The sequence below is a fragment of the Kitasatospora sp. NPDC059827 genome, assembly GCF_042731675.1.
Lineage (GTDB): Bacteria > Actinomycetota > Actinomycetes > Streptomycetales > Streptomycetaceae > Kitasatospora.
Map to the genome: position 1 here is coordinate 112,689 of NZ_JBHWIV010000013.1, position 47,709 is coordinate 160,397.

The 47,709-nt window shown below is 73.5% G+C and carries 49 protein-coding genes, 1 pseudogene and 1 riboswitch; of the genes and pseudogenes, 25 read left to right on the forward strand and 25 right to left on the reverse strand.

Going from position 1 to position 47,709, the window contains the following annotated elements; translation table 11 throughout:
• Positions 1-135 precede the first annotated feature (135 nt).
• Positions 136-546: a winged helix-turn-helix transcriptional regulator gene (locus tag ACFV8H_RS11410; RefSeq protein ID WP_380398597.1), complete on the reverse strand. Its 411-nt coding sequence runs from the start codon at positions 544-546 to the stop codon at positions 136-138.
• A gap of 100 nt (positions 547-646) precedes the next feature.
• On the opposite strand from ACFV8H_RS11410, the gene ACFV8H_RS11415 reads away from it, so the two are divergent.
• A complete protein-coding gene (locus ACFV8H_RS11415; protein ID WP_380398599.1) occupies positions 647-1,504 on the forward strand; it encodes an alpha/beta fold hydrolase in 858 nt (285 codons plus the stop codon).
• A 475-nt stretch (positions 1,505-1,979) separates the two neighbouring features.
• Positions 1,980-2,534 carry a hypothetical protein gene (locus ACFV8H_RS11420; protein ID WP_380398601.1) on the forward strand — a complete coding sequence of 185 codons (555 nt, stop codon included), beginning with the start codon at positions 1,980-1,982 and terminating at the stop codon, positions 2,532-2,534.
• 45 nt (positions 2,535-2,579) lie between these two features.
• On the opposite strand, the gene ACFV8H_RS11425 is transcribed toward ACFV8H_RS11420, so the two are convergent.
• On the reverse strand, positions 2,580-2,921 hold the full coding sequence (locus ACFV8H_RS11425) for a hypothetical protein (protein WP_380398603.1): 342 nt from the start codon (positions 2,919-2,921) through the stop codon (positions 2,580-2,582).
• A gap of 88 nt (positions 2,922-3,009) precedes the next feature.
• Complete coding sequence (locus ACFV8H_RS11430; protein ID WP_380398605.1) at positions 3,010-4,200, reverse strand: Ig-like domain repeat protein; 1,191 nt, start codon at positions 4,198-4,200, stop codon at positions 3,010-3,012.
• Between the two features lie 321 nt (positions 4,201-4,521).
• Between ACFV8H_RS11430 and ACFV8H_RS11435 the strand changes: the two genes are divergently transcribed.
• Both ACFV8H_RS11435 and ACFV8H_RS11440 read left to right on the forward strand, forming a co-directional pair.
• Complete coding sequence (locus ACFV8H_RS11435; protein ID WP_380398607.1) at positions 4,522-4,881, forward strand: hypothetical protein; 360 nt, start codon at positions 4,522-4,524, stop codon at positions 4,879-4,881.
• Between the two features lie 89 nt (positions 4,882-4,970).
• Positions 4,971-5,540 (forward strand): DUF4240 domain-containing protein, encoded by a 570-nt coding sequence (locus ACFV8H_RS11440; protein WP_380398679.1) that lies wholly within the window; start codon positions 4,971-4,973, stop codon positions 5,538-5,540.
• Between the two features lie 196 nt (positions 5,541-5,736).
• Here ACFV8H_RS11440 and ACFV8H_RS11445 read toward each other — a convergent pair whose 3' ends face one another.
• On the reverse strand, positions 5,737-6,708 hold the full coding sequence (locus tag ACFV8H_RS11445; protein ID WP_380398609.1) for a pirin family protein: 972 nt from the start codon (positions 6,706-6,708) through the stop codon (positions 5,737-5,739).
• A gap of 159 nt (positions 6,709-6,867) precedes the next feature.
• On the opposite strand from ACFV8H_RS11445, the gene ACFV8H_RS11450 reads away from it, so the two are divergent.
• The 3 genes from ACFV8H_RS11450 (at position 6,868) to ACFV8H_RS11460 (ending at position 9,704) form a co-directional block, all read left to right on the forward strand.
• Positions 6,868-7,347: a carboxymuconolactone decarboxylase family protein gene (locus tag ACFV8H_RS11450; protein ID WP_380398681.1), complete on the forward strand. Its 480-nt coding sequence runs from the start codon at positions 6,868-6,870 to the stop codon at positions 7,345-7,347.
• A 181-nt stretch (positions 7,348-7,528) separates the two neighbouring features.
• On the forward strand, positions 7,529-8,779 hold the full coding sequence (locus ACFV8H_RS11455; protein ID WP_380398611.1) for a serine hydrolase domain-containing protein: 1,251 nt from the start codon (positions 7,529-7,531) through the stop codon (positions 8,777-8,779).
• A 151-nt stretch (positions 8,780-8,930) separates the two neighbouring features.
• Positions 8,931-9,704, forward strand: coding sequence for a hypothetical protein (locus ACFV8H_RS11460; protein ID WP_380398613.1), 774 nt, complete (start codon positions 8,931-8,933; stop codon positions 9,702-9,704).
• Positions 9,705-10,611: 907 nt separating this feature from the next.
• Here the strand turns inward: ACFV8H_RS11460 and ACFV8H_RS11465 are convergent.
• The 3 genes from ACFV8H_RS11465 to ACFV8H_RS11475 all read right to left on the reverse strand — a co-directional run bounded on the left by ACFV8H_RS11465 (position 10,612) and on the right by ACFV8H_RS11475 (position 13,142).
• Positions 10,612-11,448 (reverse strand): hypothetical protein, encoded by an 837-nt coding sequence (locus ACFV8H_RS11465; protein ID WP_380398615.1) that lies wholly within the window; start codon positions 11,446-11,448, stop codon positions 10,612-10,614.
• 1 nt (position 11,449) lies between these two features.
• Positions 11,450-12,229, reverse strand: coding sequence for a hypothetical protein (locus ACFV8H_RS11470; RefSeq protein WP_380398617.1), 780 nt, complete (start codon positions 12,227-12,229; stop codon positions 11,450-11,452).
• 160 nt (positions 12,230-12,389) lie between these two features.
• A complete protein-coding gene (locus ACFV8H_RS11475; protein ID WP_380398619.1) occupies positions 12,390-13,142 on the reverse strand; it encodes an acetoacetate decarboxylase in 753 nt (250 codons plus the stop codon).
• 183 nt (positions 13,143-13,325) lie between these two features.
• Between ACFV8H_RS11475 and ACFV8H_RS11480 the strand changes: the two genes are divergently transcribed.
• From ACFV8H_RS11480 to ACFV8H_RS11500, 5 genes are all read left to right on the forward strand, one after another.
• The gene (locus tag ACFV8H_RS11480) at positions 13,326-14,219 is read left to right on the forward strand and encodes a 3-hydroxyacyl-CoA dehydrogenase family protein (RefSeq protein WP_380398620.1); all 894 of its coding nucleotides are present in this window, start codon (positions 13,326-13,328) and stop codon (positions 14,217-14,219) included.
• 101 nt (positions 14,220-14,320) lie between these two features.
• Entirely contained in the window at positions 14,321-14,968 is a 648-nt protein-coding gene (locus ACFV8H_RS11485) for a TetR/AcrR family transcriptional regulator (protein WP_380398622.1), read from the forward strand.
• A gap of 50 nt (positions 14,969-15,018) precedes the next feature.
• A complete protein-coding gene (locus tag ACFV8H_RS11490) occupies positions 15,019-15,753 on the forward strand; it encodes a leucine-rich repeat domain-containing protein (protein WP_380398682.1) in 735 nt (244 codons plus the stop codon).
• 200 nt (positions 15,754-15,953) lie between these two features.
• Entirely contained in the window at positions 15,954-17,234 is a 1,281-nt protein-coding gene (gene thrS / locus ACFV8H_RS11495) for a threonine--tRNA ligase (RefSeq protein ID WP_380398624.1), read from the forward strand.
• A gap of 128 nt (positions 17,235-17,362) precedes the next feature.
• Positions 17,363-17,929: a hypothetical protein gene (locus ACFV8H_RS11500; protein WP_380398626.1), complete on the forward strand. Its 567-nt coding sequence runs from the start codon at positions 17,363-17,365 to the stop codon at positions 17,927-17,929.
• A gap of 48 nt (positions 17,930-17,977) precedes the next feature.
• Here ACFV8H_RS11500 and ACFV8H_RS11505 read toward each other — a convergent pair whose 3' ends face one another.
• Positions 17,978-18,388 carry a VOC family protein gene (locus ACFV8H_RS11505; RefSeq protein ID WP_380398627.1) on the reverse strand — a complete coding sequence of 137 codons (411 nt, stop codon included), beginning with the start codon at positions 18,386-18,388 and terminating at the stop codon, positions 17,978-17,980.
• A 71-nt stretch (positions 18,389-18,459) separates the two neighbouring features.
• On the opposite strand from ACFV8H_RS11505, the gene ACFV8H_RS11510 reads away from it, so the two are divergent.
• Positions 18,460-18,939 (forward strand): MarR family winged helix-turn-helix transcriptional regulator, encoded by a 480-nt coding sequence (locus ACFV8H_RS11510; RefSeq protein WP_380398629.1) that lies wholly within the window; start codon positions 18,460-18,462, stop codon positions 18,937-18,939.
• Positions 18,940-19,051: 112 nt separating this feature from the next.
• On the opposite strand, the gene ACFV8H_RS11515 is transcribed toward ACFV8H_RS11510, so the two are convergent.
• A complete protein-coding gene (locus ACFV8H_RS11515) occupies positions 19,052-19,750 on the reverse strand; it encodes a C40 family peptidase (protein WP_380398631.1) in 699 nt (232 codons plus the stop codon).
• Positions 19,751-19,990: 240 nt separating this feature from the next.
• Here ACFV8H_RS11515 and ACFV8H_RS11520 point away from each other — a divergent pair, with 240 nt between their 5' ends.
• Positions 19,991-20,395 carry a RidA family protein gene (locus ACFV8H_RS11520; RefSeq protein WP_380398633.1) on the forward strand — a complete coding sequence of 135 codons (405 nt, stop codon included), beginning with the start codon at positions 19,991-19,993 and terminating at the stop codon, positions 20,393-20,395.
• 13 nt (positions 20,396-20,408) lie between these two features.
• Here the strand turns inward: ACFV8H_RS11520 and ACFV8H_RS11525 are convergent, their stop codons facing one another.
• Together ACFV8H_RS11525 and ACFV8H_RS11530 are read right to left on the reverse strand one after the other, a co-directional pair.
• Positions 20,409-20,903: an SRPBCC family protein gene (locus ACFV8H_RS11525; protein ID WP_380398635.1), complete on the reverse strand. Its 495-nt coding sequence runs from the start codon at positions 20,901-20,903 to the stop codon at positions 20,409-20,411.
• Positions 20,900-21,319, reverse strand: coding sequence for an ArsR/SmtB family transcription factor (locus ACFV8H_RS11530; RefSeq protein WP_380398637.1), 420 nt, complete (start codon positions 21,317-21,319; stop codon positions 20,900-20,902). Before ACFV8H_RS11530 ends, ACFV8H_RS11525 begins: the two co-directional genes overlap by 4 nt.
• A gap of 380 nt (positions 21,320-21,699) precedes the next feature.
• Here ACFV8H_RS11530 and ACFV8H_RS11535 point away from each other — a divergent pair, with 380 nt between their 5' ends.
• The 4 genes from ACFV8H_RS11535 to ACFV8H_RS11550 all read left to right on the forward strand — a co-directional run bounded on the left by ACFV8H_RS11535 (position 21,700) and on the right by ACFV8H_RS11550 (position 26,900).
• Entirely contained in the window at positions 21,700-22,416 is a 717-nt protein-coding gene (locus tag ACFV8H_RS11535; RefSeq protein WP_380398639.1) for a ScbR family autoregulator-binding transcription factor, read from the forward strand.
• 340 nt (positions 22,417-22,756) lie between these two features.
• On the forward strand, positions 22,757-23,569 hold the full coding sequence (locus ACFV8H_RS11540; RefSeq protein ID WP_380398684.1) for a BTAD domain-containing putative transcriptional regulator: 813 nt from the start codon (positions 22,757-22,759) through the stop codon (positions 23,567-23,569).
• Positions 23,570-23,713: 144 nt separating this feature from the next.
• The gene (gene ligA / locus ACFV8H_RS11545; RefSeq protein ID WP_380398641.1) at positions 23,714-25,789 is read left to right on the forward strand and encodes an NAD-dependent DNA ligase LigA; all 2,076 of its coding nucleotides are present in this window, start codon (positions 23,714-23,716) and stop codon (positions 25,787-25,789) included.
• 319 nt (positions 25,790-26,108) lie between these two features.
• Entirely contained in the window at positions 26,109-26,900 is a 792-nt protein-coding gene (locus tag ACFV8H_RS11550) for a putative protein N(5)-glutamine methyltransferase (protein ID WP_380398642.1), read from the forward strand.
• A gap of 156 nt (positions 26,901-27,056) precedes the next feature.
• Here ACFV8H_RS11550 and ACFV8H_RS11555 read toward each other — a convergent pair whose 3' ends face one another.
• Positions 27,057-27,494: a PPOX class F420-dependent oxidoreductase gene (locus ACFV8H_RS11555; protein WP_380398644.1), complete on the reverse strand. Its 438-nt coding sequence runs from the start codon at positions 27,492-27,494 to the stop codon at positions 27,057-27,059.
• Between the two features lie 199 nt (positions 27,495-27,693).
• Between ACFV8H_RS11555 and ACFV8H_RS11560 the strand changes: the two genes are divergently transcribed.
• Positions 27,694-28,140, forward strand: a complete 447-nt coding sequence (locus ACFV8H_RS11560; RefSeq protein WP_380398646.1) for a hypothetical protein — start codon at positions 27,694-27,696, stop codon at positions 28,138-28,140.
• A 97-nt stretch (positions 28,141-28,237) separates the two neighbouring features.
• On the opposite strand, the gene ACFV8H_RS11565 is transcribed toward ACFV8H_RS11560, so the two are convergent.
• Complete coding sequence (locus ACFV8H_RS11565) at positions 28,238-29,662, reverse strand: pyridoxal phosphate-dependent decarboxylase family protein (RefSeq protein WP_380398648.1); 1,425 nt, start codon at positions 29,660-29,662, stop codon at positions 28,238-28,240.
• A gap of 175 nt (positions 29,663-29,837) precedes the next feature.
• Complete coding sequence (locus ACFV8H_RS11570) at positions 29,838-31,337, reverse strand: MFS transporter (protein ID WP_380398686.1); 1,500 nt, start codon at positions 31,335-31,337, stop codon at positions 29,838-29,840.
• A gap of 191 nt (positions 31,338-31,528) precedes the next feature.
• Here ACFV8H_RS11570 and ACFV8H_RS11575 point away from each other — a divergent pair, with 191 nt between their 5' ends.
• Positions 31,529-31,984: a MarR family winged helix-turn-helix transcriptional regulator gene (locus ACFV8H_RS11575; RefSeq protein WP_380398650.1), complete on the forward strand. Its 456-nt coding sequence runs from the start codon at positions 31,529-31,531 to the stop codon at positions 31,982-31,984.
• 157 nt (positions 31,985-32,141) lie between these two features.
• Complete coding sequence (locus ACFV8H_RS11580) at positions 32,142-32,432, forward strand: hypothetical protein (RefSeq protein WP_380398652.1); 291 nt, start codon at positions 32,142-32,144, stop codon at positions 32,430-32,432.
• 99 nt (positions 32,433-32,531) lie between these two features.
• Here ACFV8H_RS11580 and ACFV8H_RS11585 read toward each other — a convergent pair whose 3' ends face one another.
• Positions 32,532-33,833 (reverse strand): MFS transporter, encoded by a 1,302-nt coding sequence (locus tag ACFV8H_RS11585; protein WP_380398654.1) that lies wholly within the window; start codon positions 33,831-33,833, stop codon positions 32,532-32,534.
• Between the two features lie 42 nt (positions 33,834-33,875).
• Positions 33,876-34,325: pseudogene (locus ACFV8H_RS11590) on the reverse strand (transcriptional regulator); the annotation flags it as partial.
• An 83-nt stretch (positions 34,326-34,408) separates the two neighbouring features.
• On the opposite strand from ACFV8H_RS11590, the gene ACFV8H_RS11595 reads away from it, so the two are divergent.
• Both ACFV8H_RS11595 and ACFV8H_RS11600 read left to right on the forward strand, forming a co-directional pair.
• The gene (locus ACFV8H_RS11595) at positions 34,409-35,146 is read left to right on the forward strand and encodes a VOC family protein (RefSeq protein WP_380398655.1); all 738 of its coding nucleotides are present in this window, start codon (positions 34,409-34,411) and stop codon (positions 35,144-35,146) included.
• Positions 35,147-35,330: 184 nt separating this feature from the next.
• Positions 35,331-35,600, forward strand: coding sequence for a hypothetical protein (locus ACFV8H_RS11600; RefSeq protein ID WP_360232567.1), 270 nt, complete (start codon positions 35,331-35,333; stop codon positions 35,598-35,600).
• Between the two features lie 87 nt (positions 35,601-35,687).
• Here ACFV8H_RS11600 and ACFV8H_RS11605 read toward each other — a convergent pair whose 3' ends face one another.
• The 7 genes from ACFV8H_RS11605 to ACFV8H_RS11635 all read right to left on the reverse strand — a co-directional run bounded on the left by ACFV8H_RS11605 (position 35,688) and on the right by ACFV8H_RS11635 (position 44,957).
• Positions 35,688-38,603 (reverse strand): poly(A) polymerase, encoded by a 2,916-nt coding sequence (locus ACFV8H_RS11605; protein WP_380398657.1) that lies wholly within the window; start codon positions 38,601-38,603, stop codon positions 35,688-35,690.
• Positions 38,603-40,414, reverse strand: coding sequence for an RNA ligase family protein (locus ACFV8H_RS11610; protein ID WP_380398659.1), 1,812 nt, complete (start codon positions 40,412-40,414; stop codon positions 38,603-38,605). The genes ACFV8H_RS11605 and ACFV8H_RS11610 overlap by 1 nt, the downstream gene beginning before the upstream one ends.
• A 174-nt stretch (positions 40,415-40,588) precedes the next feature.
• Entirely contained in the window at positions 40,589-42,013 is a 1,425-nt protein-coding gene (locus tag ACFV8H_RS11615; protein ID WP_380398661.1) for a M1 family metallopeptidase, read from the reverse strand.
• 205 nt (positions 42,014-42,218) lie between these two features.
• Positions 42,219-43,478: a hydroxymethylcytosylglucuronate/cytosylglucuronate synthase gene (locus tag ACFV8H_RS11620; RefSeq protein ID WP_380398663.1), complete on the reverse strand. Its 1,260-nt coding sequence runs from the start codon at positions 43,476-43,478 to the stop codon at positions 42,219-42,221.
• A gap of 240 nt (positions 43,479-43,718) precedes the next feature.
• Positions 43,719-44,123: an ArsR/SmtB family transcription factor gene (locus ACFV8H_RS11625; protein ID WP_380398665.1), complete on the reverse strand. Its 405-nt coding sequence runs from the start codon at positions 44,121-44,123 to the stop codon at positions 43,719-43,721.
• Positions 44,120-44,566, reverse strand: coding sequence for an SRPBCC domain-containing protein (locus ACFV8H_RS11630; protein ID WP_380398667.1), 447 nt, complete (start codon positions 44,564-44,566; stop codon positions 44,120-44,122). The genes ACFV8H_RS11625 and ACFV8H_RS11630 overlap by 4 nt, the downstream gene beginning before the upstream one ends.
• A gap of 133 nt (positions 44,567-44,699) precedes the next feature.
• Positions 44,700-44,957: a hypothetical protein gene (locus ACFV8H_RS11635; protein ID WP_380398668.1), complete on the reverse strand. Its 258-nt coding sequence runs from the start codon at positions 44,955-44,957 to the stop codon at positions 44,700-44,702.
• Between the two features lie 245 nt (positions 44,958-45,202).
• Between ACFV8H_RS11635 and ACFV8H_RS11640 the strand changes: the two genes are divergently transcribed.
• Positions 45,203-45,598, forward strand: a complete 396-nt coding sequence (locus tag ACFV8H_RS11640; protein ID WP_380398670.1) for a hypothetical protein — start codon at positions 45,203-45,205, stop codon at positions 45,596-45,598.
• A gap of 88 nt (positions 45,599-45,686) precedes the next feature.
• Here the strand turns inward: ACFV8H_RS11640 and ACFV8H_RS11645 are convergent, their stop codons facing one another.
• Entirely contained in the window at positions 45,687-46,142 is a 456-nt protein-coding gene (locus ACFV8H_RS11645; protein WP_380398672.1) for a MarR family winged helix-turn-helix transcriptional regulator, read from the reverse strand.
• 8 nt (positions 46,143-46,150) lie between these two features.
• Positions 46,151-46,444 carry a transporter suffix domain-containing protein gene (locus ACFV8H_RS11650; RefSeq protein ID WP_380398674.1) on the reverse strand — a complete coding sequence of 98 codons (294 nt, stop codon included), beginning with the start codon at positions 46,442-46,444 and terminating at the stop codon, positions 46,151-46,153.
• A 117-nt stretch (positions 46,445-46,561) separates the two neighbouring features.
• Positions 46,562-46,704: riboswitch (SAM riboswitch) on the forward strand.
• Between the two features lie 199 nt (positions 46,705-46,903).
• Here ACFV8H_RS11650 and ACFV8H_RS11655 point away from each other — a divergent pair.
• Positions 46,904-47,617 carry an IclR family transcriptional regulator gene (locus ACFV8H_RS11655; protein ID WP_380398676.1) on the forward strand — a complete coding sequence of 238 codons (714 nt, stop codon included), beginning with the start codon at positions 46,904-46,906 and terminating at the stop codon, positions 47,615-47,617.
• The last annotated feature ends 92 nt before the right edge of the window (positions 47,618-47,709 follow it).

The following is a 47,709-nucleotide window of genomic DNA, read 5'->3' on the forward strand; positions in this document are numbered from 1 at the left end:
ACGCGGTTTGCGGGTTGTTTGGTGGTTTGGTTTTTTTTTATATCACACACCCGTCGCCGGCCGGGGGGGGGGGGGGGGTGGGGGGGCCCCCCCCCCCCACACCCCCTCGTCGCGCTGTGTGGTCACGCCCGTCGACTATCCCTCGTCGACGTCCGGGTCGGCTGCTTCGTTGGCGCGGTCGATCTCGGCCATGTGCTCCTCCGCCCAGGTCCGCAGGCCCGCGAGCACGGCCTCCAGGGACAGCCCGAGTCCGGTGAGCCGGTAGAACACCCGCGGCGGCACGGTCGGTTCGACCCGACGCGACACCAGCCCGTCGCGGGTCAGGCTCCGCAGTGTCACGGACAGCATCTTCTGCGAGACGCCGGGCATCCGGCGTCTCAACTCCGCGAAGCGCACCTCGTCCGGTGCGGCGTCGGCGAGCGTCTTGATGGTCATGGACGTCCACTTCGTGCCGATGCGGTCCAGCAACTGCCGCGTCGGGCAGAGGGGATCGAACAGGTCGCCGCGTGCCCCGCGACCGGCGGCCCGGGCTCCTCGGGTGGTCACCCGTGGCTCACCACCTTCCCTGAAAGTGCCGTCTAGGAAGCGGTCCGACGGTTACCTATCGTTCCTTGGTAACCAATGGTAACCATCCTGAGGAGCCGTCATGCCCGTCCCCACCGCACACCGACTGCGCCGCATCGCGACGAACGGCGTCCACCTCAACGTCGCGATCGCCGGGGACGGGCCCGCGGTCCTCCTGCTGCACGGCTTCCCGCACACCTGGCGACTCTGGAGCGGCGTCATGGACCGACTCGCCGGCCGGTACCGGGTCATCGCCCCGGACCTGCGGGGCCTCGGCGCCAGCGAACGCGCCGTCGAGGGTTACGACGCCGGCACCCTGGCCGCCGACGCCGAGGGGCTGCTCGACGCACTCGGCGAGCCCTCGGCGGCGGTGGTCGCCATCGACGCGGGGACCGCCCCCGCCGTCCTGCTCGCGCTGCGCCGGCCCGACCTCGTCCGGCGCCTGGTCGCGATGGAGGCACTGCTCGGCCCCCTGCCCGGAGCCGAACACGTCGTCGCGGGCGGTGCCCCGTGGTGGTTCGGCTTCCACGCCGTCCCCGGCCTCGCCGAGACCGTCCTGGCCGGGAACGAGGCCCCGTACATCGACTGGTTCCTCGACGTGGGGACGCTCGGGCGAGGAGTGCCCGACGACATCCGTGCGTCGTTCGTCCGCGCGTACACCGGGAGCGAGGCCCTCCGCTGCGCGTTCTCCTACTACCGGGCCCTGCCCACCAGCGCGCAGCAGATCCGGGACGCCGTCGCGACGGCTCGGCTGACCATGCCCACCATGGCCGTCGGCTCGCACCCCGTCGGCACCGGGCTCGAACGCCAACTCGGCCCCATCGCCGACGACTTGGTCGGCCACCTGCTCCGGGACTGCGGCCACATCATCCCCCTCGACCGCCCCGACGACCTGTACGCGCTCCTCGACCCCTTCCTCTCCGCCGACCTGCCGAACTGACCGGAGCCGAGCCGGAGCGGGTCCGGAGCGGGGCCGGACCACGGTCGGCGGTTCGGGCGTCCGTCCCGCGCCGGTCATCCCGCCGCGCCCGTACGGTCCCCGGCTCAGCGCGAGCAGCACGAACAGCACGACCACCGGCGACCTGTCGGCAGAGTCGCCCGCTCACCGGCACTGACAGCCTCAGCCAGGTCCTCGCCCGGCGCATCGCCCGATGCCTCGCCACCGCAGCCCCGGCCACCACCGAGCAGCGAATGACCACGCCGAAACCGAGCCGCGGAGTGCCCTCGTACGGACCCTCAAGACCCGCGAGCGGATCGAGCGGCTCACCGAGCTGCCTGAGCAATCTCAATCCGGCGTGCGGCGGCTGATGCGCGCCTCCTTGAGCTGCGGATCGCACCGGTTGTCGCGAAGTCTTGACAGTGCGTGATGAGCTGAGAACTCTGGTGCTGTACTCCAGGGACGTGAGGGACACGGCATGCCATGGTTTGACGAGAGCGGACGCCATCAGGGTTTCCCGGCGGCGGTGTTGGCGGACGGCAGCGAGCCTGCGCCGTTGCCGGACGGGCGCACGACCTGGTGGCTCTACAACGGTGCGGACGGCCCGCGGGCCGTCGCGGTGCGGGGCGGTTGCGGCTGTGGTTGGCGGGGGGAGCGACTGCACCTGCTGGACTTCGGTGACGACGACGCGACCGAGGCTGTGGGTGAGGCCACCGGTCCGTTCGCGGACTGGGAATGGCACGTCGACCTGGCCGAGGGCGTGGTGCCGCGCGAGGTCGAGGAACTGGTCGCGGCGTTGGTGGACCAGATCTGCGACCTGGCGGAGAGCAGGCCGTACGCCGCCGCCCGTGCGGCCGCCCGGTTCGAGCGGGCCGCCGGTTCGACCGCCCTGCTGGCCGGCCGTAAGGCCCGTAGCAACCTGATGACCTGGGAGTACATCGGCCGCGCCTTCGGCTGCGGGCCGGCGGAGGCGCTGGAACGGTTCGGCGAGACCTTGGACGACGTCGACCGGGGTGATGAGGGCGAGCTCTGAGGTGCCAGTACCCATGGGCGGCGACTGTCGAATGCGCTGGGCCTGTCATGGGCTGTGCGTATACCAGCCCATACGCGTCGGCTCGGGGCGAAGCGTGATGCTGGTCGCGGCTTCTACCCGGATGGCGGGGTCGGCGAGCGCCTGGGCGAATGCCGTGGCTGTCGCATTGCCGTGAGCGGTGACTGTGGGGGTTCGGCGTTCCGAGCAGCGCACGCCTTCGGTGATCGTCTGGCCGGGGCGGCAGCCGACGAACTCCAGCAGCCAGCCAGCCAGCCATCCGGCGCTGGCGCGGAGTCGGCCGTCGCTGTCCCGGTGGACGGGGCAGCCGAGGCCGGACCAGTGCGTGGCCTGGGCGTCGGCGGAACTCAAGCCCGGCTCGGACGGCACCTGGGACTGTTCGGATCGTTGTCACCCGGGCGCGATACCGAGGTGCGTGGCCCCGCCCCACGGCGGGGCCGGCGCTTCTGCGGCGTTCTCAGGCCGTCACCGTCACCGTGGTGCTCTCGGGGCCGGCGCTGTTGCCCTGGTAGACGGTGTCGCCGCTGTAGACGGCGGTGATGGTGTGGGTGCCGGCGGTGTGGAAGGCGGTGACGGTCCCGGTCGCTGCGCAGTTGCCGAGGGAGAGGAACAGGCGTCCGGTGCCGAGGGTCGTGCCGGTGGTGGTGTCGGTGAACGTGACCGTGCCGGTCGGCCTGGTCGTGGCGCTCGTACTGGCCGGGCAGACGATGTCACTGAGCACGACCGGAGCGCCGACCCGGGTCCGGGAGGGCATCGCGGTCAGGGTCGTCTTCACGGGCTTGCCCGGGGTGGTGTAACTGATGGTGATGCCCGGGGCGGCGCTGGTGGCGGTGGGGCCGGTGCCGCCGACCGGGACGAGCGACGAGCCGCCCCCGCCGCCACCCCCGCCGCCGCTCGGACTGATGAAGGGGTTGATGTTGCCGCCGCCGCCTCCGCCGTAGTAGCCGCCCCCGCCGGCACCGCCGGTCAGGGAGGAGCCCGGGCCGCCTCCGGTGCCGCCGGTACCGAGGGCGCCGGACCCACCGCCGAAGAACCCGCCCCCGCCGGTGCCGCCGGCCCCGCCCTGGGTGGACGTCCCCGCCCCGCCGCCGTTTCCTCCGTTGCAGGTCGCGTTCGTGCCCGGCTGGCCGGCGTCTCCGCCTGCGCTTCCGGTGCACTGGCCGGCCCAGCCGGCTCCGCCGCCGCCCGCGGCCACGATGAGGCGGGAGTCGGTGGTGGTGAGGGGCGTGGTGCCGGGCTGGGTGCGGACGTCGGAGGCGCCGCCGCCGCCTCCGCCGAAGTGGGTGCTGCCACCGCCGTTGAACCCGCCGGTGCACTGCGCGCTACCGGCGCACTGGGCGCCGCCGGTGGCGGTGCCGCCGACTTCGACGTAGAGGGTCTGTCCCCCGGAGAGCCCGGTGAGGGTGCCGGACACCTGGGCGCCCCGGCCGCCGCCGACGCCGTTGTCCTCCACGCCGCCGGCCCCGCCGATCGCCGTGACGTCGACCTGCGTGACACCGCCGGGCACGGAGAACGTCTGCTCGGCGCCGGTGAAGGCGAACGTACAGGTGGTGGTGGGGCCGGACACCGTGCAGGTGCCCTGTGCGTGGGCGGGCGCGGGCAGCACCAGCGGGGCGACGGCCGCGGCACAGAACACGGCGGCCGCCATGGCCGCCACCCGGCTCCGACGCCCGGGCGAACCGGCATGGTGCCCGTGCGTTGAGCTCGGCCGGTCGGCGACCTCCGACAGTGGGAACATCACGATCAACTCCAGAAGACGGAAGAGGGTCTCTCGGCGAGGGATCGCCTTCCGTCACTGTCGATCACACGGGCGGGGGCGCGGTTGCCCACCGAGCTGACACACCGCCGGTTCACACCGGCGGCCCCTGGCCGGGCGTTCGGCAGCACCCGAGTCCAACGGGTCCGGGCGGAGGCGGAGGGCGCTGGCGACGGCGCTTCCTGGGCGGGGCCGGCCGCCGCACCCTCGGGGGTGAGCGAGAGCAGGCCGGGCGACCCGGACGTACTCCCGCCCGCCGACGCCGTTCTGTTCGCTCCCGGAAAGATGAACAGCATCAACAGCCTCGCGCTCGGCGTCACGACCTCCTGGGTCATCGGGTACGCGGCCGAGGCGATCGGAAAGGGAATCCCGCTGACGGTGATGCCGTGCACGAACACAGCGCTCACCGGGCACCCGCAGTTCCCCCGGAGCGTCGCTACGTTGCGTGGAGCCGGCGTGCGGGTGCTGCTCGGTGAAGGAGGGTTCGTCCCGAACGTTCCGGGGCAGGGGCGGCCGGAAGCGTACCCGTGGGAGGCCGCTCTTGTGGCGGTTGAGGAGTCCACCCGGCCGTGACTCCGCGAAGTTCGGAGCGCTGAGCCGCGATTCTGCCGGACCGGGCCGGACGGGTCGCCTGCGGATCGGCCTGGCATACTCAGGCCGTGATGGATCTCGAGGAGTTCTGGGCCCTGATAGGCGAGGCGTGCGCCGAGGTTGACGCGCTGGGACTGGACTTCGACGATCGGCGCGACGCGATCGGGCACGCGTGCGAGGAGCGGCTTGTGAGCCGCACGCCTGCCGAGATCATCCAATTCTCCCTGCGCCAGTGGCAGTTGCGTGACCATGCCTACCGGTACGACCTGTGGGCGGCGGCGTTCCTCATCGAAGGCTGGTGGTCCGACGACGCGTTCATGGACTTCCGCGACGGCCTCGTATCGCTCGGCCGACACTGGTACGAGCGCGCGCTCGCGGATCCGGATTCTCTCGCTGACCATCCGGCGGTGCGGGATGGCGGGGACGTGCTCGTCGGGAACGAGGACTTCGGCCAGGTGGCCCACCGGGCCTACCAACGTCTCACCGGTGAACCGGACGGGCTCAACGAGGCGCTGGAGGCCTCCCCGGAAGCTGGCCCGCTCAGCGTCATAACCGAGCCGGCCGGAGCTCGGTGGGACGTCGCCGACGACGATGAGATGCGCCGCCACCTGCCACGCCTCGCCGAAATCTTTCTGGACTGATACTCCAGCGGCGGATCCTGATCACGCCGGCGGGGCCGGTTGGGTGTGTCGGACAGATTGATTCAGTCCCGCAGCCCCGCAGTCCCGCAGTCCCGTTTCGGCCGTTTCGGGCTTCCTGGCATCCGGTGTCGCGAGTGCTGTGGGTGGGGAGTGCGGCAGTCGGGCCGCCGCACTCCCCACCCGTCGAACGCGCAGGTCAGCGGGTGCGGCCGCGGGGCTTGAGGTGGGTGGTGGGGAGTTCCGGGGCGGGGAGGCGGTCGCCGGGGTAGCCGGTGACGGCGCCGAAGCGGGTGGGGGCGGCGGAGGCCTGCCAGGCCTCGCGGGCGTGGGCGATGTCCTCGTGGGAGCGCCCGATGAAGTTCCACCACATGACGATCTCCTCCTCGAAGGGCTCGCCGCCGATGAGGACGAGGCGGGCCGGGGCGTCGGCGGTGTTGGTGAGGGTCAGGGTGGTGGCGCCGGGGGCGAGGTAGCCGAGGTCGCCCGGGTGGAGGGCGGTGGTGGCGAGGCGGACCTCGCCGTGGTCGACGAGGACGCCGTGCTCGAAGGCCGGGTCGACGGCCAGGGTGACGGTGGCGTGCGGGGCGAGGGTGAGTTCGGCGCCGAGCAGCGGGGTGAAGGTGGGGACGGGGGAGGTGCGCCCGGCCAGGGTGCCGAGGAAGACGCGGACCTCGGCGCCGTCGAGGGCGACGGGTTCGGGGACGTGGTGGTGGAAGTCCCGTGCCGTGTCGCGGTGTTCGTCGGGCAGCACGACCCAGAGCTGGACGCCGTGCAGCACGGTGGTCGCGGGGGTGGAGACCTCGGAGTGGCAGATGCCGTGACCGGAGGTCATCAGGTTGAGCTCGCCCGGGCGGACGAAGGCGTGGACGCCGAGGCTGTCCCGGTGCTCGATCTCGCCGGTGAAGAGCCAGCTGACGGTCTGCAGGCCGGTGTGGGGGTGCGGGGCGACGTCCATGCCGCCGGTGTCGGCGACGTCGTCGGGTCCGTAGTGGTCGACGAAGCACCAGGCGCCGATCAGCCGGCGGGAGCGGTGCGGCAGGGTGCGGCGGACGGTCATCGCGCGCGGTCCGCCGAGCGGGACGTCCCGGGGGGACAGCACCTCGACGTACGGGTCCTGCTGGTCCTGCGGCACGGCGGCGGGGCGCGACTCGGTCTCGGCGGTGCTCACGGCGGTGGTCCCTCCCTGGACGGTGTCGACCGGCGGTGCCGGTCGGACGACGTCGACTACTGGATAGTTCTAGATTCAACTATTATGGCATGGCAGAGTGTCGAACGGCAGCGGGCCAATGATCGCAGTGGGAGTCGAGGAGTCCAGGTGAGTGCTGACATGACGGTGGTTCCGGCGGAGCGGCGGGTGTTCATCGACAAGCAGAGCCCCAAGGCCTACAAGGCGCTGCTCGCCGCCGCCGAGGCGGCCAAGGAGGTCGCGGCCGAGGCCGGGCTGGACCGGCGGCTGGTGGAACTGGTCAACCTGCGGGTCTCCCAGATCAACGGCTGCGCCTACTGCCTGCACGTGCACACCCGGGCCGCCCTGCGCGAGGGCGAGACCACCCAGCGCCTGGGCGTGCTCCCGGCCTGGCGGGACACCGAGCTGTTCACCGCCCGGGAGCGCGCGGCGCTGGCGCTGGCGGAGGCGACCACGAACCCGGCGGACGCGGCCCTCCAGGCGGCCGCGTACGGGCTGGCGCGGGAGGTGTTCACCGAGGAGGAGCTCTCGGCGGCGATCTGGGTGGCGATCACGATCAACTCCTTCAACCGGGTGTCGATCATGAGCAAGCACCCGGTCCGGCCGATGCCGGGGCTCTGACCCCGCCCGGGTCCAGTCCGAGGCAGGGGGCAGGGGCCGGTCGGCTCCTCCGTTCGGCGTAGTGTCTACGTTGGTGGGAGTACGACCGGTTCCTCCCGGTGGGGGATGACGGATCATCACGTCAGCGGCGAGGCTGTGGACTCGGAGGCGGGCGGGGGCCCGCCGTGGACGAGGGGGTCGCATGGCACGTCGTACAGGTTCCTTGACGGTGGTGGCGGCGGCGGTCTGCCTGGCGCTGGCCGGGCCGGTGGTTTCGGCGGGCGCTGCCGAGCCGCCCGCGGCCGTCGCGGCCGAGAATGCCGCGCGGACGGCGAACGCGGCGCGGACGGCGGCGCTGAGGGCGGTGACCGACGCGGGCGCGGCCGCGGCCATCGCCGAGGTCCGCGACGAGAACGGGGTCTGGCGCGCGGGTACGGGCGTCGCCGACCTCGCGACCGGCGCCCCGGTGCGGGTGGACGGCCGGTTCCGCGCCGGGAGCATCACCAAGACCTTCACCGCCACCACCGTGCTGCAACTGGTGGGCGAGGGCCGGCTCGGCCTGGACGACCCGGTCGAGCGCCACCTGCCGGGGCTCGTCCCGAACGGCGGGCGGATCACCGTCCGTCAACTGCTCAACCACAGCTCCGGCCTGTGGGATCCGACCAACGAGCCGGGCGGGCTGTTCCCGCACACCACGGACCCGGGCGAGATCCGGAACTGGCTCGACCAGGGCGGGCTGACCCGCAGCATCACCCCGGCCCAGGTGGTGGCCGCCTCGGTGGCGCACGCGCCCAACTTCCCACCGGGGGCCAGGTTCAGCTACTCCAACGTCAACTACACCCTGCTCGGCATGATCATCGAACGGGCGACCGGCCACAGCTACGCCCAGGAGATCACCGCGCGCATCCTGCGGCCGCTCGGGATGAGCGGGACGTACTTCCCCGGCACGGCCACCGACATCCGGGGCCCGCACGCCCACGGTTACTGGACGCTCGCCGAGGGACCGGCCCCGGAGGACCGAAGCGACCGGGACGTCACGGTGGAGAGCGTCACCTGGGCGAACTCCGCGGGCGAGCTGATATCCACCCTGTCCGACCTGAACCGCTTCCACCGTGCCCTGCTGGGTGGGCGGTTGCTGTCGCCCGAGCTGATGCGGCAGATGACGACCACCATCCCGGCGCAGTCCGGCGACGTGCCCGTGACCCTGTCGTACGGTCTCGGGCTGGCCCGGCTGGAACTGTCCTGCGGGCCGGTGTACGGGCACGACGGCGGGATGCCCGGGTTCGCCTCCCAGCTGTGGAGCAAGGGGGATCGGCAGGTCGCGATGTCCGTGACGTCCAGGGGTGACCAGGCGCAGGCGGTGCAGCAGCTCCTCGCGCAGGGCGGCTTCCTGGAGGAGGCCTTCTGCGGCAAGCACCAGGGCGGGGGTGAGGTCCGGCCGAAGCTCGGCTGAGTCGGATGCGGCTGCCGAGTCGGCCGCTGAGCTCCCTCACCACGGAAGCGGCCCGGGGTCGCCGAAGAGCGCGAAGGGCGCCCATGCGACGGGCTCCGGGAAGCGGCGCCGCACGGCCTGTTGGGCCCGGCGTTCGTTCTCCGGTGTCCTGGTGCCGGAGGAACTCACGCCACTGCCGGACGCCCTCGTCCAGTGCGTCGGCGGTGCCGTGGGTGAAGAGCTGCGGGGGCGACCCCGGGGTGAACACCAGGCTCAGTACGGCGGCTTCGTCGCCCAGCTCCGCCCGGTAGTACTCGACGAGTGCGGTATCGGGCGGGAGGGCGGCGGTCACCGCCTGCCAGGTCGGCAGGGCCGCCGGGGTACCGCCGAGGTCGGTGTCGGTGCCGGGGTTGGGGCCGGGACCGAGGCCAGGGCCAGGGCCGGGGCCAGGGTTGGAACCGGGGCGGGAGAGCCGGTCGGCGAGCAGCATCTCCAGCCGGCCCTGCCGGGCCCGGAGGTCGTGGACGTGTCGGTCTGGGTGCGGCCGGAGGGGCTCGTCGTCGAGCGCCAGGCGCCGCAACTCGTGCCGAACGGTGCGGAGTTCGGTGGCGACGGCCGCGATCCCGGGCTCGGGGCCGTTGGACAGTATCGCGCGGTCGCGGGCCACGGCCTCCGCGACGACGGCCTTGCGCCGCAGGACGGCGTTCGCCAGGAGCTCCAGCAGCTCCGCGCCGGGCTCGAAGCCGGTGGTGGCGAGCAGGACGACGACGAAGGCGTCCAGTCTGCCGAGGAGGGTCCGTGCGTAGGCCAGGCGCTGGACCTCGGAGGAGGCGGCGAAGACCTCGACCAGGTGGGCGTCCTCGATGTCGAACTGCTTCCGCACCAGGGCGGCGGCCTCGCCGAGCCGCCCGGTTTCGAGGCAGAGCATCCCGAGGCTGAACAGTGAGTCGGTCATCGCCACGCGGTTGGGGTCCGCCAGTTCGCGCCGGCGGGCGATCACGGCGCGGTAGAGCTGTTCCGCCTGGTCCCGCTCGTCCAGGGAGTGGTGCACCAGGGCGAGGAGGTCGAAGGTGTTGAGCTGCTCCTCGGTGGCCGTCGCCGGGGCGTGGTGCGCCGCGGCGGCCCGGGCGTACGCCAACGCCCGGGTGAGGCGTCCTTGGTGGCGGCACCGCTGTCCGATGCCGGTCCGCAGCGAACGCAGCAGTTCCGGTGTGGTCTCCGGGTCGTCGGAGGCCGCCGTGAGTGCCGCGTCCAGGTGCTCGTCCGGGACGTCCAGGCCGTACCGTGCGGTCGCGACCAGGGCCACCGCCGTCCTGAGCGGGGACCGGCGGGGGCGGGCCCGGGCCACATCGGCGGCCCGGAGGGCCAGTTCGAGGGCCCGGGCGGCGTTGCCCAGGCGGTCCTCCTCGGAGGCCTGTTCGATCAGCGTCCGGAAGGTGACATCGGGGTCCTCCGGTTCTCCACCAGCCTGCGGGCGGGCGTCGTGCGCGAGTTCGAAGAGCATCCGGCGGCTCGGGGACCGGCCGTCCTCCTGTTCCAGGGCCGCGAAGTTGCGCAACACGGCGGCGGAGGGCGCCACGCCTGCCGCCGCATCCCGCAGGTCCCGGTAGATCGACCGGGCGACGGCGGGGTCGCCGTGGAGCTGGTGGTAGGCGGCGAGGTTGCCGCGCGCCTCGGCGAGGTGTGCGGCGGCCTCGGGGCCGGCCGCCGTGAGGAGTTCGACGGCTTCGGTCAGGACGGCCTCGGCGCGCGGATCGCCGTCGAGGGCCAACAGCTTGCCCAGGTTGGCGAGGGTGATCCCCAGGTCGATGTCCGGCATCCGCGGGTCACACCGTGCCTCTCGACCGCACCGCTCAGGCCCCTCGGCGCCGGAGCTCGACCGCTTCCTCCAGCAGAGCCCTCGCCGCCGCGTCGCACCCCGCCTTGTGCAGGGTGACGGCGAGTTGGTTGAGCGTCCTGGAGAGCTCGGCCGGATTCGAGCCGAGGATCTCCCGGGCGTAGCGTTCCGTGGCCTTCGCGGCCTCCCCCACCTGGCCGGGGCCCTCCGCGCGGCGCAGGGACTCGGTGTAGGCGGCGAGCCAGGGCGGCAGCAGGGTGACCGGTCCGTGCTCCTGGACGTGGTGCACGGCCATGCCGGCGACGGCGAGCGCGTCGGGGTGCGCGCCCGTCTCCTCGGCGATGCCGTGCATCGTGGCGAGGTGGCGCAGGCAGCCCTCGGAGTCCTGCATCCGGTGGCACAACTCCTGGGCCGTGCTGGTGTACTGCCAGGCCTGCTGGTGCCGGGACAGTTGGCGCGCCAGTCCGCCCATCCACTCGTAGCAGGTGGCCTGTCCCACCTCGGGCGGCCGGGACAGGGACTCCCCGCTGGCCAGGAGCCCGGCCAGCAGCGCGAGTGCCTGCTCGTGCCCGCCCTGCCGGGAGAGTTCCCCGCACCGGGCGAGGGTCCGGTCGAGGCTCTGCGACACGGCGACGCCGGGCAGCGGGACGCCCAGGCGCTCGGCGACCGCGAACGAGGCCCGTCCGTACCGCTGCACCGCGGCCGGGTCGTGGCGGAGCTCCGCCGGTACGGTGAACCGGGCGGGGAAGTCGGCGCGCAACCGGTCCCCGTGGAGCCGGCAGAGCCGGTCCAGCAGTGCGGAGTCCCCGGCGCCGACGGCTGCTTCGAGCTCGTACCAGAGGTGAGCGGTCATCTCATGCTCCGACGTCCTCGTAGGTGAGTTCCGCGAACACATGGCTCTCGGCCGTCCTGCTCTCGGCCGTCCCGCTCTCCGCCGTCCTGCTCTCCGCCGGCCCACCGACGGTGCTCCCCGCCGGGCCGCGGCCGCCGAACTCCTTGCGGCCGAACAGCCGGGGGCGCACGCCGGAGACGCGGAACAGCGGCGTGAGGCCGTCCGGGGCGATCACCTTCACGCCGACGCCCTTGGACCCGACGATGCTCAGCCCGGCGGACGCGGAGGCGAGCGGGATCGTCCCCGAGAGCGCCTCCGCGGAGGCGGCGAGGTCGACGCTGGCGCCCTGCTGCTGGGAGACGAGGATCACGGCGGGGCCGGTGGCGACCACTTCGGTGACCACGACCTGGGCGGCCGGCCACCGTCCGGCCGCCGCCAGGTCGAGCACGCGCCGGCCGAGCGCCTCGCGGTCGGCGATCTCGCTGATCCGGCACGACCGCGCCTGGAACACGATGCCGTGCCGGCGGCTGAACGACACCGCGACGCGGGCGAGCGGTCCGCCGTCGACGTCCGTCGAGACGGCGACCTCGGCGGCCGAGCTGTAGTCCAGGTCCACGCCCCGCTCGCGCTCCCGCACCGCGAACCCGATGCCCAGGTCGGCGAGCGAGGTCAGGCGCTCGAACCGGTCCCGGTGCAGGCGGCCGACGTCGCCGAGTTCGAGGTGGGTGTTGGGCAGCCAGCTGGACAGGTAGTCGAACTCCGCGCGGAGCTCCTCCGAGTACTGCTCGTGGATCGCGGGCACGCACCCTCCCCCTGGACGCCGGAAGCGCCGGCAGTCGGCATCGTAGGCCAGTGCCCGGACCGGCGGGGTGCAAACGGGGACTCCCAACTTCTGCGCCCGGCAGCGGCGTTGCGGGAGCAACCGGGTCGACCGGTCGACCGGCCCGGCGTCGCCGGTGGCATCAGGCGGGGCGGCGCTGCTCCGCGAGGTAGTCGTGCACCGGGGTGACGGGGGAGAGGGTCAGGTCGGTGAGGACGTGGCTCGCGGAGACCACCTCCAGCACCGGCAGGTCGGCCAGGGGCGCCATGACGTGGGCGTTGAGCTGGAGGCGGGCGGGCCCGGTCCAGGCCTCCTTGACCGTGAGGTCGGTGATCCGGGTGCGGACCAGGTCGCAGACCCGCAGGCCGCCGGTGTAGTCGGGGACCACCTTGACCGCGAAGGTCGGCACGCCGATCTGGGCGCGAGCCTCCTCCCGGTCCAGCGGCCGCCACTTGTAGGCCATGGTCGCGGTGGCGACCCGCTGGCTGGCGTAGTCCAGGGTGCCGACCAGCGCCCCGGCCTCGGTGAACAGGCGCGGCGAGCCCATCACCTTGGGGTAGGCGCTCAGTTCCCGGCCGGCCGCGGTGGCGGCGAAGTTGTCCAGGTACATCGCGTGCAGGTACTCACCGTGCTCGTCGCCGTGGCGCACGGGGACCACCTGCCCGGCCTCGACGTACGGGCCGTAGCCGTCGACCTCGCCCATCTTCATGATCTCGAAGCGCACCAGCGGCTCGTCGATCTCCAGCGGTTCGGGGACGACCGCGCGCAGGGCCTCCGGGTCGGTCCGGTAGACGACGTTCAGGTACTCGCGGTCGGTGAAGCGGGTGGCGCGCAGCGGGTAGACGGGGGCGGAGAGCGGGGTGGTGGCGTGGCGGACGACCTGGTCGGAACGCATCGGGGGCTCCTCGGGGGCGGGATGTGCGGCGGGATGTGCGGGGCGGGGTTGTGCTGCCCGCGCAAACGGATACCATGTGTATCGGATACACCATGCATCCGATGGTGGCGGTGAGGCAAGCGCGAACCACACGGCGCAGGCCCGGGCCCCTCGGAGCGCAGTACAGCCAAGGAAGTGATCTCGATGTCGTTCACCACCCCCGACCCCACCGGCCGTCCCGTCGCCGTCGTCGGAGCCGGCACCCTCGGGCGCCGCATCGCCCTGATGTTCGCCACCGACGGCGGCGAGGTGCGGATCTACGACCCCTCGGCCGAGCAGCTCGCGGCCGCCGGTGCCTACGTGGCCGAGCAGCTGCCCGCCGTCGCCGCCGGGGTCGGTGCGGGAGGGCCGGGCACCGTCGCCGTCACCGGGGACCTCGCCGAGGCGCTGCGCGGCGCCTGGCTGGTGATCGAGGCGGTTCCGGAGCGCCCCGAGCTCAAGCAGCGGGTCTTCGCCGACCTGGACCGGCACGCCGACCCGGACGCGATCCTGGGCAGCAACTCCTCGTCCTACCCGACCAGCCACTTCGTCGACCGGGTGCGCGAGCCCGAGCGGCTGGTCAACATCCACTTCTACATGCCGCCGACCCAGAACGCGGTGGACGTGATGTCCAGCGGCCGCACCAGCCGGGCCGTCATCGACCTGCTGTTGGCGGAACTGCCCCGGCACGGCGTGTTCCCGTTCGAGGCCCGCCGGGAGAGCACCGGCTTCATCTTCAACCGCATCTGGGCGGCCATCAAGCGCGAGTCGCTCGCCGTGGTCGCCGAGGGCGTGGCCACCGCCGAGGAGGTGGACGCCATGTGGTCCGTCAACACCGGCCTGCGCGGCGGACCGTTCCGCGCGATGGACCAGGTCGGCCTGGACGTGGTCCTGGACATCGAGCAGCACTACGCGGCCGAACGCCCGGGCCTGCCCGACGGACCGCGCACCCTGCTGGCGGAGTACGTCGAGTCCGGCCGACTCGGCGTCAAGGCCGGGCGCGGCTTCTACGAGTACGAGGCCGGGGGCGGGGACCGGGAGGGCGCCGCGGCCGCCTGAGGCCTCTCCGGCGGGGCGGGCGGCCCCGGTCCACCCGTAGACTGGGTCGGGGCCGCCGTCGGCACCGCCGAGCGAAGAACGAGACCCGAGGACCGCAGTTCGTGCCCAAGTCACCCACGAAGCGGCGCCCGCTGACCGTCGCCGCCCTGAACGACAGCGCCCTCGCCCTGTTCACCGAGCACGGCTTCCACGCCACCTCGATCCGCGACATCGTCGCCCGCGCCGGGCTGACCCGGGGTGCCTTCTACTCCAACTACCAGGACAAGGAACAGCTGTTCCTCGCCCTCTACGACCAGCAGATCGACCGGCTGCTCGCCGACCTGCGCAGCGCCTTCACCGCCGCCGCTGCTGACGGCGCCGTTACCGCGGCCGCTGCCGGTACCGCCGTCGCCCAGGACGTGCCGTCCCGGCTGCTGCGCGAACTGGCCGACCGGCGGCGGGTGGACGAGGGCTGGTTCCTGCTCTCGATGGAGTTCACCCTGCACGCCGCCCGGCACCCGGAGGTCGCCCGCAGCCTCGCCGAGCACGAGGCCCGGCTGATCGACGGACTGGTCGAGCTGATCGGGGAGGCCGCCGACCACGCCCCGGAGATCAGCCCGCGCGACCTCGCCCGGTTGCTGGTCATCCTGCACGAGGGCGCCACCGCCATGCGCCTCACCGAGGAGGCCCGCGGCGACCTCGCCGAGTTCCCGGAGGACCTGCTGCACCGCGTCGTCGACGCGCTGTTCCACCCCACGGCTCCCCGGTAGGCCTGTCCGGCCCCGCTCTGCCGAGGCGGACAATGGTGGACGTGACAGACATGACGCTCAACCTCTGGCGGCAGCCGCTCGGCCCGGTGGCCGCCGAGGTGCTCAGCTTGGTGTGGGACCGCAACGACCTGACCGTGCTCATCCTCGCCGAAGGCGCACTCTCCGAACTCCCGCCCGGCATCAGTCGGTTGATGCGGCTGCGCACCCTCGACCTCGGCCACAACCTGTTCACCGAGGTGCCCGCAGAGCTGACCCGGCTCACCTGGCTGCGGGACTTCCTCTACCTGCACGACAATCAGCTGACCGTCCTGCCGGACGACATCGGGAAGCTCACCGAACTCCGCTACCTCAACGTCGGCGAGAACCGGCTCACCGAACTCCCGTTCGCCATCGGCAAGATGACCGAACTGGTCGAACTGCGGGCCCAGCACAACCGGCTCGGCGCCCTGCCCGAGTCCATCGGCGCCCTCGGCGAGTTGCGTGAACTCTGGCTGCGCGGCAATGAGTTGACCGCTCTCCCGGCCTCCTTCGGGCTGCTCTCCGAACTGCGCGAGCTGGAGCTGCGGGAGAACGCCCTTGCCGAGCTGCCCGCCGTCCTGGCCGGGCTGCCGCGGCTGCGCCGGATCGACCTGCGCAGCAACGGGATCACCGGCCTGCCGGACTGGCTCGCCGACCCGGCCGCACTGCCCGCGCTGGAGAAGCTCGACCTGCGGTGGAACGACGTCCAGGTGTCGGACCACGTGCGGGAGGCGCTCGCCGAGCGCGGCTGCGCCCTGCTGATGTGAGCTCTCCCATAAAGATCAACGCCAAGGTCCGGGTGCTGCTACCGTGGAAGGCATGAAGCGCGCTGCACTCGCCACGACGACGCCGGAAAGAGTCCCGGCGCGCTGACTGCTGACCTAGTCCGAAGCCCCGGGGCGAGTGCCCCGGGGCTTCGTCGTTCCCGTCCCCACTCGCCCGCGGATCCCGAGTGGAGACCACCCCCATGAACGACCGCCTCGTGAACGACCGCCCCGCTCGCGCGCACGACCGACCCGCGCACGACCACCGCAAGCTCGGCCGCGAGCTCGACCTCTTCGACACCGACCCGCTGATGGGCTCCGGCCTGCCGTACTGGCTGCCCGACGGCGCCGCGATCCGGCACACCCTGGAGGAGTTCATCCGCGGCCGCGAGCGCCGGGCGGGCTACCGCCACGTCTACTCGCCGGTGCTCGGCAAGCGCGAGCTGTACGAGATCTCCGGCCACTGGGACCACTACCGCGAGGACATGTTCCCACCCATGCAACTCGGCTCGGAGGAGATGGTGCTGCGCCCGAGCCTGTGTCCGCACCATGCGCTGATCTTCCGCTCCCGCCCGCACAGCTACCGGGAACTCCCGCTGCGGATGGCCGAATTGGGCGGGATGTACCGCTCCGAGCTGTCCGGCGTGCTCGGCGGGCTGACCAGGGTCCGGGCGATCCAGCTGAACGACGCGCACGTCTTCTGCACCCCGGAGCAGGCCGCCGACGAGGCCGTCGCCGCCCTGGAGCTGATCCGTGAGGCGCACCGGGCGCTCGGCATCGTGCCGGTCCGCTACCGGCTGTCGCTGCCCGGCGAGGGCGGCAAGTACGTGGCCGACCCGCAGCTGTGGCGGCGGGCCACCGCGCTGCTGACCGACGTACTGGAGCGCTCCGGGGTGCCGTTCGAGGCGGCGGAGGGCGAGGCCGCGTTCTACGGGCCCAAGATCGACGTGCAGATCGCCGACGGCGCCGGGCGCGAGTTCACCCTCTCCACCGTCCAGATCGACTTCCACCAGCCCGAGCGCTTCAACCTGCACTACATCGGCGCGGACGGCGCCAAGCACCGCCCGGTGATGGTGCACCGCAGCGTGATCGGCAGCGTCGAACGGGTGGTCGCCCACCTGATCGAGCTGTACGGCGGGGCGTTCCCGGCCTGGCTGGCACCGGCCCAGGTGGTGCTCCTGCCGATCTCCGACGCCGAGCTGCCGCAGGCCGAGCGGCTGCGGCAGCGCTGCCTGGACCTCGGGCTGCGGGCCGAGGTCGCCGGACCGGAGCACGGCAGCCTGGGCGCCCGGATCCGGGAGGCCCGGCTGGTGCCCTACCAGGCGGTGATCGGCGCCAGGGAGGCCGCGGACGACCGGGTCGCGCTGCGGCTGCGGGACGGCCGCCGGCTGGAGCCGATGGCGGCCGAGGAGGCCTGGGCGCGGATCGGCGGGCTGGTCGCGGACTGCAGCGCCGAGCTGTGGCGGGACGCCCCGGCCGGGTGAACCGGGAGCATACGTACGACTAGTGCGCTGCGCGGTGTGTCGGCGGGGCCGGTGGCGAGGGCCGCCCGTCGAATGGGCGGGCGGCCGAGTCCCCAGCCGCCGCTGTCCCCACCCTTTCGGAGGTAACCGTGTGTAGACCGCACAGACTGCGCAGACCGCGCAGCTTCGTCGCTCCCGCCCTCGCCGCCTGCCTGACCCTCGCCGGGGCGGTGGCCGCCGCCCCGGCGAGCTCGGCCGGGCTCCGCCCGCTGCCCGTCCCCGAGGTCCAGTACTGCGCCGCCGTCCTCGGCCACCTGCCCGGCGCCGACGGCGCGTCGCCGGTGCTCGGCCGGGCCTGCTCGCCGGACTCCCGCGCCGACGCGCTCGCCCTGGCCGACGGCCGGACCCTCACCCGCGGCGCCGACCAGCCGGCCGACCGGACGCTGCTGCTGGAGGAGTTCAAGGACATCGACTACCAGGGCGGCGTCATCTACTCCTTCTACGGTGACGCCGGCGGTTGCGACGGCACCGGATACCACCTGGTCAACTACATCGACGTGGCGCTGAGCGTCTCCTCGATGAAGGGCTACAACAACTGCAACGCCGTCCATCTCTGGTCGACCCTCAGTGTGGAGAAGACCACGGACCTCCCGGCGGCCCAACTGGGCGCCAACTTCAACGACGCGGTCCGTGAACTGCAGGTCTTCCACCGCTGAACGCCGCGGGCGTCGTCGACCGCCGGGAGCGCGTCCCGGCGGTCACGGTCAGTAGGACTGCAGCTCGATCAAGTGGCCCTCGGGGTCGCGCAGGTGGGCGCTGCGCAGGCCGGGACCCCACTCGGGGCGGTCGGTGGCCGGGACGGCGAGGACGCCGCCGTGCCGGAGGCAGAGGGCGAGGGCTTCGTCCACGTCGTCGACCCGGAGGACCAGCATCGCGGTGTCCTGGGTGGGGGTGGCCGGGCGGGCCGGCAGCCCGGTGGTGCCCAGCGTGGCGGACATCGCGGCGCGGTCGAAGAGCACCAGGACGGCCTGCTCGTCGACGTCCCAGTTGGCGTACGGGCCCTCGGGTGTGCCCTTGACCAGGGTGGCGCCGGTGAGAGCGGGGAGGACGGCGCGGTAGAAGCCGAAGGTCTCGGCGAAGCGGGTGACGAGCAGGCGGGGGTAGAGGGCGTCCACGGTCGGGCTCCAGTGGGGATCTGAATCAGTGGGTCGGAACCCACTATAGGGATCGACCCTAGAATGTCGCCATGGCCTCCGAGAACCCCGCCCCGCCCGACGCGCTGCCGCCGACCCTGCTGGGCCTCAGCACCTTCCTGCTCGCCCGGACCGGTCGCACCGCGCGGGCGCGGCTCGCCGGGCAACTGGCCGAACGCGGCCTGCGGCTCTGGGACATGGCCGTGCTGGCGGCCCTCGTCGACTTCGGTCCGCAGGCGCAGCGGGACCTGGTCCGGCGGCTGGGCATCGACCCGAGCGACCTCGCCAAGGTCGCCGACCAGCTCGGCGCGGCCGGGTACGTCGAGCGCAGCCGGGACCAGGCGGACCGCCGGCGGGTCTCGGTGTCGGTCACCGCCGACGGGCGGGCACTGCTCGCCGAGCTGCAGGCACGGGCCCGGGCGGTGCAGGACGAGGTGCTGGCCCCGCTCGACCCGGCGGAGCGCCGGGTGCTGCACGACCTGCTGCTGCGGGTCGAGCAGGGATCGCCGGAGTGGCGCGGCTCCGTGGCGTGAGCTGTCCGAGCGACTCGATCGGGTGGCCTGTCCGGGTGACCCGTCCGGGTGGCCTGCGCTGGTGGCCTGTCCGGGTGGCCCGCCCGAGCGGTACGGCCCCTGGCTGACGGCCTCAGGCGCCGGACAGGCTCCGGGCGGGCACCGCTCCGGGGCGGCGGGCGCCGGCGAACTCGTTCGCCCAGCGCGGGATGTCGAGTACGTGCTCGACCCGGGCGATCAGGGTGCCGGTCCGCTCGGCGTGGATCATCGCGCCGTCGCCCGTGTAGATGCCTACGTGGTGCAGCGGGGCGTCGGGACGGGAGAAGAACAGCAGGTCGCCGGGGCCCAGGGCGTCACGGTCGACCGGGGCGCTGCGGTTGAACTGGGCCACCGTGTAGTGCGCGAGCTCGATGGTGCCGTGGCTGGCGCGGTACCAGCAGTACAGGGACAGCCCGCTGCAGTCGAAGCCGACCGTGCTCTCGCCCATGCACACGCCGTTCAGGTAGCCGTTCTCGCCGTCGCAGAAGCCGAGGCCCGGGCCCAGCCGGTCGCCGCCGCCCCAGGCGTACGGGAGGCCGAGTTGGGCCTCGGCCACCGTGACGACCCGCCGGCCGAGGGCGGCGGCGGGGTCGGTGCCGGCGGGGTCGGTGGGTGCCGGGTCGCTGGGCGCGGGGTCGGTGGGAGCAGTGCGGGCGTCGGACGGCGGTGCGGCGTGGGCGGGTTGGGGCGCTGCGGCGAGGGCCGGGGTGAGGCCGGCGCCGAGGGCGAGGCCGAGCACCCGGCGGCGTCCGACGCCGGACACCCGGTCGTGGTCGGGGGGTTGGGGCTCCATCGGTCGACTCCTCCTGGCTGGGGGTGGCCGGTCGCGGCCGACGGTGGTCGATCGGGGTGCCGGCGTGGGTCGGCACCAGGATCGGTGCCGGAGGGTGTCGTCCGCCATCACCCGCAATGGTGAATCGTGGGCACACGGGCCTTGGTGCGGAAGGGGTTTCGCCCGAAATCGGTTTGACGCCCGTTCGTCCGGGGCCAACGATGAGCGCGAACGTTCGGTCGCGATCCCCTCGGAGGCCCCATGAACAGCGCGGTCAAACTGCTCCGCAACACCCGCCTGACCCAGGCCGTCGACTACGCCTACGCGGCGGTGGTCGATGCCCCGGTCCGCTCGCTCTGGCTCGCCGGGGCCTGTCCGTTGGACGAGGAGGGCCGTACGGTCGCGGTCGGTGACTACGAGGGCCAGGCCCACCAGGTCATGCGCAATCTGATAACCGTGCTGGAGGACGCGGGCGCTGGGCTCACGGACATCGCGCGGACCACCGTGTACGTGGCCTCCGGCAACCAGGCGGACTTGGTGAAGGTGTGGAACGTGTACCGGGAGTACCTGGGGGAGCACGATGCCCCCAGCACACTGCTCGGCGTCTCGGTGCTCGGCTACACGGACCAGCTGGTGGAGGTGGAGGCGGTGGCCGTGCTGCCCTGACGGAACCGGGTGTTCAGGAGGAGCCAGCGGCGAGCAGGGCGTCCAGCTTCCGGTAGCCCTCGGTCACGCCGCGCTCCATTCCGCTGGCCAGGATCGCGTCCCGGGCCACCAGGCTGTCGACCACCGACAGGACGGTGACCCGGGTGCGGCCCTCGCCGACGGGCTCGAAGACGGCGGTGTCCAGCGAGACGCCGTCCGGCACGCCCTCGAAGGTGAAGGTCTGAACGAGTCGGGTGGCCGGCCGGACTTCGTGGAAGGAGCCGTAGAAGGCGGCGACCTCCTGGCCCTCGCGGTGCACGGAGTAGCGGTAGTGGCCGCCGGTGCGGGCCTCCCACTCGTCGATCTTCAGGTCGAGGTCCTCGGGGCCGAGCCACTGCGCGACCAGCGCGGGCTCGATCCAGGCCCGGAAGACCCGCTCCTGCGGGGCGTCGAACTCGCGGACGATCCGGATGGTGGGCAGGGCCGGGTCCGCCTCGATGCGGGTCTCGTGGCCGGTGGTGGAGGTCATGACGGGTCTCCTTCGGTGGGTGCGGTGAGGCGGTCGGTGCGGGAGTGGGTGCCGGTGTCCGGGGTCGCATCCTGGGCCTGGGCGGTGGCGTCGCTGTCGCCCATGGCCGCGAGGACGGCGTCCAGCCGGAGGAAGCGTTCCTCGGCCCGGCGGCGGTAGCGCTCGATCCAGCTCGTCATCAAGTCGAACACCTGCGGCTCCAGGTGGCACGGCCGCCGCTGGGCGTCCCGGCTTCGGCTGACCAGCCCGGCCTCCTCCAGCACCTTGAGGTGCTTGGAGACGGCCTGCATGGACATCGCGTAGGACTCCGCCAACTCGCCGACGGTCGCGTCCCGGACCGAGAGCCGGGCGACGATGTCGCGCCGGGTCGGATCGGCCAGGGCGACGAACGCCCGGGAGAGCTGGTCGACGGCCACGGTGGCACCTCTGTTCTTCCTCAACCGATTGGTTGACAACCACGCTACCCCTGCCCGCCTGCTTGTTCAACCGATTGGTTGTGGAAGTCGCGGAAGCGGAGCTTTGGCAGCTGGTGTCCGGAGGAAGAAACCGTTCATTCGGTTTCTTGGCAGTACGGCGGGGCGGCGGTCGCCCTGTTCGGCTGGTCCATCGGGAGGCGCGACCCTGATCGCCGAGGCGGGAACTGGCGGACCGTTGACGGCAACTGCGCGGGCAGGTGGGGGAAGAGAGAGCGAGTCGGCTGCCGCGTCGGCATCGTCTTGTCGCCCGTAGGGCGCCCGTAGCTAAGATACGGGGTGTTTGGTTTGGTTTTCCCGGAGCTCAGGGCGGGGTGGTTGCGGTGGTACGGCAGGAACGGGCGCTCCGGACGCGCCGGCTGATCCTGGAGGCCGCGGCGTCGGTCTTCGACGAGTTCGGCTACGAGGGCGCGACCATCGGGGAGGTGGTCTCCCGGGCGGGTGTGACGCGCGGTGCGGTGTACTTCCACTTCGCCTCGAAGCGGGACCTCGCGCAGGGAGTCGTCGAGGAGCAGTTCGTCCAGGACGGAGTGCCGGAACGGAGCTGCAAGCTCCAGGAGTTCGTGGACACCGGGATGGTGGTGGCGCACCTGATGCCGCGCGATCCGCTGCTCAGCGCCGGCGCCCGGCTCTCGCTCGGCCAGGACGTGTCCGACGACTTCGGCGGCGGTGCGATCCCGGGCTGGATCAGCCGGATGGAGGCGTTGCTGGTCGCCGCCGGCGATCGGGGCGAACTGCTGCCGCACATCGTCCCGGCCGACACCGCCTGGCTGATCACCGCTGCCTGGACGGGTGTTCAGATCCAGTCGCAGAAGCTGTCCGGCCGGGCCGACTTGGAACTGCGGGTGTCCGGGCTGTTCCAGCACCTGATGCCGAGCGTCGCCGTGCCCGGGGTGCTCGGCTCGTTGCAGATGGGACCGGACCGCGGGGGGCAGGTGGTCGCCGAGGTCGCGGCGGCCCGGGCGGCGGAGGGCGCTGCTGACGGGCCGTCGGCGGGGTCGGAGACGGCGGGGGTCGCGGACGGGGTCGGGGTGGGCTGACCGGCGGGCCTCGCCGTACGGGCGGCAACGGGCCCCGGGGTCAGCTGAGTTGGGTATTGGTGGCGGCGTGAGGCCCAGGGGGCCGGCGCCGCCTTCGGTTTGCCCGGGGGTGGGCGCGGAGGGCGACCACGTGCGGTCGGAGGGCCCCGGTGGCGGGTCGCCCGGTGAATGGTCGGCGCTCGGCTCCGTAAAAAACAGCGCGTACGGTTTTGTATTGACAAACCGCACGTGCTGTTTTTCACTGAGGACGGTTGACCCAGGGGTGTCGACTCGGGGTCGGCTGTGGCGGAGGCGTTGCGGCGGAGGGGCCGTGGCGTTCCGCGTGATGGGGGTGGTCATCGTGGAGATCAGGGTGCTCGGGGCGCTGGACGTCCGGGTGTGCGGGGAGTCGGTGGTGCCGACGGCGCCCAAGCCCCGCCAGGTGCTGGGCTTGCTGGCGGTGCGAGCGGACCAGGTGGTCCCGGCCGGGGTGCTGGCCGAGGAGCTGTGGTCCGGCCGCCCGCCGCGCACGGCGCGCACCACCGTGCAGACCTACGTCCTGCACCTGCGTGACCTGATCGACCGGGCGCTCGCCCGGGCCGGTGCGCCGGCCGGGGTCTCCTGCGCCAAGGACGTCCTGGTGACCTCGCCCGGCGGCTACCGGCTGAACAGCGGCAACGGGGCGCTGGACGTGCGGGAGTTCGAGCGGCTGGCCGGGGCGGGCTACCGGGCGATGGACGAGGGTGACCATCCGCAGGCCGCCCGGACGCTCGGCGAGGCGCTGGCGCTGTGGCGCGGACCGGCCTTCGCGGACGTCCCGGCGGGCTGCCAACTCGCCGTTGAGGCGCAGCGGTTGGAGGAGGCCCGGCTCTGCGCGCTGGACCAGCGGATCGAGGCCGACCTGCGACTGGGCCGGCACCGGGCCCTGCTGGCGGAGCTGACCGTGCTGGTCGACCGCTACCGCACCCACGAGAGCCTGCACGGCCAGTACATGATCGCCCTGCACCGCTCCGGCCGCCGGGGCGAGGCCCTGGCGGCCTACCAGCGCCTGCGCGCCACCCTGGTGAGGGAGTTGGGCATGGAGCCGTCCGCCGGGTTACGGCGGCTCCAGCGGTCCGTCCTGCTGGCCGGCTCGGAGGGGGCGGAGCGCGAACCCGCGCCGGCGGCGCGGTAGCCGGCCCGCGCCCGCCCGCCCGGACGGCTCGGAGCATCCGGTTCGCCCGGAGCAACCGGTTCACTCGGCCGATCGGGTACCCGTGCCCGGGCCCGCCCGCGCCGGACCGGGTCGAATGTCAGTGCGCCTCGCCATGATGGCGGTATGAAGGACGCAGCCACCACGGCCACCCCCGCCACCCCCGCCTCCCCGCAGGCCTACGCCGACGCCGTCGCCACCGCCGTCCGGGCCGCCGGGGCGTACTACGGCGACGGCTCCACCCCGCTCGGGGACGACGAGTACGACGCCCTGGTCCGGGGGATCGAGGCCTACGAGCGCGAGCACCCCGAGCAGGTGCTGCCCGAGTCGCCCACCGGCAAGGTGGCCGGCGGCGCGGTCGTCGGCGACGTCCCGCACAGCACGCCGATGCTCTCGCTCGACAACGTCTTCTCCGCCGAGGAGCTGGAGTCCTGGGCCGCCGGGCTGGAGCGCCGGCTCGGCAGACCGGTCGCCGCCTGGTGCGTCGAGCCCAAGCTGGACGGCCTCGCGGTGGCCGCCCGCTACCGGGCCGGCCGGCTGCACCAGGTGCTCACCCGGGGCGACGGCCTGGCCGGGGAGGACATCACCCACGCCGCCGACGCCGTGCTCGGCCTGCCCGTCCGGCTCAGCGAGCCGCTCGACGTGGAACTGCGCGGCGAGGTGCTGCTCACCCACGAACAGTTCGAACAGGCCAATGCCGTGCGCACCGCCCACGGCGCCACCCCCTTCGCCCACCCGCGCAGCGGCGCCGCCGGCACCCTGCGGGCCAAGGACCGCCCGTACCGGGTCGAGCTCACCTTCTTCGGCTACGACGCCCACGGCCTGCCCGGCCTGGACCACGCCGCGCTGCTCGCCCGGATCGCCGAACTCGGCGCCAACACCGCCGCCACCACCGCGGCCGCGCCCCGCCGCTGCGCCACGCTCGCCGAGGTCGAGCAGCGGATCGAGGAGATCGCCGCGCTGCGCGCCGCACTGCCCTTCGGCATCGACGGCGTCGTGGTCAAGGCGGACGCGGTCGCCGACCAGGAGGAGGCCGGCTCCGGCTCCCGCGCGCCGCGCTGGGCGGTCGCCCGCAAGCTCCAGGCCCAGCACAAGGTCACCCGGCTGCTCGCCGTGGAGTGGAACGTCGGCCGCACCGGGATCATCGCGCCCCGCGCGGTGCTCGAACCGGTGGTGATCGACGGCGTCACCGTCACCTACGCGACCCTGCACAACCCCGCTGACATCGAGCGCCGCGGGCTGATGCTCGGCGACCAGGTGTTCGTCTACCGCGCCGGCGACGTCATCCCGCGCGTCGAGGCGCCGCTGGTGGACGAGCGCACCGGCGCCGAGCAGCCGATCGCCTTTCCCGAGGTCTGCCCGCGCTGCGGGGACGCCATCGACCGCTCGGAGCAGCGCTGGCGCTGCGTGCGTGGCCGCGGCTGCCAGGCCGTCGCCTCGGTGATCTACGCGGCCGGGCGCGACCAGCTCGACATCGAGGGCCTCGGCGGCACCCGGGCCGTCCAGTTGGTTGAATCCGGGCTGGTCGCCGACCTCGCCGACCTCTTCACCCTGACCAAGGAACAACTGCTCACGCTGGAGCGGATGGGCGACACCAGCGCGGACAACCTGCTCGCCGCCATCGAGACCGCCCGCACCCGCCCGCTGAACCGGGTGTTCTGCGCCCTCGGCATCCGCGGCACAGGCCGGACCATGTCGCGTCGGATCGCCGCGCACTTCGGCAGCATGGCCGCGATCCGGGCCGCCGACACGGAGGCGCTGGCGGGCGTGGACGGCATCGGGACCGAGAAGGCGACCGTGATCGTCGCCGAACTCGCCGACGTGGCAGCACTGTTGGACCGACTGGCGGAGCAGGGCGTGGGGACGGCGGTCACCGAGCCGCTGGTCGCGGCGGCTGATCCCGCTGCCAGTGCGGTGGGCGAAGGCGCGGTGACGGAAGGTGCGGTGGCCGGTCCGCTGGCCGGGCAGAGCGTGGTGGTGACCGGGAGCATGACCGGCGTCCTGGCGGAGCTCTCCCGCAACGCGATGAACGAACTGATCGAGCGTGCGGGCGGCAAGGCCTCCTCCTCGGTGTCCAAGCGCACCACCCTGCTGGTCGCGGGGGAGAAGGCGGGTTCCAAGCGGGCCAAGGCGGAGGAGCTCGGGGTGCCGGTCACCACCCCGGAGGACTTCGCCGTCCTGATCGCCGACTTCCTCGGCTGATCGCGCGTCCGGCCGCGCGGCCGACTGTACGGCTGACCGGGAGGCCGGCCGCACTGCCACTCGCGCGTCCGGCCGCGCGGCTCAGTGGCCGGTCGGTGGGCCCGGTCGGTGCGGTAGGGTGGCCGACGCTGTACACGACGAACACGACCGAGAGCCAGGGAGGTGAGACCCATTACCGGTATGTCCGAGCGGGTGCTCCCGGAGCGCGGCCGTGCGGGCGCATCGCGCGCGTAGCGCGGGCGCGCCGACGCGGTGTCGGCCCTGGCGGGAGCCCTGACGGAGTCCTCCGTTCTCCTCCCGTCCTGCCCTAGGGGTCCCTTTGTCGGTCTTCTCCTCCGCCACTCTCCGTTCCTCCGTCGTCTCCCGACTGCGCGCCGCCGGCTGCGTGTTCGCCGAGGACGAGGCCCGGATCCTGCTCACCGCCGCCGCCTCGCCCGCCGAACTGGCCGCCATGGTCCGGGCCCGCGCCCAGGGCCGACCGCTCGAACACGTCGTCGGCTGGGCCGAGTTCGCGGGTCTGCGGATCGCCGTCGACCCCGGCGTGTTCGTCCCGCGCCGCCGCAGCGAGTTCCTGGCTGCCGAGGCCGCCCGACTCGCCGACCCCGGCGCCGTGGTGGTCGACCTGTGCTGCGGCAGCGGCGCCCTCGGCGCCGCCGTGGCGGCCCAGGTCGACCACCCGGTCGAGCTGTACGCCGCCGACCTCGACCCCGCCGCCGTCCGCTGCGCCCGGCGCAACCTGGCCGGGACGGGCGCGCGCGTCTACGAGGGCGACCTCTTCGCGCCCCTGCCCGCGGCACTGCGCGGGCGGGTGGAGGTGCTGATCGCCAACGTCCCGTACGTACCGACCGAGGACGTCGAGCTGTTGCCGCCCGAGGCGCGACTGCACGAGGCCCGGCCCGCGCTGGACGGCGGGGCGGACGGACTGGACGTGCTGCGCCGGGTGGCCGCGGCCGCGCCCGGGTGGCTGGCGGCGGGCGGGGCGCTGCTGTTCGAGACCAGCGAGCGGCAAGCCGCCGGTGCGCTGGAGGTGGCCCGGGCGGCGGGGTTGGCGGCGGAGGTGAGCCGCGAGGAGGAGCTGGACGCCACGGTCGTCACGGCGACCCGGAACTGACCGTCGTCGGTGGGTGGTCGCCTGAGGGTGGTCGGCCCCGGGAGGCGGGTGGTCGTTCGGGGGCGCTCGTCCGAGGGCGGTCAACGGCCCGGCCACCGTTCCCCCGTGACGGTGGCCGGGCCGGGTCGGTCGGTCGACGGTCACCCGGTCATCCGGTCAGATCCGGGCGCCGTACACGTGGTCGACCGGGATGGTGAGCAGTACCCGGCGGTCGGCGACCATGACCTCGCGGTAGTCCGCCCAGTCGGGGTGCTCGCCGGCGGCCCGGCGGTAGTAGTCGACCAGGGCCTCGACCTCGGGACCGTCGGGGTCGAGGCCCGGTCCGGTGAGGGTGGCGGTGCCCTCGGCGGTGGCCCAGGAGCGGCCGTCCGGCGCGGTCACCTCCAGGCTGACCCGCGGGTCCCGGCGCAGGTTCGCGGTCTTCGCGAGCCCCTCCCGGGTGGAGATCAGGAGGACGTTCGCCTCGCGGTCGTAGTACGGCAGCACCGGCGAGAGCTGGGGCCGGCCGTCGGCCTTGATGGTGGCGAGGATGCCGAGGCGGCTCTGCGCGAGGAGGGCGTACGGGTCGTACGGAGGGTGCGTGGTGGTGGTCATGGGAGCATCATCGGGCTTCACATCGGTGTGAAGGGCAGGACCCAGCAGGTGTGTTGTGCCGCTGACGCCTGGTTGGCTCCGAAGGATGAGGATCTGCGGAATCGCCGGTGGCCGCCGCCGTACCGCGGCTAGGGTCGGGAGCCGACAGGGCGTGACGATCCGTCACTGAGTGCTGATCCGAAGCGAGGGAGCACGCGCGATGGCTGCCGACTACCGGCCCAGGGAAGTGCTGGAGTTCTCCGACGACCTGCACCACGAGGACGTCCTCCCGTTGCAGGCCTTCCTGTCGGCCCGTCTCGGCGAGGTGGTCGAGGCCCAGCCCGAGGGCAGCGCCGGCCGTTTCGCGGCCGAGCGCCTCGCCGATGTCACCCTCCGCGACTGCATCCACCTCGGCGACCTCCTCGTCGCCTGGCGCGAAGTGGTGGTCGAGGACCGGATGGACGTGCCCGGGGAGACCCAACGGCTGCGCCAGGACGTGATGGTGTGGTGGGAACGGCTGTGCGGAACGGCCGACGGCTTCCGTGACCACCCCGACCACAGACCCCGGTGGCGGGCGCTGCGGTTCCTGAACCTCGCCCATGCGGAACTGATGGCCGGCCTGACGGACCTGTCGCGGGGCGGGTACGGGGACGGGGCGCACCCGTGAGCTTCTGAACGCCCGAATGCACGAATGCCCGAACGCCGGAATGCCCGAATGCCTGGAACCCCGGCCACCGTACGGGCGGTGGCCGGGGTGTCAGGGCTCAGGCGACGGGCGGGGTCCGGCCGGTGTCGGCCGAGGTGATCACGGCGGTCGCGGCGGAGAGCGCGGCGGCCGTCCGCCGTACGTCCGCCTCCGTGGTGCGCCAGTTGCTGAACGCCGCACGCAGGGCGGGCAGGCCGGCGTAGCGGGTCGGGGTGAGGAAGGCTTCCGCGGAGAGCTCGGAGGCGAGGGCGGCGAGGCGCTCCGGGGTGGGGTCCTCGGCGAGGGTGAAGCAGACCACGTTGAGGCGGACCGGCGCGAGCAGCCGCAGGCCGTCGATCGCCTCGACCGCCGCGCCGAGCCCACGGGCCCCGGCGACATTGCGCTCCACGATCTCGCGGTGGCCGGCCCGGCCGTAGGCGCGCAGCGTGAACCAGGCGGCCAGGGCGCGCAGGCGGTGCGAGTTCTCCGGGGTCAGGTGCACCAGGTCGGGGTGGTCGCCGACCGGGCCGAGGTAGGCGGCGGCGTTCTGGAAGACCCGGGCCTGGAGGTCGCGGCGGCGGGTGAACTGCACGGCGCTGTCGTAGGGCACGTTGAGCCACTTGTGCAGGTCCACGCAGACCGAGTCGGCGAGGTCGAGCCCGGCGACCAGCTCGGCGTGGTGGGGGGAGAGCGCGGCGAAGGCGCCGAAGGCGGCGTCCACGTGCAGCCAGAACGCGTACCGCTCGCGGAGGGCGGCGATCGCCCGCAGGTCGTCGAAGTCGACGGTGTTCACGGTGCCCGCGTTGGCGACCACGACGCACGGGCCGTCGGCCCCGGCCAGGGCCCGCTCCAGGGCGGCCACGTCCACGGCCTCCCGGCCGGGCAGGGTGGGGACGGCGGTCAGCGCGGTGCGGCCGAGGCCCAGGACGGACAGCGCCTTGGCCACGCTGGAGTGTGCACTGCCCGACAGCACCCGGACCCGGCCCAGCGCGGCGACCCCGTCCTCGGCCACGTCGACCCCGAGGCGTTCGCCCAGCCACTCGCGGGCGATCGCCAGTCCGACCGTGTTGGACTGGGTGGCGCCGCTGACGAAGGTGCCGCTGTGCGCGGGAGAGAGCCCGAACAGTTCGCGCAGCCAGCCGACGGTCTCCCGCTCCAGGTGCTGACCGGCCGGGTCGAGCGAGGAGTTGGAGTTCTGGTCGGCGGTGGCGGTCAGCCAGTCGCCCACCAGTGCGGCCGGGGTCGCCCCGCCCGTCACGAACCCGAAGTAGCGCGGCCCGGCGCCGGCCGACAGTCGTGGCTCCCAGCGCTCGCCGAACTCGGCCAGGGCCGCCCGCAGTCCGTCGGCGTCCTCGCGCAGTGGCTCCGACGGCGTCGGTCGGCCGGCCTCCTTAGGGATGACCGGCCGGTCGTCGAGCCCGGTGAGGAAGTCGACGGCCCGCTGCCGGGCCTCCTCCAGCAGGGCGGGCAACTGGTCGAGGTCGGCGGCGAGTTCGCGGTGCATGGGTTCTCCGTTGATCGGTGGTCAGGCCGAGGCTAGTGGCGGACGGAGAGGGTGTCGCGGGCCAATTCCCCGCCGGTGGCCCGGGCGGTCGTGGAGCGGGACCGCCCGGGCCACCGGGGCCACCGGGGCTGGGGGCTGGAGGCTGGAGGCTGGGGGGCGGGCCGTGGGGCCGGGCTCAGGCGGTGGCGGTGTTCTGCGCCTCGCCGGCCCTCGGGTCGGCGGTGGGCCGGTCGGGCGCGGTGGCGGCGATCGGCGGGGCGGGGATCGCGGCGGCGACGGCGGCCGCGAGCAGGGCGACCCCGCAGCCGAGCACCAGCCCGACCCGGAATCCGCCCTCCGAGGGCAGGGCGCGGCCGCCCAGGGTGGTGGTCAGCTGGGACAGCACCACGCCGACGACCGCCGCCGACACCGAGGTGCCCAGCGAGCGCATCAGGGTGTTGAAGCTGTTGGCGGAGGCCGTCGAGGACAGCGGCACCGCGCTCATGATCAGGGCGGGCATCGCGCCGTACGCCAGCCCCACGCCGCCGTTGGAGACGAGGGTGGCGGTCAGCACGCCCCAGGTGGAGCCCATCAGCGGCAGGGCGAGCCCGTAGCCGGCCGCGATCGCGAGCGCGCCGACGACCAGGGTGAACTTGGGACCGCGCGCGGCGGAAAGCCGTCCGCCCAGCGGGGAGACGAGCATCATCATCAGACCGCCCGGCGCCATCCACAGGCCCATCGCCAGCATCGACTGCCCGAGGCCGTAGCCGGTGGCCTTCGGCAGTTGCAGCAACTGGGGCACGATCAGTGCCTGGGCGTACATGCCGAAGCCGACCAGTACGGACGCGGCGTTGGTGAGCAGCACCCGCGGGCGGGCGGTCACCCGCAGGTCGACCAGCGGCGCGGTGACCCGCAGTTCCCAGCGGGCCCAGAGCAGCAGAACGGCCGCGGCGGCGGTGAACAGGCCGAGGGTGCGGGTGCTGCCCCAGCCCCAGTCGCCGCCCTTGGAGACCGGCAGCAGCAGGCAGACCAGGCCGACGCTGAGTCCGACGGCACCGACGAAGTCGAAGCGGGCGGCGCTCGGTTTGGTGGCCGGTGCTGGTGCTGGGGCCTGGGCGGGTGCCGGTGCCGGTGCCGGTACGACCGTCCGGATCATCCCGATGATGACGACGGTCAGGACGGCCGTGCCCCAGAACAGGGCGCGCCAGCTGGCGTAGTCGGCGACGGCGGCGGCGATCGGCAGGCCGAGGCCGCCACCGATCCCCATCGAAGCGCTGACCAGGGCGATCGCGGAGCCGAGCCGCTCGGGCGGCAGGACGTCGCGCAGCAGGCTGATGCCGAGCGGCACCAACCCCATGCCGATGCCCTGGAGGGCGCGTCCGGCGATCATCGGCAGCACGGAGGAGGAGAGCGCGCACAGCACCGAGCCGAGCAGCAGCGGGACGCAGGAGGCGATCAGCATCGCCCGCTTGCCCAGGAGGTCGCCGAGGCGCCCGCTGATCGGGACGAAGACGGCGGCGGAGAGCAGCGTCGCGGTGATCACCCAGGAGGCGTTGGACGGGGTGGTGCGCAGCAGTTGGGGCAGCTCGCTGATCAGCGGGGTGACCAGGGTCTGCATGATCGCGGCGACGGTGCCGGTGAAGGCGAGCGTGGCGACGATCGGACCGGTACGGAGGGTGGGGGCGGGGCCGTCGATGGCGGGCCTCCTGGGCTCGGCGGGTGAATGTGCTCCATGCATGAGATGTGCATCATGCACATCGCACATTGCTGGAGCATACCCCTCTTGTGCGCCGTGCACATCATGTGGGCAGCGCACTCCTCTGGCATACTGATGGTCGCGATCAACGAGGAATCCGCAGGTCGAGCGGGCGATGGAAGGACTTCGACATGACCAGCCCCACGCACCAGGTCGCCCTCGAATTCCTGGTGTTCGCCCGTCACCGCGACCTCGGCCAGGTCGGCAACCGCCCCGAGGGCAGCCAACTCGAGCGCAGCGCGTACATCCTGCTCAGCCGGGTCGAGGCCCAGGGGCCGATGTCCATCGGCCAGCTCAGCGACGCCTTCGGCCTGGACGTCTCCACCCTCAACCGGCAGACCGCCGGGCTCACGGGCGCCGGCCTGCTGGAGCGCATCCCCGACCCCGACGGCGGGATGGCCCGCAAGTTCCGTCTCACCGACGAGGGCCGACGCCGCCTGGACGAGGAACGCGGCGCCCACGTCCGCGCCCTCGACCTGGTGATGTCCGACTGGTCGGACGCCGACATCGCCGGCTTCGCCGACTACCTGCGCCGCTTCAACACCGGCATCGAACGCCTCGACGGACGGCCCTGGCCCCGCCCCTGAGGCCGCACCCCGCAGGGCGGTTCGCCGGGACGGCGGCCGCTGGTACGGCCACGTCGGCGCTGTCGAGTTCCTGACCGCCCGGCTCGCACGCCCAGAGGTACGTTCCAGCGGTAGTGCGGGAACGAACCGTCGGTTCGCGGTCGGCAATAATGCCCTGGTGAAGACCTGGACAGACCGCCTCCCGCAGATACCCTTCCCCTACCACGCGCTGCCGCCGGACGGTCCCTGGCTGACCCAGGAGGAGACGGCGTCCTACCTCGGCATCGGCGAGTACCACCTGAACACGTTGACGTGCGTCACCCACCGGATCGACATGGTCCGCACCACCACCGACAAGAAGTTCGCCTGCACGCGTGCCAGCGTCGAGGCCGAGAAGGAGTGGCGCGACACCGCCAAGCTCTGGCGGAAGATCCTGCGCCTGCTCCGGGACAGCCTCAAGCAGTTCTGAGGACGGCCTCGCCGAGGGCAGGTTCCGCCTGGTCAAGTGATGCCTGGCCGTGCCCGGTTGTGGGCCGTGGACCGTGGGCGGAGTGTGGCGTCGGGGGCGTCAGCGGCGGGGGAGTTCGGCGGTTCGGACGGGGCGGGAGGTGAGGGCGTGGAGGGCGCCGAGGGAGGAGAGGGCGCCGCAGGCGAGGAAGACGGGGGCTGCGCCCCAGGTGCCGATGGCGGCGCCGACCAGGGGGTAGCCGAGTGGGGCGAGGCCGACCATGGTGAGCATGACGACGGAGGTGACCCGGCCGAGGTAGGCGGGGTCGGCGGTGGTCTGGACGAGGGCGGCGTCCAGGGTGCCGAAGATGCCCGCGTTCAGGCCGACGAGTGCGGCGAGCACCGCGGCGGACCACAGGGTGGGGACCAGGCCCATGGCGGCCGCTCCGATGCTGCCCAGCAGCAGGGTGACGGCCATGGTGAGCCCGGCGCGGGGCAGTCGGCCGACGACGGCGAGCAGGGTGGCGCCGACGGTGGCGCCCGCGCCGAAGCAGGCGACTATCAGGCCGTAGCCGGACGGGCCCCAGCCGCGTTCGGCGTTGAGGAGGACCATGCCGACGTTCAGGGTGCCGGTCAGGCCGAGCTCGCAGACGGCTCCGACCAGGACCAGCGGGCCGAGCAGGCGGTGACGACGGATGTAGCGCAACCCGTCGGCGAGGTCCGCGCGGGCGGAGGTGCGGTCGGTGCGGTCGGTGGGGTCGTTGGGGGTGGTGGGTGTGGTGTCGGCCGGGGGAGGGTCGAGGGGGCGGATCCGGACCGAGAGGAGGAGGGGTAGTGAGAGGGCGAACAGGGTTCCTGCCACGGTGAAGGCGGCCGCCGGGCCGCCGAGGCCCATGGCCAGGCCGCCGATCGGCGGGCCGCCGATCTGGCCGAGGCGCATCGCGAGCGACCGCAGTCCGGTGACCCGGGCCAGCTGGTCGGGGCCGGTGATCCGGGGCGGCAGGGCGCCGACGGCGGGTACGAACAGGGCGTCCACGGCGCCGAACACCAGCGCCACCGCGACCAGCAGCCAGAGAGCGGGCGTGGCCAGGGCGATGGCGGCCGCGACGGAGAGGATGAGCAGGCAGCGCAGGGCGTCGCTGCCGAGGATCACCCGGCGGGGATCGAACCGGTCGGCGACCACTCCGCCGCCGAGCATCAGCACCGCCCGGGGCAGCGCCCCCGCAGCCATCACCAGGCCGACCTCGGCGGGCCCCGCGGCCCGCTGGGCGGACCAGCCGAGGGTGAGGAAGTAGACGCTGTCGCCCACCAGGGAGGCGGTGTAGGCGGTGAGCCAGCGCAGGACGTTCGGGTCCCGGTGGGCGGGTGCGGTCCCGGGGTCGGTGGCGGAGCGTATCGGAGGGTTCGTCTCCAGCGTGGCCATGGCGGGGCTCCGAGGGGTCGGGGCGGTCGTGGGACGGCCGGGTCAGGGACGGAACGGGAAGCCGTACACATGGACGGACACGTGTTCGCGCCCCTCGGTGGCGCCGGCCGCGCGTGCGGCCTTGCCCCGCTCCCGCCAGCGTCGGCTGAGCTCCTGCAACTCGTCGCCCAGTTCGGCGAGTTCGGCGGGCGTGAGGTCGAGCAGCCACTCGGCGGTGAAGGCGGCGTCCGTCCACTCCGCGCCCCAGGCGGAGCTCTGGTCCAGGTAGTTGCGGTACTGGGCGGCCCGGCTGTCGACCAGGCTGCGGCTGACGGCGCCGACGGCGGCCGCTCCCTCGGGGGTGCCGGAGAGGTCCGACTCGCGGAAGCTCCAGCCCTCTTCGGAGGAGACCTGCCACCAGCGCTCGCGTCCGTCGCTGCTCTGGGTGGCCGCCTCGGTGACGAAGCCGTGCTCGGCGAGCTTGCGCAGGTGGTAGTTGACCAGGGAGGGCGGATCCGAAAGGAATGTTGCGCGATGAAAACTGCGCAGTGAATATTCCTGATCTTTCCGGAGCGGAGTCTCCTAGGATCTTCGGCATGGCGACGAGACTCGTGCAGATCAACATGAAGGCCCGGGACGATGCGGCGCTCGGCCGGTTCTGGGCGGAGGTGCTCGGCTGGGGCATCGACAGCGAGGCGCCCGGCGTGACCAATCTCGAACCCGTGGGCTTCGCCTATCCCGATCCGGCGGCGGTCTGCATCGACCTCGTCGTCAGCGAGGAGCCGAAGACGGTGAAGAACCGGGTCCACCTCGACCTGGCCACCACCTCGGCCGCCCACCAGGCGGAACTGGTGGCGCGCTTGAAGGGCCTCGGCGCCACGCTCGTGGACGTGGGGCAGGGTGACGCCCCTTGGACGGTCATGGCCGATCCGGAGGGCAACGAGTTCTGCGTCCTGGAGCCCCGCGAGGTGTACCGGGACACCGGGCCGATCGCCGCGGTGGTGGTCGACTGTGCCGACCCGCGAGGAATGGCCGGGTTCTGGGGCGAGGCGATGGACTGGACGGTGCACGAGGTCACCGACGGTTTCGCGTCGATGCGTTCCGCCCGGGGCGTCGGCCCCTACCTGGAGTTCATCCGCACGTCCGATGCCAAGAGCGGGTGGAATCGCGTCCACCTCGACGTCAGCCCCTACCGCGGGGACGACCCGGCGGCGGAGGAGGCCCGGCTGCGCGCCCTGGGTGCCACCGACCCCGGGATCGACCAGTCCGCGATCTCCTGGAGGATCCTGGTCGACCCGGAGGGCAACGAGTTCTGCCTGCTCAGTCCGCGCTGAGGCGGGGTGGGGGTACCTGTCGTACTCGGGCCGGCGGCTGGTGGGAGGCGGCCGGGTGACGGGGCCGGGCGGTGAACGGTTCACCCACGATGGGATTGACGCGAACATGACGTGCGTCGTTGTCGGGCCCGGAACCGCGGTGCCAGGATCGGCGCACTGTCCGTACGAACCAATGGGAGAACCCATGAGGATGCGTACCGCTCTGCCCGTCGCCCTGCTCACCGCGGTCGGCCTGTTCGCCGGCGTCAACACCGCCACGGCGGCGGGCGGCGGCTACCCCGGCTTCCAGTGCTTCAAGACCGCCGACCGCGACGTGTACTGCAGCGACGCCAAGGTCAAGAACCACGCCACGGGCGCCGCCTGGATCGCGTCCTGCCCGGCCGACGTCGTCGCCCACATCAGCGGCAAGCCGTACATCGCGGCCTCGCGCCCCGCCTCGGCCCACAGCTGTTGATCCCCTGTAGGCGCTGACGGGTCCGCCCGGTGGACATCCGCCGGGCGGGCCCGGTCGTCTCCGGGCTCGGTGGCCCCGGGGGCCGGGTCAGCGGGTGAGGGTCGGGACGGCGCCGCCCTCGACGTGGTCGACCCGGACGCCCGGCAGGCCGCGGGACCAGGCGTCACCCACCGCGGCGAGCTCGGCACGGGGGAGCGGGGCGGGGCCGAGGCCGATCGGGAAGTGGGTGCGGCCGTCGCGGGTCCGGTACGGCTGGGGCCAGGCGTGGAGCCCGGTGGCGCCGGCCTCCTCCAGGGCGGTGAGGAGGCTGCGGAGGCGGCCGCGCGCCGGGCCGACGGACTCCTGGTCAGCGGAGACCACGGCCCAGGCGGCGTGGCGGCGGTGCAGCGGGGGCGGGGTGAGCAGGGCGGGCCAGGGGTCGGGGTCGGTGGTGGTGAGTTCCCAGGCGCGGTAGAGCTCCTCGGAGAGCTGGTCCCGGGTGTCCAGTCCCACCTGGGCGGTGCAGCTGCGGACGGGGGCGGAGGGGGTGAGCACGGTCAGCGGACCCCCGGCTGGTCCGGAGCCGGAACCTTGGGTGGTTTCCCCGGTGGCGGGTTCAGCGGTGAGGGTGACGGGTTGGCGCCAGTCCCAGGAGGCCCAGGTCTCGGTGAAGCGCTGGAACAGGTCGTCCTCGGGAGTGTCCGGCAGGTCGAGGACGGTCCGGGCCGCGAGCACCGCCCAGGCCAGCGAGGGCAGTTGACCGAACGGCGCGCCGTCCAGGCCGCGGGTCCGGGCCCAGGACTTGACCTGCCGGGCCAGTCGGACGAACCGCGGCCGTTGCTCGCCGAGCGTGGAGCGGATCGCCTCGGCGTCGGTGACCGCGCTCAGTGCGACGGCCGCAGCCTCGCCCAGTTCGGTGCGCCGGGCGACGGCCTCGGCGGGGTCGAGGGTGCCGGTGAACACCACGACGAGGTCGACGGTCAGCCCGTCCGCCTCCAGTCGCAGCCCCGGCACCCGGGCGCCGCGCACCTCGCGGAGCCGGCGGGCCTGCGGCAGGGCGGTCGCCACCCGGGCCAGCACCTCGGGCAGGTCGGCCGGGCCGGGCAGCGCCGCCACCAGGTCCAGGTCGCCGCCGTCCAGCTGGCAGCCGAGCCGCCGCGAGCCGACCCGGTGGACGACCCCCTCGGGCAGCGCGGCGGTCAGTCGGCGGGCCAACTCGTCCGCGACGGCGGTGCGTTGCGGCGGCTCGGGGTGGAGCGACACCATCGGCTCCGCCGGGAGCACCCGCACCTCGCCCGTTCCCAAGGTGACCACCGCGCGCGGGCGCATCGGCTCCTCGCCGCGGCGGGACAGCACCACCAACTCGCCGACCAGGGCTTCCGTCCCACGCAGCCGGGCGGCGCAGTCGGCGGCGACCCGCTGGGGGTCGTCGCTGCGCCCGAGGCTCAGGTGCGGGGTGTACCCCTCGGCGCGGCCCCGGCAGCGGGGGAACCGGCCTTCGAGGGCGTGCCGCAGTGCCGCCCAGGGCTCGGCCGCGGTGGCGGCCGGGTCCAGCCAGATCGTCGCGTCCTCGCGGTGGCCGAAGGTGTGTACGCCCTCCAGCCGGGCGGTGAAGGGGGCCACCTCGGCGGCGGCCGCGCCGAGCAGCGGCAGCGCGCGGTCGAACGCGGACTCCGGCACGAAGCCGAACAGCAGGTTGACGTGCGGGGGCCAGCGGTGCAGCTGCGGGTCGTAGGCGGTGCGCAGCTCCTGGATGGGCGGCCACAGCTCCTCGGGCGGCAGCCAGGCGACGGCCGTCCGGGGGGTGGGCGCGGCGTCCAGGGAGTCCGGGGAGGCGGCAGCGTCGGGGGCGAGGGCGAGGTCGACGACCAGGCCGTAGTGGTCGGAGGGGTGGAGGCCGTCGGCGGTAGGCCGGTCGCCGAGCAGGGCGGCGGCGGTGGCACCGGCCCGGTCGGCGCGGTACAGGACGCGGTCGATCCGGCCCGGGCGGCCGGTGAGGGAGGAGACGGCGGCGAGTGGGTTGACGGTCGGGTCGAAGGTGGGGGTGTCGTCGCCCCGGCCGTGCACCTGGGTCCAGGCGTCCCGGAGGCCGAGTGCGGCGGCGGGGCCGTCCGGTCCGGAGCGGGCGTCGTTGAAGTCGCCGAGCAGCAGCAGTTCTCCTTCGACACCGGCCAGGCCCTCGGCCAGCCGGGTGAGTTCGGCCTGGCGGCGGGCCGGGCCGTCCGTCGAGTGGTCGCTGCTGAGGTGGACGGCGGCGACGGTCAGCGGCGCGTCGGCGGTCCGGACGGTGACGGCCGTGACGGCCTTGTGCGGGCCCAGCGCGTGCCGGCCGGCCTCCAGGACGGGGAGACGGCTGAGCACCAGCAGGCCGTGCTCGGGCACGTCGCGACCGGAGGGGTCGGTGCCGAGGACGTAGCGCTCACGGACCCAGGGCTCCGCCAGCAGCTGGACGACCAGGGCGGGCTCGACCTCCTGGAGCGCGATGACGTCGGCGTCGGTGGCCGCCAGCTCGGCGAGCAGCAGCGGTCGGCGGCGGGCGGTGGCGATCCGGTCGGCGTCGTAGCGGTCCCACAGGGTGTTCCAGGTGACCACGCGCAGGGTGGCGGTGGCGGTGGCAGCGCTGGTGGCGGGAGTGCTGGCGGCGGGTGTGCCGGTGACGGCGGTCGGGCCGGTTCCGCCCGCGGTGCCGTCTGCGGTGTGGTGGGGCTGCCAGCCGCCGTCCGGCCGCCAGGCGTACGGGGTGGTGGCGGTGAAGAAGGGCGCGGGCAGGTGGCGCGGTTCGGCGCGGTGCCCGGCCTCGGTGGTGTCGAGGTCGTCCACACCGGTGGTGCGGTCCCACACCACCACGCCGTCGGCCTCGACCTGGTACACCCGGTGCCAGGGGATCTCGCCGGATGCCAGGAAGGCCTCCAGCGGGACGCGCGCGATGCGGTCGTCGCGCTGGCGCACGCCCAGGGTGAACCGGGCCGGGTCGAAGCGGGCGTCCCAGCGGATCCGCTGGCAGACCTGTTCGATGGGGCGCATCAGTCCTCCTCGGAGTCGAGCGTGCCCGCCGTGTCCTCCACGGTGCCACCGGGGCCGACGTACCAGGTGCGGTGCGCCTGGCCGGGGTAGGGCGGGTTGAAGCGGTGCAGTTGGGCGGAGAGCACCTCGGGCGGCACCGGGTGCGGGCGGACGGTGTTGCGGCGCAGCAGTTCCTGCTCGCCGACCAGCAGCACCACCTGGGTGACCAGGGCGTCGCGGCGCCGGGCGGTGCCGTGGACGTGGGAGCGCTGCTCGCGGTTGAGCGAGGTGGCGTCCCAGACCACGGTGGCGGCCCGGTCGGCCAGGGCGGAGTCCAGCCGGGCCATGGCGGTGCGCAGCACCTCGGGGTTGTTGCGCTGGTCGGCGCGCGAGCCGCGGGCGGCGCGCAGGTCGTCCAGGCTGATCCGGGCCGAGACGCCGGGGAGGGCGGCCGCGAAGGTGCTCTTGCCGCTGCCGGACGGGCCGCTCAGGTGGACCAGCCGGGGGAAGCGGCCGTCGCGCCAGCGCCAGGTGGCGGCCACCGCCTCCTCGACGGTGCTGATCCGGCCGAGGGCGTAGGCCTCGCGGGCCTGGGCCCAGCAGCGGTCGGCGGCGTCGGGTGCGTCGGCGGCGAGCTCGGCGAGGGCCTCGCGCAGACCTGTGCGCAGCCAGGCCAGCGGGTCGGGGTCGAGCAGTCCGGCGTCCTCGGCGTGCAGGGCCGACCAGGCGACCTGCTCGCGCTCGGCGGGCCCGGGGGCGGTGGCCGCGGCTACCGCGTGCAGCACCCCGAGGTCGGCGGCGCTCGCGAGCCGGACCAGCCCGGCGCGGCGCTCGGCGTCCGGGTACGGCTGTCGGAGGCCGGGGTGCAGTCCGACCAGGTCGGCGACCCGGCGGGCCAGGGGCAGGCCCAGGCGGTCGGCGAGTCGGGGCGCGAGCGACTCCCGGCGGGCGGAGCGCAGCGCGGTGGCCAGCACGCCGGCCAGTCGGGCGTCGCCGGTGCGGCCGAGCTCGTCGAGGCGGGCGGAGACGTCGGCCAGCTCCTCCGACCGGCGGTCGGGGCCGGGTGCGGTCGGGGCTCCGGGCTCGGGCGCAGGAGCGGATGCGGGTGTGGGAGAGGGCACGGACACGGTGTTGAGTTCGGGTAGGTCCAAGGCCTCGGCCAGCAACGGGAGTTCCGGCAGTCGGCCGGACCTGATGTCCCAGAGCGGGGCGTCGGGACCGAGGCCGTTCTCCACCACGGCGGCGTACATCCAGTGGGTGTCGGTCCGTACGTGCTGCGGGCGGACCCACTTGGCGACCCGCACGCCGAACTCGCCCCGGGGGAAGCCCCGGACGGTCCGGACCACGTAGCCCTCCTGACGGTCGAGGTCCAGGCGCAGGGCGCGCAGGGCCCGTTCGTCGAAGCGGCCGCGCCAGAGCACCCGGGGCGTGGGGATGCCGAGGCGGCGCAGGAAACGCACGGTGGCGTCCCAGTCGAGGCACTCGTCCCGGTCCGTCCAGACCGAGAAGCCGTAGAACCAGCTGTCCAGGTCGGTGTACGGGATGGAGTGCCGGGCGAACAGGTTCTCGCCGCAGATCCGCCAGCCGTCCGGGATGCGGGCGCCGACCCGGTTCTGCAGGCCCTTGACCCAGGCGCGGGAGGGGTGGTGAGCGGAGTCCAGCGAGCGGGCGTGCAGCCCGTCGGGGTAGAGGGTGGTGTTCTCGCCGTCCAGCTTCTCGGTGACCACGATCTCCGCCCCGGCCAGGGCGGAGACGTCCCCGGTCCGTACGTCGTCCGCCGCAGCCCCCGGTGACCAGGGGAGATGCGGCGTCCGGGGGTAGTGCACACGCATGCTCGGCTCCCTGAACGTCCTTGATCCGGCGGCCACTGTAGGAGCCGCTGGGACGGGAGGGCCACCGATTAAAGCTGCTGGTGGGGGCTTTGACGGGACTGCTGCCGGGGGTTCGGTCGGGTACGGGGTCGGGAGGGGCCGGTGCGGGTCGGGGATCACCGGTGCGGGTTGGGATCAGTCGATGCGGTGCTCCTGCCAGAAGGGCGTCAGGTCGACGGACGTCGCGGCCTGGGCGGCGGCCTTGAACTCGGCGGTGGTGGAGACGCCGAACCAGTGGGCGTGGACGTAGTCGTGCAGCAGCGCGGACATCGTGTCCGTGCCGATCAGCCGGCGCAGTTCGTGCAGGGCGCAGGAGCCGTGGTCGTAGATGACCGCCTCGTAGCGGTCGGGGTGGGTGTCCCAGTAGCTCATCGGGTTGGTGAGGCGTTCGGCCGGACTACGGAAGGGGGTCGCGGCGGTGCAGCCCTCCTTCGTCCGGCCCATCTCGACGTCCATGGCGTACTCGGCGAAGGACTCGTCCAGCCAGGGTGCGCGGTACTGGTCGTCACCGACGATGCCGTACCACCACTGGTGCGCCAGCTCGTGGATGACGGCGGAGGGGCGGATCCGGTCGAGGACGAAGGCCGGGTACTCCATGCCGCCGAACTCGAAGGCGTCGTCCAGGACGGTGGCGACGTCCCCGTACGGGTAGGGGCCGTAGCGGGCGGAGTGGTCGTCGATGGTCCGCAGGGAGAGGTCCAGCATCGCGCGGGCGTCCTCGGCGGAGACGCTGCTGACCGAGTAGACGGCGACCCGGACGCCGTCGCCGGACCGGCCCTCGATCCGGTGGAACGGCCCGGCGGCCCAGGCGAACTCGCGGACCTGCCGGGCGCCGATCCGGGTGACCGTGCGGCCCGGGCCGCCGGGGGTGTCGACGGCGGTGCCGGTGGCGGGCACTAGGACCTCGGTGGGGTGGTCGAGGGTGACGGCGAAGTCGGAGGCGAGGCCGTAGAACGACTCGCCGAGCTCGCTGTACGGGTCCAGGTGCCAGCCCGATCCGTCGCGGACGGCGAGAACGGGCAGGGCGTTGCCGATGAAGCTGAACGCGCCGTCCCGGCCGAAGCGGTCGAGGCCGTCGGGGACGTCGACGCCGAGGTCGAACTCGACCGTGCCGGAGGCGCCCTGGCGCAGTGGGTGGGCCAACGGGACGCGCAGCGCGGTGCAGTCGACCTCGGCGGTGCCGTCCAGACCGGTCACCCGGACGGACGGGGTCGCGCAGCCGCCGCGGAAGTTGTCCCAGAGGCGCAGGTGGACCTCGTGCAGGGGCTCGGGCGAGGTGTTGGTGAAGACGATCCGCTCGTGGCCGCGCCAGTGCGCGCCGGTGGCGTCGCTGCTCAACTCCACGGTGTAGGCGGGGGCGCTGGGGGTGGGGGTCGGATCGGCGGGGGCGCGGCCGGGTGGCGCGGCGCCCACCGACAGGAGCACGGTGAGGACGGCGAGCAGGGGGAGGAGGCGCCGTGCGGCGGAGGGCGCACCGGGCCGGTCGAGGAGTCGTCGGACGGTGGTGGTGAACCGGGCGGACGTGACCGGTCGGAGGGGTGGGCCGGTGGACTTCATCATGGAGGACCTCGGAAACCTCGGGGACGTCGGGAGCAGGGCCGCAGGCGCGGGTGCCGGAGGGGTGGTCAGCGCGCACGTCGCCGGCCCGACGCGCTGTGCCGGGCGGCCCGCCGGGTGGGCAGCGCGTCGCCGGCACCGAGCCTGAGAACGGCCTCCACCGGCCGGGGGACACGCGGCAACCCTCCGTCGGGGTGATCCGGCCTGGTCAGCGGCGCGTCTGGTCGGCTCCCGAGGACTCGGCCAGCAGCCGCAGCAGAGCGTCGGCGACCTGGGCCGCGCCGGCCGTGCCGACCGCGTTCGTCAACGCCGTCCAGTCCGGGGCGGGTGGAGCCGTGGCAGCCCCGGAGGCCAGCCGTTTGAGCTTCTCGACCAGGCCCTCCCGTACGGCCGCGGCCGTACGGTGGCGGCCGAGGTCGGCGGCGCGGGCGATGCCGCCGTGGATCAGGTCGAGGGCCTTGCCCGCGCCGTGGGCGCGCAGGGCCAGTGCCTCCTCCTCGTCGAACACCTCCGGGGGCCAGCGGAGGCGGACGTCGGCGCCGAGTGCCCGGCTGTGGAAGCGGCCGTTGAAGATCTGGCTGAGGTTCTGCGGCGGCAGGCAGAGCGTGGGGGTGCCGAGGTGCCCGGCCTCCAGCAGGGTGGTCAGCCCGGGGGAGGTGAGCAGGACGTCGCAGTCGGCGAGGCGGTGCAGGAAGTCCTGGTGGCGGAGGGCACCGACGGTGGTCACGGGCGGGTGGGCGCAGGAGTCGACCAGCTGCGCGGCCAGCCAGGCCGGCAGGTTGCCCGCGACGTGCACCTCGGTGACCCCGCTCGCGGTCAGTGCCTCCAGCGCGGCGGGCAGCACGAGCTGGGGATAGCTCGCCCAGTCCGTGAGGTGGGGCGCGCGCAGCCCGCCGAGGTTGAGCAGGGCGCGCCGGGGGTGGGGCGTGGGAGGGCTGCTGCGGGTGGTGCCGCCGTCGGCGATCACGGCGTCCACCCAGCGCAGCCGATGCACGTCGGCCAGCACCCCGGCCCCCTCCGGCGGCAGTTCCACGCACCGCTGGGCGCAGTACACCTCGGCGTCCAGCGGGAGGTCGGGCCGGTCGCCGTCCGTCCAGAGGAACGGCAGGCTGTCCACGAACACCACCGGCACTCCGCAGGCCCGCAACGCCTTCGCCAGCACGCCGTCCAGCACCACCAGTGCCGCCTGCACCTGCTGCGCCCGGACGATCCGGCCCAGCTCCTGGTCGGACCGCTCGTCCGGGAGGTCGAACCAGCGCTCCACCGGCTGTTCGGCGAGCAGCGGTCTGCCCAACCCGGAGGCGAGGCCGATGAATCTCAGCCGCCCGGTGCTGTGGGCCCGGAGGGCGGACAGGACCGCGCTCAACTTCCCCGAACTGCCCCAGCCGAACTCGACCCCGGCCACGGCGACCGTCGTGGTGCCCGCCGTCGTGGTCCCTGCCCTCGTGATCCCCGTCCTCGCCCGCATCCGTGTCAACTCCCCCGCCCGTACCGGATCTTCTGTCGCTCCGCATTCGTACCAGGCGTTCGGAGAAGGGGCGGTTCGACTACCTACGGAAAAGCGAGACCTAACCACCCCGAAAGGTGAAGTTCCCGCTCGGTGCATTGACGGATGGATGGGGGGAGGTGCGGATGGACGAACGGATGGGCAGGCGGGCAGGCGGCCGGCCGGGCGGTGGCTGCGCGACCGGCCGCACTCAGGCCGTGCTCACGCCCTTCCGTGGGGCTGTTCCGGTGGGCGTGACGCGTCGTCATGCGAGGTCCGCGAGTCCCGCTCCGCCGCCTCGGCGAGGCGCTTGATGTGCGCCAGCCGGCGGTCCCAGTCGGCGGCGAGCGAGGCCATCCAACGCGCCGTAGAGTCGAGCGCCGCGGGCCGCACCGTGTAGCGCACCTCGCGCCCGATGCGGTCGCCGCTCACCAGCCCGGCGGCGTCCAGGACGGCGAGGTGCTTGACCACGGCCTGGCGCGAGACGGGAAGGTGTCGGGCGAGCGTCGTCGCGGTGGCCTCGCCCTGCGCGCCGATCAGTTCGAGCAGCCGGCGTCGCGTCGGGTCGGCCAGGGCCGTGAGGACGGTGTCGACCGCCTCGGCGGGGCCGTGGGGTTCGTCGGTCACGTGGCGGGCTGTTCGGCGCGCGTCCTGAGCGCGTCGAGCTCCTGGCGCCAGCCGCCGGTGTTGTCCTCGACCGCCTTGCCGCGCAGTTCCTCGGAGCCGGCCAGTGCCGCGAAGCCGCTCTCGACCACGCGCAGCCGCGTCCTGCCGTCCTCCGGGGTCAGCGTGAACTCCACGAGGGTGCTGTTGTCCTCGCGCAGTTCCTCCCCGGGGAACGCGCTGGCCCAGCGGTAGGCCAGGTAGGTCGGCGGCTCGACCTTCTCCACGCGTACCGGGAAGTCGCCGTACTCCGGGTTCCTGGCCACCAGCTCCTCGCCCTCCCTGGCCACGGTGCCGGGCAGGCTCGCCTTGTCGGCGACCCAGAAGCCGGGCTCGGCCACCAGGGACCAGACCCGCTCCAGGGGCGCCTCGATCAGGGTCTCGCGTTCGATCCGGTCCTCGCTCATGAGGGGGCTCCTTCCATCGCGGACAGTGGATGCAACTCCAGAGTTGCACGTCGCACTGCCGAGTGCAACCCGAGGGTTGCACCTCGCGAGGGCTCGGCGCCGAGGAGCTCGGCCCTCGCCCTGCCGCGGCCGGCTACCGCCCGGGGGTGGCCTCCTCGATGGCCGCGAGCAGGCGGGTGTGGACGGCGGTGGCGGCCGCGCGGGTGGCCGGGTCCTGGTCCTTCAACAACGGGGTGATCAGCTCGGCGGCCGCGGCGAGGACCGGCACGGGCACGGTCGCCTCGCGCAGGTGGAGGAGCTGGGAGGCGGCCCGCTCGCCGGGCGTGGCCTGGGTGCGGGCGTCGGGGATGAGGGCGGTGAGGCCCCGGGGGAGCGGCTGAGTGCTGGTCACCCGCCCCATTCTTCCGTGCCCCGACAGTCGCTGGCCCCCATGGCCGGTCGGCACGGCCGGTCGGCGGCGGCCGCACGGGCCGGCCCCGGTCGCGATAACTCCTCGTCGGGAGAGGCGCTCGATGCCATGCTGTGCGAATGTCTGACGCATCGTATGAAGAGAATGTCGCTCCGATACCCGCCACGGAGGCGGCTCCGCCCGAGCCTGCGCAGGAGCCCCGGCTCCGCCCCTGGAAGGCCCCGGCGGTGTTCGCGGCTGCCGGACTCGTGGTCGGCGCCGGCGCCGTCGGACTGGCCTGGGGCCTGTCCGGGCCCGGGGACGACGAGTCCTTCACGCTGGTGGGCCAGGCGCGGATCAGCACCTCCGACCCCACCAAGTCGGGTACCTGCAACGGCGCCAGGGGCTTGGACGACGTGGACAAGGACGCCCTGGTGACCGTTCGCGACTCGGCGGGCCGGGTGGTGGCGACCGGCGTCCTGGGGCAGGGCGAGTACCACGACTCCGCCTGCCGGTTCCCGATCGTGCTGCCCGACGTGCCGGGCGGTTCGGACTCCTACTCGGTGCAGGTGCTCTGGCACCCGAGGACGAAGGTCACGAACGAAGAGGCGCGAACGGGCGGCCTCGTGATCGATCTCAAGTGATCGGTCTGCACTGATCGGCCCCGAGTGATCGGTCCCAACTGATCGGTCTCGACTGATCGATCCCGAGCAGCGTCCGGGGCGGGCGACGTCAGTCCTCGAACACCCGCCTCAACTTTCCGAGCGCGGACTCGATCTCCGCCATGTCCGCGGCCGAGAGCTTCGCGACGTAGGCGTCGTGGAGCTCCCGCTCGTACCGGAGCACGGCCTGTCGGTAGGCCGCGCCGCGGGCCTCCAGGCAGAGGACGTGGACGCGTCCGTCCTGGGGGCTGCGCTGCCGGGAGAGGTAGCCGTCCTCCTCCAGGCGCGCCAGGTGCTGGCTGACGGCGCCCCTGGACACGCCCAGGCGTTCGGCCAGGTCCTTGGGGGTGATGCCCGGGTCGGCCACGATCCGCCCGAGCACGAGGTGCTGTTGGGCGGTGAGCCCGAAGTCGCCGTAGCGGGGCGCGTGCCGTTCCGAGAGGAGCCACAGGTCCGTGAAGAGCTGCTCGATCCGGGCGCTGCGGGCGTGCAGGTCGGCGCTGTCGGGTCTTTCTCCGGTGTCCATCGGGCCCGTCAGTCCGTAGTGGGCGGCTGCTCGGCGGCGCGGCTGCGCCTCCTGAGCCCCAGGCGGGACCGGACCGCCCGGACGGCCTCCTTGCCGACGCCCGCCATGCCGATGAGGGCGCAGGTCTCGGCGACCACGAGCGTCCCGCCGAAGGCGGCGGCCTTGGTGCCGGAGTCCAGCGGGAGGAAGAGGATGACGAGGACGGCCACGTAGGTCAGGGCGCTCAGGACGAGGAGCGCGATGCCGATCCTGAACCTGAGCGGCTTCTTCTGGGGTGCTGAGGTCGCCGGGGTCGCAGTCATGGAAATAGTTTAGAAATCTAAATCATCCGTGGTCAAGGACCCCGACGGGCTCCGGGCCGAGGGGTGGTCGGAAAAGGGTTTGGCGGGGCGGCCGGGAAATCTTGTATGGTTCTTCGCGAATCATCCAGAGGGGTGGAGGGACCGGCCCTACGAAGCCCCGGCAACTCCCCGTTCGACCCGGCGTCCGAAGTACGCGCCGTGCCGTCCGGGGTCAGTGCCAACTCCGGCCTGTCGCCAACGTGGCGCGGGGAAGATGAGGAGACACGGTGCTCTCAGTGCTGTCCTTCGCCCGGGCGCTTCCCGCCCCGGCCCTTTCGCGTACCCGTTTCGTGCTCGGCGCAGGCGATCTGCTGTTCCCGCAGGCCTGTTTCCGCTGACCACCCCGCTCCCACCCCACCGGAGCGCCCGTGAGCCGTACCCACCCGTCGCTCACGGGATCTGAGACTGGAGTACCCGTCCATGGAGAACACGAGCGGCGTCGGCGTGCTCGACAAGATCACCTCGATCCTCGGCACCCTGGAGGCCGGTCCGGCCACCTTGGCCGGGCTGGTCGACGCCACCGGGCTGGCCCGGCCGACCGCCCACCGGATCGCCGTCGCACTGGAGCACCACCGGCTGCTCGGCCGGGACCTCCAGGGCCGGTTCGTCCTCGGCCCGCGGCTCGCCGAGCTCTCGGCGGCGGCCGGTGAAGACCGCCTGCTGGCCGCCGCCGGCACGGTCCTCACCCACCTGCGCGACGTCACCGGCGAGACCGCCCAGCTGTACCGCCGGCAGGGCGAGGTCCGGATCTGCGTGGCGGCCGCCGAACGCCTCTTCGGCCTGCGGGACACCGTGCCGGTGGGCCTCGCGCTGCCGATGAAGGTCGGGTCCGCGGCCCAGGTCCTGCTGGCCTGGGAGGAGCCCGAGCGGCTCCACCGCGGGCTCCAGGGCGCCCGGTTCACCGCCACCGCGCTGAGCGGGGTGCGGCGCCGGGGGTGGGCCCAGTCGATCGGCGAGCGCGAGCCCGGTGTGGCCTCCGTCTCTGCGCCCGTGCGGGGCCCGGCCGGCCGGGTGGTGGCCGCCGTTTCCGTCTCGGGGCCGATCGAACGGCTCAGCCGGCACCCGGGGGCCCGCCTCTCCCAGGCCGTCATCGAGGCGGCGGGCCACCTCACGGACGCGCTGAACCGGCCCTGACCGGGGCCGGCTGACATGGGGTGACCGGTCCGGCGCCCGGCCCGGACCGGACCTGAGCGCTCGGGGTCGGGCGGCCGCCGGCGCGGAGCTCC

Excerpts from the sequence above, each read along its gene's own strand:
- ACFV8H_RS11415 (WP_380398599.1), top strand. The coding sequence starts at position 647 with ATGCCCGTCCCCACCGCACACCGACTGCGCCGCATCGCGACGAACGGC.
- ACFV8H_RS11420 (WP_380398601.1), top strand. The coding sequence starts at position 1,980 with ATGCCATGGTTTGACGAGAGCGGACGCCATCAGGGTTTCCCGGCGGCG.
- ACFV8H_RS11430 (WP_380398605.1), bottom strand. The coding sequence starts at position 4,200 with ATGGCGGCCGCCGTGTTCTGTGCCGCGGCCGTCGCCCCGCTGGTGCTG.
- ACFV8H_RS11440 (WP_380398679.1), top strand. The coding sequence starts at position 4,971 with ATGGATCTCGAGGAGTTCTGGGCCCTGATAGGCGAGGCGTGCGCCGAG.
- ACFV8H_RS11450 (WP_380398681.1), top strand. The coding sequence starts at position 6,868 with ATGACGGTGGTTCCGGCGGAGCGGCGGGTGTTCATCGACAAGCAGAGC.
- ACFV8H_RS11455 (WP_380398611.1), top strand. The coding sequence starts at position 7,529 with ATGGCACGTCGTACAGGTTCCTTGACGGTGGTGGCGGCGGCGGTCTGC.
- ACFV8H_RS11465 (WP_380398615.1), bottom strand. The coding sequence starts at position 11,448 with ATGACCGCTCACCTCTGGTACGAGCTCGAAGCAGCCGTCGGCGCCGGG.
- ACFV8H_RS11475 (WP_380398619.1), bottom strand. The coding sequence starts at position 13,142 with ATGCGTTCCGACCAGGTCGTCCGCCACGCCACCACCCCGCTCTCCGCC.
- ACFV8H_RS11480 (WP_380398620.1), top strand. The coding sequence starts at position 13,326 with ATGTCGTTCACCACCCCCGACCCCACCGGCCGTCCCGTCGCCGTCGTC.
- ACFV8H_RS11490 (WP_380398682.1), top strand. The coding sequence starts at position 15,019 with ATGACGCTCAACCTCTGGCGGCAGCCGCTCGGCCCGGTGGCCGCCGAG.
- thrS (WP_380398624.1), top strand. The coding sequence starts at position 15,954 with ATGAACGACCGCCTCGTGAACGACCGCCCCGCTCGCGCGCACGACCGA.
- ACFV8H_RS11510 (WP_380398629.1), top strand. The coding sequence starts at position 18,460 with ATGGCCTCCGAGAACCCCGCCCCGCCCGACGCGCTGCCGCCGACCCTG.
- ACFV8H_RS11515 (WP_380398631.1), bottom strand. The coding sequence starts at position 19,750 with ATGGAGCCCCAACCCCCCGACCACGACCGGGTGTCCGGCGTCGGACGC.
- ACFV8H_RS11520 (WP_380398633.1), top strand. The coding sequence starts at position 19,991 with ATGAACAGCGCGGTCAAACTGCTCCGCAACACCCGCCTGACCCAGGCC.
- ACFV8H_RS11525 (WP_380398635.1), bottom strand. The coding sequence starts at position 20,903 with ATGACCTCCACCACCGGCCACGAGACCCGCATCGAGGCGGACCCGGCC.
- ligA (WP_380398641.1), top strand. The coding sequence starts at position 23,714 with ATGAAGGACGCAGCCACCACGGCCACCCCCGCCACCCCCGCCTCCCCG.
- ACFV8H_RS11555 (WP_380398644.1), bottom strand. The coding sequence starts at position 27,494 with ATGACCACCACCACGCACCCTCCGTACGACCCGTACGCCCTCCTCGCG.
- ACFV8H_RS11560 (WP_380398646.1), top strand. The coding sequence starts at position 27,694 with ATGGCTGCCGACTACCGGCCCAGGGAAGTGCTGGAGTTCTCCGACGAC.
- ACFV8H_RS11565 (WP_380398648.1), bottom strand. The coding sequence starts at position 29,662 with ATGCACCGCGAACTCGCCGCCGACCTCGACCAGTTGCCCGCCCTGCTG.
- ACFV8H_RS11575 (WP_380398650.1), top strand. The coding sequence starts at position 31,529 with ATGACCAGCCCCACGCACCAGGTCGCCCTCGAATTCCTGGTGTTCGCC.
- ACFV8H_RS11585 (WP_380398654.1), bottom strand. The coding sequence starts at position 33,833 with ATGGCCACGCTGGAGACGAACCCTCCGATACGCTCCGCCACCGACCCC.
- ACFV8H_RS11595 (WP_380398655.1), top strand. The coding sequence starts at position 34,409 with ATGGCGACGAGACTCGTGCAGATCAACATGAAGGCCCGGGACGATGCG.
- ACFV8H_RS11600 (WP_360232567.1), top strand. The coding sequence starts at position 35,331 with ATGAGGATGCGTACCGCTCTGCCCGTCGCCCTGCTCACCGCGGTCGGC.
- ACFV8H_RS11605 (WP_380398657.1), bottom strand. The coding sequence starts at position 38,603 with ATGCGCCCCATCGAACAGGTCTGCCAGCGGATCCGCTGGGACGCCCGC.
- ACFV8H_RS11610 (WP_380398659.1), bottom strand. The coding sequence starts at position 40,414 with ATGCGTGTGCACTACCCCCGGACGCCGCATCTCCCCTGGTCACCGGGG.
- ACFV8H_RS11615 (WP_380398661.1), bottom strand. The coding sequence starts at position 42,013 with ATGATGAAGTCCACCGGCCCACCCCTCCGACCGGTCACGTCCGCCCGG.
- ACFV8H_RS11620 (WP_380398663.1), bottom strand. The coding sequence starts at position 43,478 with ATGCGGGCGAGGACGGGGATCACGAGGGCAGGGACCACGACGGCGGGC.
- ACFV8H_RS11630 (WP_380398667.1), bottom strand. The coding sequence starts at position 44,566 with ATGAGCGAGGACCGGATCGAACGCGAGACCCTGATCGAGGCGCCCCTG.
- ACFV8H_RS11645 (WP_380398672.1), bottom strand. The coding sequence starts at position 46,142 with ATGGACACCGGAGAAAGACCCGACAGCGCCGACCTGCACGCCCGCAGC.
- ACFV8H_RS11650 (WP_380398674.1), bottom strand. The coding sequence starts at position 46,444 with ATGACTGCGACCCCGGCGACCTCAGCACCCCAGAAGAAGCCGCTCAGG.
- ACFV8H_RS11655 (WP_380398676.1), top strand. The coding sequence starts at position 46,904 with ATGGAGAACACGAGCGGCGTCGGCGTGCTCGACAAGATCACCTCGATC.